Origin of the sequence: Mesorhizobium sp. M0030 (assembly GCF_040323695.1) — a bacterium.
In the GTDB taxonomy this organism is placed as follows: domain Bacteria; phylum Pseudomonadota; class Alphaproteobacteria; order Rhizobiales; family Rhizobiaceae; genus Mesorhizobium.
Genome location: NZ_JAMYVE010000006.1, coordinates 1 through 56,595, shown reverse-complemented (window position 1 = coordinate 56,595; position 56,595 = coordinate 1). Strand labels below are relative to the sequence as shown.

Genomic DNA, 56,595 nt, shown 5'->3' with positions numbered 1-56,595 from the left:
CTTGACGTAGAAGCTGGCCTTATGGCGGGTGTGATCGTCGAGGCCTTCGGCGTGCTCGACCAGGTCGGCCGCCCAGCGCGAGGTGACGAGATAGGCCTGTTTGAGGAAATCGAAGAAAGCGTTGCGACCCCATTCGGGGTCTTGAAAACGCTTGTCGCCGCGCTCGGGCTTGACCGCATCTTCGGGCGCCTCGGCATTCGGGCTAACCTTCTGGATGGCGTTGCCCCAGACCGTCATGTAGCCGGCGAACAGTCGCGTCTGCGCTTCCAGCGCGCGTTGCGGGTCGGCCAGCCAATATTCGCTGAGCTTGGAAAAGGTTTTTACCATGTCGACCACGGGTTCGGCGACATGATCGCGCACCTCGCCCTTTTCGCGCGGCTCGGCCCAGGCGGAGGCGGCTTTGCCGGCCTGCTCGACCATGCGCGCCATGTTCAACGCGAAGCGTTCCGGGTCTTTCACCAGATATTGCTCGACGGTCGAAGATTGATCATCTTCCGCTTTGCTCGAATCAGGTGTTTTGGACATGGCTCGCGGGGTTCCTCCCGAGGCGTTTTCTTGACATATTATCATGGGACATCTGACCGGGTCCAATGCGCTGTACCCCGGCTGCCAGGAAAACAATATGACGATTAACACCGGCAAGACCATTTTTTCGGGGGCAGGCCGCTTTTGCCGCGTCGCGGTTGCAATCGCCTGTCTGGCGCCAGGGCTGCTGGCGGCAAGTGGCTGCACGAGCGCCAATACCGGCAACGGGATGAATGTCGGCCTGACGCAGGGCGCGCAGGACACCGGCTCTTATCCCAATCTCAACATCCCGCCGCAGGTGGCGGCAAGGCAACTCACCCCTGAGGAGACGCAGGCCAAGCTTGCCCAGTTGAAGGGCGAACAGCAGGGGCAAGTGGCCAAGGGCGGCGGCGGTGCCCCGTCCACCAGCCCGGCGGCGCTGAACTCGCTGGCGAAGAACCATGGCAAGGACACGCTGAAGCAGATCGAAGCCAAATGCGATCCCGCCCTCGACCCTACCTGCAAATAAGGCTATATCGCGCGCCGAAAGCGGTCTTTGCCAAAGGCGCCTAGCCAAGCCAACTGTGCTAAAGCCAATCTTAAATCGTCTGGAACTGACATGGAAGAATTTCACAAGGTCCGCCGGCTTCCGCCCTACGTGTTCGAGCAGGTCAACCGGCTGAAGGCCAGCGCCCGTTCGCGCGGCGCCGACATTATCGACCTTGGCATGGGCAATCCGGACCTGCCGACGCCGAAGGCGATCGTCGACAAATTGTGCGAAGTGGTGCGCGATCCGCGCACGCATCGCTATTCCTCCTCCCGCGGCATCCCAGGTCTGCGCCGCGCCCAGGCCGCCTATTATCAGCGCCGCTTCGGCGTGAAGCTCAATCCCGACACGCAGGTGGTGGCGACGCTCGGTTCGAAGGAAGGCTTCGCCAATATGGCGCAGGCGATCACCGCGCCGGGCGACGTGATCCTGTGCCCCAACCCGACCTATCCGATCCATGCTTTCGGCTTCATCATGTCGGGCGGCGTCATCCGTTCGCTGCAGGTCGAGCCGGATGACGGCTTCATCCCGGCGCTCGAGCGCGGTGTCCGTCATTCGATCCCGAAGCCGCTGGCATTGATCCTCAACTATCCGTCGAACCCGACGGCGCTGGTCGCCTCGCTCGATTTCTACAAGGACGTGGTCGCCTTCGCCAAGAAGAACGACATCATCATCCTGTCGGACCTTGCCTATTCGGAGATCTATTTCGACGGCAATCCGCCGCCTTCGGTGCTGCAGGTGCCGGGCGCCATCGATGTCTGCGTCGAGTTCACCTCGATGTCGAAGACCTTCTCCATGCCTGGCTGGCGCATGGGCTTCGCCGTCGGCAATGAGCGGCTGATCTCGGCGTTGACGCGGGTGAAGTCCTATCTCGATTACGGCGCCTTCACGCCGATCCAGGTGGCGGCGGCGCATGCGCTGAATGGCGACGGCGCTGACATCGCCGAAGTTCGCGAGGTCTATTTGAAGCGCCGCGACGTCATGGTAGATGCCTTCAGCCGCGCCGGCTGGACCATTCCGGCACCGGCTGCCTCGATGTTCGCCTGGGCGCCGATCCCGGAGCCGTTCAAGCATCTCGGCTCGCTTGAGTTTTCCAAGCTCCTGATCGAGCACGCCGACGTGGCGGTGGCGCCGGGCATCGGCTTTGGCGAGCATGGCGACGATCATGTCCGCATCGCGCTGGTCGAGAACGAGCACCGGATCCGGCAGGCGGCGCGCAACATCAAGCGCTTCCTGGCGTCCAGCGCCAAGCAGCCGAACAATGTGGTGCCGCTCGCCGCGCATCGCTAAAGTCGCCGCACATCTTATTCGAGTAGATTTTTTGAGGGGCGTCGCCGGGCATGGCTGAAGCGTTGCGTGTTGGAATTGCGGGTCTGGGTACTGTCGGTGCCTCGGTGGCGCGCGTGCTGCGCGACAAGGCAGCGGAACTGACGCGCCAGTGCGGACGCGATGTCATCGTCACCGCTGTTTCGGCTCGCAATGCCAAGCGCGACCGTGGCGTCGACCTCAGCGCCGCCAAATGGTTCGATGATCCGGTGAAGATGGCGCAGACCGCCGACATCGACGTCTTTGTCGAGTTGATCGGCGGCGATGAAGGCCCGGCGCGTTCGTCGGTCAAGGCAGCACTTGAGGCTGGGCGCCACGTCGTCACCGCCAACAAGGCGCTGTTGGCCAAGCACGGCGTGGCGCTTGCCGAAATCGCCGAGAAGAAGGGCGTGCTGCTCAACTACGAGGCGGCAGTTGCCGGCGGCATCCCGGTCATCAAGACGATGCGCGAGGCGATGGCCGGCAATTCGGTCACCCGCGTCTTCGGCATCCTGAACGGCACCTGCAACTACATCCTGACCCGCATGGAGGCCGAGGGCATCTCCTTCGACGAGTGCCTGAAGGACGCGCAACGGCTGGGCTACGCCGAAGCCGATCCGACTTTCGATATCGAGGGCCATGACACGGCGCATAAATTGTCGATCCTGACCAGCCTGGCCTTCGGCACCAAGATCGCCGCCAACGACATCTACATGGAAGGCATTTCCAATATCAGCCAGGCCGATATCCGCGCCGCGGGCGACCTTGGCTACCGGATAAAATTGCTCGGCGTCGCGCAGCGCACCGACAGCGGCATCGAGCAGCGAGTGCACCCGACCATGGTGCCGACCGCGTCGGTGATCGCACAGGTGCATGGCGTCACCAATGCGGTGGCCATCGAAACCGACATTCTGGGCGAGCTGCTGCTCTCCGGCCCCGGTGCCGGCGGCAACGCCACCGCGTCCGCCGTGGTCGGCGATATCGCCGACATCGCAAAGAGCCGGCCGGGCTTCCAGCACGGTCCGGTGTTCGGCCTGCCGGCCAAGGAACTGCGCCCCTACAAGAAGGCGCAGATGCGCAGCCATGCCGGCGGCTATTTCATCCGGCTGACCGTGCACGACCGCATCGGCGTCTTTGCCGCGATTGCCAAGCGCATGGCCGACAATGACATTTCGCTGGAATCGATCGTCCAGCATGCCGTCAGCGGCGAGACGGACGCGCAAAAGACGGTGATCCTGGTCACCCACGAGACGACGGAAGCAGCGGTGCGCAAGGCTGTCGACGGCATCACCAAGGACGGCCACCTCACAGACAAGCCGCAGGTTATCCGCATCGAGCGTGCGGGCTAGGCCAAGCCATTTTTCTCCTTTAACCGATTGATGCTGCTGCTGAAAAGTGTTTCGGACGCCATAATGCTCTATCTCTTTGATTTGGAGCCGGATTGAGATTTCAGGTCGAACCCACCAGTCATCATCGGGTTCTGGCGGAGGCGTGAGCCGCGAGATCAACGCGGGTCACCAGGAGGTGGAAAAGTTGAGACTTTCCTGTTTAGCCGTCGCATATTGCCGGAAATGACAATCTATAGATTACGCCTCCTATGACGGGCGACAAACGCCTCTTCCTCGATGTCAGGCAGTCGGCGACCGGTGTTTCCTGGGAACACCGGTTGAGCGAGCGGCAGGACATGACGGCGCTTGCCATTGCGCAGGGCCACGGCGTGCCCGACATTGTGGCGCGCGTGCTCGCCGGGCGGGGCGTCACCGCGGACCAGGCCGAGCGCTTCCTCGATCCGACGATCCGCAATCTGTTGCCGGATCCGGCTTCGCTGACCGACATGGGCAAGGCTGCGACCCGCATCGCCGAAGCGGTCATGGCCAAGGAGAAGGTGGCAATCTTCGGCGACTACGATGTCGACGGCGCCGCCTCTTCGGCGTTGCTCAAGCGCTTCCTGACGCATTTCTCGGTGCCTTCGGAGATCTACATTCCCGACCGCATCTTCGAGGGCTACGGCCCCAATCCGGAGGCTATGCGCGAACTGGTCTCGCGCGGCGCGACGCTGATCGTCACTGTCGATTGCGGCACCAACAGCGCTGTCTCTATCGATGCCGCCAAGGCCGCAGGCGCCGATGTGGTGGTGCTCGACCACCATCAGGTCGGCGGCCCGCTGCCGGAGGCGACCGCGGTCGTCAATCCCAATCGCGAGGACGACCTTTCCGGGCAAGGCCATCTGTGCGCCGCCGGTGTCGTCTTCCTCACTCTGGTGCAGACGGCGAGGGTCCTGCGCAGCCGATTGCCCGACGCAGCGCCACCGGACCTGTTGTCGTTGCTCGACCTGGCGGCGCTGGCCACGGTTTGCGATGTGGTGCCGCTCATCGGCGTGAACCGCGCTTTCGTCGTCAAGGGACTACAGATGGCGCGGCAGCAGAAGAATGAGGGGCTCGCCGCACTGGCGCGGGTGTCCCGCATCGGTGAGCCGATAAGCACCTTTCATCTCGCCTATCTGATTGGGCCGCGCATCAATGCCGGCGGCCGCATCGGCGATGCAGCACTTGGCAGCCGGCTGCTCGCCACCGACGATCCGGTTGAGGCCGGGACCATTGCCGAGACACTCGACCGGCTCAACCAGGAACGCCAGCAGATGGAGCTGGAGATGCTGGCAGCGGCGCGCGCCGAGGCTGACGCCGAACTTGCCGGCGGCAACGGGCCGGCCATCATCGTCACCGCCAGCACCAATTGGCATCCCGGCATTGTCGGCTTGATCGCCTCGCGGCTGAAGGACCATGCGCGGCGGCCGGCCTTCGCCATCGCCTTCAACGCCAATGGCATCGGCACCGGCTCTGGCCGTTCGGTGTCGGGCTTCGATCTCGGACGGCTGGTGCGCGCAGCCGCCGATGCCGGGCTGATCGTCAAGGGCGGCGGCCACGGCATGGCCGCCGGCATCACGGTGGAACGCGCCAAGCTCGGCGAACTCCGTGCTTTCTTCGAGGAGCGCGCGGCGACCGAAGTGTTCCGGCTGCAGGACGAAGAAAGTCTGGCCGTCGACGGCGCGCTCGCCGCCGAGGGCGCGACGATTGCTTTGCTCGATGCATTGGAAAAGGCCGGGCCTTTCGGCGCCGGCCATGTCGCGCCGGTGTTCGCGCTGCCGCGCCATCGGCTGGCCGACGCGCGGGCCGTCGGCACCAACCACATCCGGGCTGATCTGCAGTCGGAAAGCGGCGGCCGCATCCAGGGCATCGCCTTTCGATCCGTCGATACCACGCTGGGCGAATTCCTGTTCAAGAACAGGGGCAACACGATCCATGTCGCCGGCTCGCTGTCGGGGAATTATTGGAACGGCAACCGCACGGTGCAGTTCCGCATCACCGATGCAGCCAAAGCCTGACATTGCCGAATTGGTTTAAGCGAGAACCGTCTGCAGCCGCTTCAACTCGCCGATCTGCGCCATCGTCGCCTGGTAACCGACGCTGATCGCCTCATCCGCGCGGTGGAATTCGGTCAAGCCGATATGGCTGAGTTTCGGTTGGAGCGACATGTCGGGCGGATCGCCCGCCAGCCTTGCGCGTGAAATCCGGTCCTGGATGATGTTGAAGGCTTCGACCATGACGCCGGTGATGCCGAGACGGCTCTGGTGCGGCTGGTGGTCGGGGCTGGCCTGGCCTGGCCGGGGCGCGTCCTTCTCGATGAGCAGTTCGCCGGCGCTGTGCTTGATGACGGCGGCGCGGCCGAACAGATCGTAGTGAAGGTTGACCGCGACGACCAGCGGCTGCTCGTAGGCGCGGCAGACCGAAACCGGAACCGGGTTGACCAGCGCGCCGTCGACCAGAATGCGGCCGTTGCAATTCACCGGTTCGAACACGCCGGGCAGCGCATAGGAAGCCCGCATCGCGGTGATCAGCGAACCGCTGGACAGCCAGATCTCATGGCCGGTACGAATTTCGGCGCCAACGGCGACGAAGGGTTTCGTCAGATCCTCGAAGCGGATGCCTGCCATGTGCTCGCGCAGCCTGACGTCCAGTTTCATGCCGCCGAACAGGCCGCTGCCGCGCAGGTTGAGATCGAGCAGGCCGAAGATGCGCCGCTTGGTCAGGCTGCGGGCGAACTCCTCGAGTTCGTCCAGCTTGCCGGCGAGATAGCAGCCGCCAACCAGCGCGCCGATCGAGGTGCCGGCGATCATCGAGACTTCGATGCCGGCTTCGTCGAGCGCGCGCAGCACGCCAATGTGCGCCCAGCCGCGTGCGCAGCCGCCGCCCAGCGCGAGCGAAATGCCTGTCTTGCCCGCGGGTTGCGGGTCAGGCACCCCGCCGGACGATGAGGGGCCATTGGCCTCCCGCACGTCCGGTCTGCTACGCAATGACGCCCACTCGAGCATCATGATCTCCCTTGTCCCGCGTCCGTTCTACAGGAAGGACGTTTGAGAATAGTGAATATGAGTGGTTTGCGACTGTTGAATGGTTCACGCGGGCTTCCGATACGTTTTTTCCGCATCGAACAGCGGCGTTCTGCCATCGTCGGCAAGCGTTGCCTTGCCGCCGATTAGCCCCACCGTCCGATAAAAACATGAACGCCGGCCGGTGTGACAAGTTGCGTCGTGGCCCAACACTTTGACGCGCAACCATATGGCGTCCTGGTCACAATCCGTGAGCATCTCGACGACGGTCTGAAAATTGCCTGATGTTTCGCCCTTCTTCCACAGCGCCTTGCGCGAGCGCGACCAGTAATGCGCGATGCCGGTTTCGAGCGTCAGCGCCAGCGCCTCGGCATTCATATGCGCGACCATCAGCAGCATACCGTCAGCGGCGTCGGTGACGACGACGGTGACCAGCCCGGCAGCATCGAAGCGCGGGGAAAACACCGCGCCTTCTTCGAGAGCCTTCTTGTCTGATGGAGCCTTGGGAAATGTTAGTGCCGACATCGCCGGTCCTTGATCTAGCGATGCCGGCGAGGGGCTTACGCCCCGAGGCCGCGCACCATGGTGACGAAACGGACCTGTTCCTCGGGCGTGTCCTTGAACACGCCGGTGAAGGTCGAGGTCAGCGTGGTGGAGCCCTGCTTGCGGATGCCGCGCATGGCCATGCACATATGCTCGGCCTCGATCATGACGGCGACACCGCGCGGATTGAGCACGTCCTGGATGACGCCGGCGATCTGTGCGGTCATGGCCTCCTGAGTCTGCAGGCGATGGGCGAAGATATCGACCACACGGGCAATCTTGGACAGGCCGACGACCTTGCCATCCGGGAGGTAGCCGACATGCGCCTTGCCGATGATCGGCACCATGTGGTGCTCGCAATGCGAGTGGAACTGGATGTCCCTGACGATGACGAGATCGTCATAGCCGGCGACTTCCTCGAAAGTGCGGCCGAGCTCTTCGGCCGGGCACATGTCATAGCCGTTGAACATTTCGAGAAAGGCCTTGGTGACGCGCTTGGGCGTGTCGATCAGGCCCTCGCGGTCCGGATTGTCGCCGGTCCAGCGCAACAGCGTGCGCACGGCGGCCTCGACCTCGGCTTCGCTCGGCCTGTCGGTGACCGGCTTGTCCAGATAGTCGGAAGGGGGCATTATTTTCTTGATGACGGCATCCATAAAGGCGTCTCCCGTAGTTCCTCTCTCAGGAGGAACGAGTTGAACGGACCACGACCTTTCGGGTGCTGAAAACTCGCCCGGTTTCCAGCCCGCAAGCGGCGTGAACGAAATGGGCAAGGACGATGGCTTTGCGTTGCCTTGTCGATACCCGACTGCCACCATTATATATGGTCGTACGCAGCGAATGAAAGACGGTACAACGGCAATCGCTGTTCGCTTGGCGGCGACGGATTGGAAAAATATGATTGACGACGTCTACAATGCGAAAATTCTGGGATTTGCCGGAAACATCGCCCGCGTCGGCCGGCTCGATCATCCGGATGCGACGGCCAAGGCCCATTCCAAATTGTGCGGCTCGACGGTGACCATCGACCTCAAGATGGACAATGGCGTCGTCACCGATTTCGCGCATGACGTGAAGGCCTGCGCGCTCGGCCAGGCCTCGTCCTCGATCATGGCTCAACATGTCATCGGCGCCAGCGCCGACGAATTGCGGGCGGTGCGCGACACCATGCTGAAGATGCTCAAGGAAAACGGCGCGCCGCCGCAAGGCCGCTTTGCCGATCTGAGATATCTGGAGCCGGTGCGCGACTACAAGGCGCGCCATGCCTCGACCATGCTGACCTTCGATGCGGTCGTCGATGCCATCGGTCAAATCGAGAAGAAACGCGCAGAAGAAGCAGCGTGACATAGCGCGGGCTTCGCGCAGGACATGACGGAGGAAGTGTTTGCATTGGTTGATGGTGGCTTCGGGCCTTGTGGTTTCGCTGGTCACGAGTGGCTATGCTGCCGGCGCAGAAAACGCCTCGCAGCAGAAGGCTGCCGCCTACCTCGCTGACAAGCTGGCTGGCTGCTGGATTATCCCCGTCGGCGACGAACTTGTGGCCACACGCGTCAAAATCAGCTTTAACCGGGATGGTTCGCTGGCGCCGCCGCCGAAGGTACTCAATCTTGCAACAGAACCACAGGGCAAGAAGTTCGATGACAGCGCAGTTCGGGCGATTACCCGTTGTGCGCCCTTCATTGGCCTTGCGATTTATGCCGATAGCTACCAGGCTTGGCGCGAGACGACGGTCAATTTCGACGGCCGAGTGATGTCATCCGGCGCGCAGCAGAAATAGAACCGAGGGCTTAAGAAGCACGACGGCTTAGGTCTGCTGTTCCTGCGCCCGTCTGCTTTCGGCAAATTCGCTTCTCACCCAGTCGGCAAAGGCCTTAGCCGGCTCCGGCAGGTCCTTCAAACTCCTGGCCACCAGCCAGTAGGCGCCGGATGCGACGTCGATGTCGAACGGCTTGATCAGCGCGCCGGACGCAATCTCCTCGCCGATCTGCAAGAGGTCGCCCAGCGCCACGCCGTGGCCGAGCAGGGCGGCCTGCTTCGACAGCGACACATCCGCCAGCATAGGGCCGCGCGCCGGAATGGCGTCGGCGGCGACGCCAGCCGCTTCGAACCAGCGCGCCCAGCCCTGACGATTTTCCTCGTGCAACAGCGTGTAGCGGGCAAGGTCGAGCGGCTTTTCGAGGGCAGGGCCCGATCCCAGCAAGGCCGGCGACAGGACCGGTGAATCGACGGTCGAGGCTAGCCATTCGGCCTCGCTGCGCGGCCATGAGGTGGCGCGCGCGCTGAAGCGCAAGGCGAGTTCGGGCTGATCGCTGCGGAACTCGATCGGCCTTGGGTCAACTTCGAGGGAAACGTCGATATCGGGCCGCAACTGGCTGAAGCGGTTGAGCCGCGGCAACAGCCATACCGAGGCCAGCGACGGCTCGACACTGACGCGGACCACCGACTGCGCCGGAACAGCCACCAGGTCCGAAAGCAGCCTGTCGATGTCATCGAAACTCCTGACCAGCTGATCGAGCAGGCGCTGGCCGGCCTCGGTCAACTCGACGCGGCGGTGATGACGGTGGAACAAGGGCTGGTGCAGGAACTGCTCGAGTTCGCGGATCTGCCGACTGATGGCGGCCTGCGAGACGAACAGCTCCTCGGCGGCCCGGCTAAAGCTCAATTGCCGGCCGGCTGCCTCGAAACTTCGCAACGCCGTCAGGGGCAACCGTCCGCGCTTCATTTCGCATAACCCGAAGTTATCCGAACCGGAAATTATACTCGTTTGAAGGCGAAGGCCAGCGGGCGTCTAATCCGCTCTTAGAGGAGACACGGACATGATCCAGTTTCTGGAAATCTTTGGCGATGTGATGCGGATCGCGACGTTTCAATGGCGTGGCGACAGGCAGCATCATGTGCAGCGCACCGAGCAAAGGCCGGCCACCCGCTGGGCGGCTCCAGCGGAGCGGCATCCCTTTCGCCGCTCGCGACCCTGAAGCCGACAAAGAGGCGAGTGAAGAGGATTGCGTTTGCCGGCCGAAGCTCACATCTATCGGTTTGGAAACGCAAGCTGACCCGGAAGCCGGTTTCGGGGTCGCGTTCGGAAAGAGACTGCGGTGGGCGACCAGCATCGGCATGTGCATGCCGCCGGACAGACCCGGCGCGGGCGCAACTGGCCCGGTCCCTGGCGCAAAACACCCGGCCGCATTTTCGGCACGTCGCTGGTGCGCTTGTACCAGCTGACGCTGTCCGGCTTTGTCGGCAATTCCTGCCGGCATCTGCCGACCTGTTCCGAATACGCGCATGAGGCAATCGCCCGCCATGGCCTGTGGGCCGGCGGCTGGATGGGGCTTTTTCGCGTGCTGCGCTGCGGGCCGTTCGGAACGCATGGTGTCGACCGCGTGCCGGAGGTGCTCGCTCCGAGCTACGTCTGGTTCACGCCATGGCGTTATTGGCAGATCGGCAGGAAGCGCGGCGAGGCCTGACGGCGGACGCGCTGGGTCCCTGATATAGATCGCCAGGGCGGCATTTCTTTACGATCCGGTAGGGTTAACAACGGCCTTTACAAAGACTGCGCATTTGAGTCAAAATCGAGCCAAGACACTTCGCTAAGCGCCTCCTGTTCATTCCCAGGAGAGCCCACATGCGTCGGATCGAAACCCATCCCTTCATCATTGCCGCGGTCCTCTTCCTGCTGGCCTGGTTTCTGGGATTTCCGATGCGGGCGCAATCGGCGCCGCTTGGCGATTTCGCCTGCACGCTTATCCAGGACGCGGCGAGCGGCGAGACGCTCTATCAAAGCGGCGTCTGCGACCAACGCGTCAGCCCGGCGTCGACCTTCAAGGTGCCGCTGGCGCTGATCGGCTACGACAGCGGTGTCCTCAGCGACGCGCATACACCGAGCTGGGACTACAAGCCTGAGTTCAACGCCGTGAAGCGCGACCACAAGGCCGTCGACCCGACGATCTGGGAGCGCGACTCGATCGTATGGTATTCGCGCGAGATCGTGCGCCGGCTCGGCGCAAAAAGCTTTGCCCTCTACGTCTCGAAATTCGGCTACGGCAACATGGATGTCTCGGGCGATGCCGACAAGGACAACGGGCTCACGCAATCCTGGATAAATTCCTCGCTTGAGATATCGCCGGTCGAACAGACAGCCTTCCTGCGCCAGCTGCTCGCCGGCAAGATGCCGGTTTCTGCCAAGGCGCATGAGATGACCCGAGCCATCCTGCCGACTTTCCAGGCCGGCGGCTGGACGGTGCGGGGCAAAACCGGCAGCACCAGGCTGGGAAACAGCAAGGACAAGCGCGCGCTGGGCTGGTTCGTCGGCTGGGCCGAAAAGGGCGGCCGCCGGATCGTCTTCGCCCGGCTGGTCGTCGACACCAAGCCGATCGACATGCCGAAAGGCCCGGCGACACGCGCGGCGTTACTGAGGGAGTTGCCGCAACTGGTGAAGTGAACTTGCTTTAGCTTCAAGTGCTCCGGCGGGCACGAAGGATGTGGCCGCCGGAATTCCTTGTATCCGCCTTTGGCGTCCTGGAGTAGCGGGCGGCGATGTCGCTGCTTTCCAGATCTTCGATCTCATCGAAGCCGAGCTCGCGCAGCGATTGCGCCAGTGCCGCGGGCACGAAGAAGCTGATCCAGGGCTCTCCGGCAGCGGCGACGCGCGCCGCATGGAAAGAGAGGGCAGCCTGTCCAGCCGCATCGCGGTTCTCGGCCGGCTCGCTGTAGTCGAAGACGACCTCCGAACCGGGCATGCCGGTAATCCAGGACAGGGTGCTGAAGATTGCGTCTTGGCTCAGATACGGAACGACACCCAGCCAGATGAAGAAACTGGGCTCGGTCTGCCGCAAACCGGCCGACGTCAGTTCATCCGCGGGGCGCTGGCGCTCGAAGTTGACCGGCACGAACATGGTGGCCCGCGGTTCGGCAAGACCAGCATCGGCGATGCATTTGCGTTTCCAGGCCTGTGTCGCCGGGTGATCGACTTCGAACACCGCGACATCAGGGTACGGATTGCGCAGCGAGAAAGTGTCGAGGCCGGCGCCGAGCACCACCACTTGCCGGACGCCCCGGCGCACCGCCGCAGCCAGCCAGTCCTCGGCGAGGCGGGCGCGCGCTGCCACGAACAGGCGCATGCGCCGGCTGCGCTCACCTTCCTGCTCGAGCTCCTGCACCGTCGGTGCGGCATCGCCCAGTATCGCACTCGCATATGGGTCGCGAAACAGCGCCGCCTGCTGCGAGAACTGGTGGAAGGCCCGCATGCGCGCGACGCCCAAGGCGGTTCGGCTGGGTTTTGCGTCTTCCATGCCGGGGATTCCAACCTCGTGTCGGGGAAATTCGCAAGCCTGTGCGACTGGCATGCGACATCTGTCGCGCCATTTCCTGACAGCTGCGCCAACGAGGGCTCTTTACCTGATGCCGCGTGGCCTCTAAAACCCGCCCGCTGCCGGATGCCTCCGGCTTCACACCACGACCACCCGCGCTCGTTTGCGGGACTGGATAGGAGATACAAATGCTGAATTCCGTTTCCCTGACATTTCCCGATGGCTCCGTCCGCGACTATGACGCGGCGATGACCGGTGCAGGCCTCGCCGAATCGATCTCGAGGTCGCTGGCCAAGAAAGCCGTCGCCTATGCGATCGACGGCACCGTTCGCGATCTTTCCGACCCACTTGGCAAGTCCGGCAAGGTCGAGATCATCACCCGCACCGATCCGCGCGCGCTGGAGCTCATCCGTCATGATGCAGCACACGTGCTGGCGGAGGCCGTGCAGGAACTGTGGCCGGGAACGCAAGTGACCATCGGGCCGGTGATCGAGAACGGATTCTATTACGACTTCGCCCGCAACGAGCCGTTCACGCCTGACGATTTCCCGGTGATCGAAAAGAAGATGCGCGAGATCATTGCGCGTAACAAGCCGTTCACCAAGGAAGTCTGGTCGCGCGACAAGGCGAAAAAGGTCTTTGCCGAGAAGGGCGAGCGCTACAAGCTCGAGCTGATCGACGCCATTCCCGAAGACCAGGATCTCAAGATCTATTCCCAGGGTGACTGGTTCGACCTGTGCCGCGGCCCACACATGGCCTCCACCGGGCAGATCGGCAACGCCTTCAAGCTGATGAAGGTGGCCGGCGCCTATTGGCGTGGCGATTCGAACAACCCCATGCTGACCCGCATCTACGGCACGGCCTGGGCCGAGCAAGCTGAACTCGATGCCTACCAGACGATGCTGGAAGAGGCAGAGAAGCGCGACCACCGCAAACTCGGCCGCGAGATGGACCTGTTCCATTTCCAGGAAGAGGGGCCGGGCGTCGTCTTCTGGCACGCCAAGGGCTGGAAGATGTTCCAGAATCTGGTCAACTACATGCGCCGCCGCCTCGACGAGCAAGGCTACCAGGAGGTCAACGCACCGCAGGTTCTCGACAAGAGCCTGTGGGAGACGTCGGGCCACTGGGGCTGGTATCGCGATGCCATGTTCAAGGTGACGGTGGCCGGCGACGACACCGACGACGACCGCGTGTTCGCGCTAAAGCCAATGAATTGTCCGGGCCACGTGCAGATATTCAAGCATGGGTTGAAATCCTATCGCGATCTGCCCGTAAAGCTTGCGGAATTCGGCAATGTGCATCGTTACGAACCGTCCGGCGCCTTGCACGGGCTGATGCGCGTGCGCGGCTTCACGCAGGACGATGCGCACATCTTCTGCACCGAGGAGCAGCTGGCCGCGGAATGCCTGCGCATCAACGATCTGATCCTGTCGACCTACGCCGATTTCGGCTTCGACGATGTCAGCGTGAAGCTGTCGACGCGGCCGGATAAGCGCGTCGGCACCGACGAGGCCTGGGATCATGCCGAGGCGATCATGGGCAACGTGCTGGATACGATCAGGACGCGCTCGGGAAACCGCATCAAGACCTCGATCAATCCGGGCGAGGGCGCTTTCTACGGGCCGAAATTCGAATATGTGCTGAAGGACGCGATCGGCCGCGAATGGCAGTGCGGCACCACGCAGGTCGACTTCAATCTGCCGGAACGCTTTGGCGCCTTCTACATCGGTTCGGATTCGGAAAAGAAGCAGCCGGTGATGGTGCATCGCGCCATCTGCGGTTCGATGGAACGCTTTCTCGGCATCCTGATCGAGCATTATTCCGGCCATTTCCCGCTGTGGTTCGCGCCGCTGCAGGTGGTTGTGGCGACGATCACCTCGGATGCTGACGACTATGCGCGAAAGGTTGTCGCACAGTTGAAGGCGGCAGGACTTTTGGCCGAACCGGATCTGCGCAACGAGAAGATCAACTACAAGGTGCGTGAGCATTCGCTGGCCAAGGTTCCTGTGATCCTCGTCTGCGGCAAGCGCGAGGCGGAGGAGGAGACGGTCAACATCCGCCGGCTTGGCTCGCGCGATCAGGAATCGCTCAAGCTGGCCGACGCGCTGAAGCTGCTTTCCGACGAGGCTGTTTCGCCCGACCGAAGGCGCAACGCGGCCTGAGCAATCAATATTTCGGAGAAATGGCGGTGGAGCGATCCACCGCCATTTTCACATGCCTGTCACGCCAACCTTGTAACGAGCCCCCATGCTCAAGCTGAAGATACGGGAAAGACCGTTTCCCGAACTCTCCTACGCCAATGCGAGCCAGCCGGCGCTGACGCGCTGGTTCATCCATTCCATTGAAGGTCTGTCGGGGCGCGACCGGTATGCCGCGCTCTATGATTTCTGGCGCCGCCAGGTGGCGCCGACCGGCGAGCGGGTGTTCAGCCGCATGCTGCAGCTGATCGACGTCAAGGTGCGCAGCACCGATCAGTGGCCGCCGGCGGGGCTGCCCGACACGCCGCTGGTGATCGTCGCCAACCACCCGTTCGGCATTGGCGACGGCATTGCCGTGCTGTCGCTCGTCGAGCAGCTCGGGCGTCCGTTCCGCGTCATGATCCACAAGGATCTGCTGAAGATCCGCGAGATGGAACCGTACTCGCTGCCGATCGACTTTTCCGAGACCAAGGACGCGGTGAAGAACAACATGGCGGTGCGCCACGAGGCAGTGCGGCTGTTGAAAGAGGGCGTCACCATCGTCGTATTTCCGGCCGGCGGCGTCGCCACCGCGCCGAAAGGCTTTGGCCGGGCGCGCGACCTGCCGTGGAAGATGTTTCCGGCGCGCCTCGTGCAGGACGCCAAGGCGTCGGTGGTGCCGATGCATTTTTCAGGTCAGAACGGCCGGCTGTTCCATCTGGTCAGCGGTCCGATGAACATGGCCGAGCGCGAAGGAAGGCTGGCGAAATTCGTCGGCAAGGCGTCGCTGACGTTGCGCCTTTCAATGCTCATCCGCGAATTTGCGCGGCTGTCCGGCAAGGCGATCGACGTGCGCGTCGGCGATGTGCTGAGCTGGGATGAGTTGGAGCCATTGCGCGACCGCAAGACGCTGCTCGACCGTCTTCATCGCGGTGTCTTCGACCTAGCGCCCGACGCGCCGCGCGGCCGGGTCCACTTCCTGAAGCGCCGCCTGTGCAAGGCCGCCTGACGTAGCCCTGAACTACCACTTCAACTGAGCAGCCAAACCGATGCCAATGGGCGCGCCGGTCAGTCGGCGCCTTCCTCCGGATCGATCGCAGAGGCATCAGTGGCCAGCACCTCGATCTCCTGGTTCTGCCCAGCGACCACGGTGAAATCCTTCTGGTAGATGCGGTCGCGGTTCTTGGCGATGATGGTGTATTGGCCTTCGGCCAGCACCATCGAGGCGAAGGCGCCGACGGCCTCCTTGATCGGATCGCCGGATTCGTTGAGCAGCGACCAGGATGTATCGGCGATGGCCTCGCCGCCGGTCTCGCGCACCAGCTTCATGGTCTCCTCCGCCGCGCGATGCTCGACGGTGGCTTCGGTCAGCTTGCCGGCTTCGACACGGATGTCGGAGCGAATGACGGCATTGACCGCGCCATAGGTGGAGACGACATGATAAACGCCGGCGTTGAGCCGCACGACGCTGTTGGGCTCCACATCGGGAATGATCAAAGCGCGGTCGCCATTGGCCTCGGCGGTGCCCTCGTAAATGGAGAAGCGCAGTTTTTTCGGCGGAATACGCACGCCGCCCGACAGCACCGCGTCGAGCTTGAGGCCGCCGGCATCGAGCACCAGGCTTTCGCGCCTGGCGTCCTTGCCGACGGTGATGCGCTTGGTGGCGCCGGCGCGTCCGTAGGAGGCGTGGACCAGATAGCTGCCGGGCTCGAGCTGGAACACAGCGCTGCCGCCATGCGCGGAAGCCACCATCGGCAGCTTGCCGTCGCCGGCGGCCTCGGGCTTGAAGACGCGCCAGACGATGCCGCGCGTGATGTCGGCGCCCTTGTCGGTCAACTGCGCCGACAGCGTTATGGCGCCGCCGCCACCGAGTGCCAGCGGCGTCTCGCCCTTGGGCGGTGCATAGCTCGAAATATCGGGGAGTTTCAGATTGCCGATGCCGTCGGCATTCTGCGCCATGGCCATCGAGGCCGGCGCAAACAGCGCTACGGCGAGCCAAATCAGGAAAAGGCGCGATGTCCCCTCAAACATGCCTTGCGTTGAAGCCCAAGGCGGTGGCAATTTCAAGGCTTAAGAGTCCGACCGCCTTGGCAACAGGTTCTTTCGTCCGGCGCGCCCGCGCCAATGCCCGAGCCGCCCCGATCCGCAATGGCGCGCTTCAGCTCAAAATCGAGTGCTTTAGGAGACCTGGCCCCCATGGCGTCGCCGATCATCGACTTCCTGCTGACCCGAAACTCCGCACCGATTCCTGAATTGAAGGAACCGGCGCCCAGCGATGGCGATATCGCGACCATGATCGCGGCTGCAAGCCGGGTGCCCGATCACGGCCGGCTGGAGCCGTGGCGCTTCATCCTTTATCGCGGCGAGGCGCGCGTCGAGATCGGCAGGAAGCTGGCGGCGCTCGCCGAACAGCGCGAAGGACCGCTGCCGGAAAACCGCCGCAACCAGGAACTGGCTCGGTTTTCGCGTGCGCCGCTGGTGATCGGCGTGGTCTCGAGCCCGAAGGACAATCCAAAAATCCCGCAATGGGAAATGTTCCTGTCCGGCGGCATGGCGGCGATGAACCTGATGATCGCAGCCAATGCGCTGGGCTACGGCACCAACATGATCAGCAACTGGTATTCCGACGTGGCGGAGGGCAGGGCGCTGCTGGGAGTGGCGCCACAGGAACGTGTTGTCGGCTTCGTCCACATCGGCTGCTATCAGGGACCGGCGCCGGAACGGCCGCGGCCCGATCCGGCAAAGCTCTATGCCGATTATGCTGGGCCGTGGAACGGCTGACACCCGAAAGCGATTCCCCTTTATTTAAACACAGGCTAAGACAGCGGCTTCGGCGATGCGTTGGGGGTTGGCGCATCGACCATGGGGATTTTTTTGGGGGTCGCCGGCGACATGAAGAAACGAGACTCGCTGCGAACCCGGCTGCGCTATGGGTTTGACAAGAGCATGGCGGCCGGGCCGATCGCGCTGATCGGCTGGCTCGCCGTCGCTTCGCTGCTGATCATCATCGCCGCCGCGGCTTTTCTTGCGGTGACCCGCATCGCGCCGGAGGGCGGCGAACCGCTGAACTTCTTCGAAGCGTTCTGGGAATCGCTGATGCGCACGCTCGATTCGGGCACGATGGGCGGCGACACCGGCTGGGCCTTCCGTCTCGTCATGTTGTTTGTCACGCTTGCCGGCATCTTCGTCGTGTCGGCCCTCATCGGCGTGCTCAGCGCCGGCGTCGACAGCAAGCTCGATGAATTGCGCAAGGGTCGTTCTCGGGTGCTTGAGAGCGACCACACCATCATCCTCAACTGGTCGCCGTCGATCTTCGACGTCATCTCCGAACTCGTCATTGCCAATGCCAGCCGCCGCCATCCGCGCATTGTCGTCATGGCCAATATGGACAAGGTGGCGATGGAGGACGAGATCGCGGCCAAGGTCGACAAACTGGGCAATACGCGCATCATCTGCCGCAGCGGCGACCCGACCGACCTCTACGACCTAGCCATCGTCAACCCGCAGAGCTCGCGCTCGATCATCGTGCTGTCGCCGGAGGGCGACGACCCGGATTCGCAGGTCATCAAGACAGTGCTCGCGCTGGCCAACGACCCGAACCGGCGCACGGCGGCCTACAACATCGCCGCCGAGATCCGCGACGGCAAGAACGCCGAGGTCGCCCGCGTCGTCGGCGGGGCCGAGGTGCAGCTTGTGCTGGCCGACCAGCTGATCTCGCGCATCGTCGTGCATTCGAGCCGGCAGTCGGGTCTCAGCGGCGTCTATTCGGAACTGCTCGATTTCGACGGCTGCGAAATCTACACGACCGAGCAGCCTGATCTCACCGGCAAGACCTTCGGTGAGGCGGTGATGGCGTATGAGCATTGCACGCTGATCGGGCTCTGCGACCAAACCGGGCGCGTCAATCTCAACCCGCCGTCGGAGCTGGTGATCGGCAAGGACATGCGCGCCATCATCATTGCCGAGGACGATGCCGCCATCAAGCTGGGAGGCGCGGGGGCCAAGATCGATACCGCGGCGATTCTTCGCCATCAGCCCATCGAGGCGAAGCCGGAGCGCACGCTGATCCTTGGCTGGAACCGGCGCGGTCCGATCATAACCTATGAACTGTCGCGCTACGTCGCGCCGGGTTCGATCCTGACCATCGCCGCCGATACGCCAGGCCTCGAGCAGGAAGTTGCCGGCCTGCCGGTCGTCGGCGACAATCTGTCGGTTTCCTGCCGCATCACCGACACGTCGAGCAGCACAGCACTGGCAAGCCTGGACGTGCCTTCCTACGACCACGTGCTCGTCCTTGGCTACAGCGAGACCATGGCAGCGCAGCCCGCCGATACGCGCACGCTGGTGACGCTGCTGCATCTGCGCAAAATCGCAGACGATGCCGGCACGCACATCTCGATCGTCAGCGAGATGATCGACGTGCGCAACCGCGAGCTGGCGGCGGTGACTAAGGCCGATGATTTCGTCGTCAGCAACCGGCTGGTCAGCCTGATGCTGGCGCAGGCATCGGAGAACCAGCATCTCGCCGCGATCTTCGATGATCTGCTCGACGAGGAGGGCTCCGAAATCTACATGCGTCCGGTCGGCGACTATGTCGCCATCGACCATCCGGTGACGTTCTGGACGATCGCGGAATCGGCGCGTCTGCGCGGCGAGATCGCCATCGGGCATAGGCGCGTTCGCGCTGCGCAGAATGATGAGCGGGCTCTGGGCGGCGTCACCGTCAACCCGTTGAAGTCGCAAGCGCTGGCCTACCTGCCGGAGGACCGGGTCATCGTGCTGGCGCGGGACTAAACCCCGGCTGCCTTGGCGCGAGCCAGAAGCCGTTCGGCGAGCCTGAGATGCGGCCGGTCATACATCTTGCCGTCAATGCCGACCACGCCGGGATTTCCGGCCGCCTCGAAGGCCGCGACGATGGCCTGCGAGCGTTGCACTGCCTCCGCCGATGGCGTGAAGGCGGCGTTGATGACCGGCACTTGCGCCGGATGGATTGCCATCTTGCCGGTAAAGCCGTCACGCTCGGCCTCCGTGCATTCGGCTTCGAAGGCGGCCATGTCGCGAAAGGCAGGGAAGACCGTGTCGATCGCCGCGACTTCGGCTGCGCCGGCGGCGAGGATGGTCATGGTGCGGGCAAGGCGGAAGACATCGGTGTATCGACCGTTGTCGTCGCGCGCAGCCCGCGCACCGATCGCCGCGGACAGATCTTCGGCACCCCAGGTGAGGCCGGCAAGCCGGGCGCTTGCCCCGGCATAGGTCGCGGCGGCCAGCAACCCAGCAGCGGTCTCGGTAATGATCGGCAGGATCTTGATCGCGCCATCCGGCAATCCGTTTTCGGCCTCATGTACGCGGAGCTTTACGGATAGCTGCTGGACATCCTGGCCGCTGTTCGACTTCGGCAGCATGATGCCGTCGGGTTTGACCGGAACCAGGGCGGCCAGATCGTCGTCGGTCAACCCGGTCGATAGGTCGTTGACTCTGATATAGATGGCGGAGCTTGTCTGCTGCCTGTTGCCGGCAATAAAGCGTGCTGCGATGTCGCGTGCCGACGGCTTGTTTTGTGGCGCCACGGAATCCTCAAGGTCGACGATGACCACGTCGGCGCCGGCGCCAAAACCCTTCTCCAGTTTCTTTTTGGAATCCCCGGGCACAAACAGCAGCGAGCGCATCAGGCCGCCTTTTTCATCATCATCGCCTGGCGCGTGCATTTGGCAACGAGCACATCGTTCTGATTGTAGGCGTGATGCTCGAACTCGACGATGCCGCGGTCCGGCTTCGATTTCGAGTCCCTGACTGAGAGCACCGTCGTTTCGACACGGATGGTGTCGCCGTGGAAGACCGGGTGCGGAAACACCGTCTCCTTCATGCCGAGATTGGCAATTGTGGTGCCGACGGTGATGTCATTGACGGAAATGCCGATCATCAGGCCGAGCGTGAACAGCGAATTGACCAGCGGTCTGCCCCATTCGCTCTTGGCGGCGAAGTCGAAGTCGATGTGCAGCGGCTGTGGGTTCAGCGTCATCACCGAGAACAGCATGTTATCGCTTTCGGTGACGGTCTTGCGCAGCGTGTGCCGAAAGACATGTCCGACGACGAACTCTTCGAGATAAAGCCCGGGCATCGTTTTTCTCCTCCGCTGCCTGACGGTTGATAGGCGCTGCCCATGCCACCCGCAAGCCAGTTAATAAACATGGTGAACCGTTCGTAAACCATTTCTGCCTAGGGTCATTCCTGGGGCCGGAAGCTTTCCGGCAAGGGGCGTAGCAGGCAGTATGGTTGTCTCGCATTTTCTCAAATGGATCTACACCGCGAGAGTTTCGGAGCGCGCCGCGGCGGCGAGCGCGCTGGCCCGCGCCTACGTCAATTCCGACCTGCCTTTCGAAGACCGTTGCGCGGCCGAAGCGGCGCTGACGCTGCTGCTCGACGACGCCTCGTCGAAGGTGCGGCTGGCTATGGCCGAAGCGCTGTCGATGAGCCATCACGCGCCGCTGCAGATCATCAGCGCGCTTGCCTCCGATCAGCCGGAAGTGGCAGCCCTGGTGCTGGCGCGCTCCCCGCTGCTGACGGACGCCGACCTGATCGACCGCGTCGCGGCCGGGCACAAGGCGACGCAAAAACTGATCGCCGACCGGCCGGTCGTTTCGATGGCGGTTGCCGCGGCGATCGCCGAGATCGGCGAACCGGAAGCGTGTGCGGCGCTGCTCGCCAATGACGGCGCCGACATAGCCTCGCTCTCCTTCCGCCGCATCGCCGAGCGGCATGGCCATATCGCTCATTTGCGCGAGGCAATGGTCACGGATGTGCGGCTGCCGGCCGACTGCCGGCACATGCTACTGGTCAAGCTCGGCGAAACGCTGAAGGCTTCGCCGCTGGTGATGGCGCTGATGGGGGCGGCCAGAGCCGAGCGCGTCACGCGCGATGCTTGCGTCAAGGCTTCGGTGCGGCTGGTCGAAGGCACGCGCGCGGAGGAACATGCGGCACTTATCGAACATCTGCGCCTGCGCGGCGACCTGACCGCAAGTTTCATCATCCGTGCCATTGCCCACGGCAAGGTCGACTTTTTCGGCTCGGCCCTGGTTGCGCTCAGCCAGCAGTCGGAGCAGCGGGTGCGGGCCTTGCTCGCAGGCGGCCAGGACGTTGCGTTGCAGGCGCTGTTCCGCGGCGCCGGCCTTGCCGCTTCCACCCATGGCATCATCCTGCGCGCGCTCAAAATCTGGCGCGAAGTCGCCAACGGCAAGCGCCTCGCTGGCGTGCAGGAGGTCAGCTGGCTGATGCTGAAGGAGCTCGGCGGTCCGGCCACCGAGGGCGATCTCGCCGGCCTGGTCAAGTCGATCCACCTCGACGCGCTGCGGGAAAACGCGCGCGGGCATGCGCTGGCGATAGCCGCGGCCTGACGCCCTAAACTCGGTCCTTGGCGAAGAAATCCGGGAAATCCTCGATCGCGGCGGCGATGATGCGCAGCGAGGCTGCGATCTGCAGCATATCCGCACCGCCGCTGCGCTCTGAAAGGCTGGCTGCATATTGCCGGGCCACAGTGACAGTTGCTGTCTGTGGATCGCCGGTTGCGCGAAAGAGCAGTTCACGCGCGAGGCCGCGCAGGAAATTGGCGATCGAGAGCGCGGTGTCGGTAGGAGTGGACGGCCTCTGCTGCGCGGCGCGCAGGCGCAGGATTTCGAGGCCGACGGTAACGGCGGCGACCCCGCCGCCCAGGATCGCATCGCCTTTCCTGCCGGCATTTTGCAAGAGCGGCATCAGCTGGTTGATGCGGTCATAGGCCAGACTCTCGAAGGCCGAACGCCGCGGCACCCGCTCATGCAGGCACAGCCGCGCCAGATCCTCGCGCATGGCGCGCACGATGCGGTTGGCCGCGCGCCATGGATCCACCGGCAGCACCACGATGAAGACGCCGATCGCCAGCAGGATGCCGACCAGCACCGACGCCGAGCCGGCGAAAAACGGGCCTGGGGCATAGGTCATCGCCTGATGCGGGCTGAGGAAGGCGAGGAAATTGATGGCAAAGGCCGTCGCCACGCCGACGGTGCGCGGATTGGCCATGCCCAGCGCCGTCGGTACCAGGATCGGCACGACAAACAGCGTGAACCAGCCGAAGCCGGGCAAAGCAGGCAGCGCGACCTGGCCGACAAGGAAGGCAAAGGGCAAAGCCAGCAGCGTTCCCTTGAAGAAGCCCCAGGACACCCGCACCGGGTCAGGCCGCGCGGCGAAAAGACTGGAGACGACGGCAACGAGGATGACGGTGCCGGCCGCGTCGGACCATTTCGTCGTCAGCCAGAAGGCGGCGACCGCCAACGTGGCAAGGCCGGCGCGTATGGCATTGCGCGAAGCCCCGGGATAATCGCGGTGCACCACCAGCGCAGGCGGCTGCCTGTTGCTCCGGCTGGGGCCCGTCACCGGTGCGCGCAGGGCGTCGAGGCCGCGCAGCACCTGCTTGAAGGCTTCGGCGAAATCGGCGGCGATGGTGAGGCGGGTTATGGTGCCGACCCTGTCGTCGCCCTGATCGGTCGAGGCGTCGGGCATTTGCCGGGCCTTGCCGGCAATCGCGTCGAGCCGCGTCACCCAGGGCGACGTGTCGTCCAGCGCCTCGGGCGTCGCTGCCAGCTCGCTGACCAACGACTGCAGTTCGGAGCGTACCGGAATGAGCGCTGCGTTTTTCGGCGCGGCATGCGAATGCAGCGCGCGCGCCGCCGACAGCGCCGAGAGAAGCTGACCGATGGTTAGGCGGACCGGATGGGCGCGGGTGGCGAAGCTCGGTGCTTCGAGCCGGGCATAGGCGCGCATCTCGGCCAGCATCTGGGCGTCGGTGATCAGCTTGCGGTGCAGGCCGGCCAGCGTCGCCGGGTCGCCACCGGAAAAAGCGCCGCCTGCATAGGTTGCAAGGTCGAGGATGCTGCGCTTCAGCCTGGAGATAATGGCGTCAGCGGCCAGCTTGGGCAGGATCAGCCGGCTGGTCAGGCCGGCGCAGACGATGCCGAGCACGATCTCGGCGCAGCGCGCGACAGCGAGATCGACGACCACGTGCGGCTGGCCGAAAGCCGGCAGCCCAATGATCATCGCGGTATAGCCGGCAAGTGCGGCGCCATAGGCTTCCGGATTGCGCAGCAGCGACGAAACCAGCGTGCACAGCCCAATCCAGACGGATAGCGCCGTGACCAGCAGCCAGGGATTGGTGCCGAAAACCGAGGTGATGCCGATCGCCGCAAGTCCACCGGCCAGCGTGCCGAGCAGCCGGTAAAAACCTTTCGCCAGCACCATGCCGGCGACCGGCTGGGCGACGATGAAGACCGTCATCATCGCCCATTGCGGGTGGTCGAGTTTCAACGCGTAAGCAGCGAGAAGCGCGATCAGACCGGCCGAAACCGTGCGCAGGGCGAAAATCCAATCCGAGCGCGTCGGCTGCGTCAGGCCCGCCAAACTGGTTTCGAAGTAGCTCTTCAGCCGCGCCCGGATCACAAGCTGGTCTCCGTATCGGAAGTGCAGGCTAGAGCAATTCCAGGAAAAGTTTGAAACGGTTTTCCGCCCGGAACTGCGTCAAAACGAAGAGTCGGCCGGCGCTCAGATATCCAGCACTTCCGTCGCGGCGAATTCGGCGCGTTCCTGGATGAAGCGGAAGCGGGCTTCCGGCTTGGTGCCCATCAGCGCGTCGACAGCATCCTTGGTCGCCGCCACGGCGTCGATGACATCGACCCGGAGCAGCGTGCGCTTCCTCGGGTCCATGGTGGTTTCCTTGAGCTGCGCGGCCATCATTTCGCCCAAGCCCTTGAAACGGCCGATCTCGACTTTGGCGCGGCCGGTGAATTCGGTGCGCAACAGCTCGTCCTTGTGCGCATCGTCCCTGGCATAGGCAACCTTGCCGCCTTGCCGGATCGAATAGAGCGGCGGCACCGCCAGATAGAGATGGCCGCCATTCACCAGGTTCGGCATTTCCTGGTAGAAGAAGGTGATCAGCAGCGAGGCTATGTGAGCGCCGTCGACGTCGGCGTCGGTCATGATGATCACGCGGTCGTAGCGCAAATCCTCGTCGCGGTATTTCGAGCGCGTGCCGCAACCGAGCGCCTGAATCAGGTCCGAAATCTGCTGGTTGGCGGCTAGCTTGTCGTTGCCGGCGCTGGCGACGTTGAGGATTTTTCCGCGCAGCGGCAGCACCGCCTGGCTGGCGCGGTCGCGCGCCTGCTTGGCCGAGCCGCCGGCCGAGTCGCCTTCGACGATGAACAGTTCGGCGCCCGCGGCGGCATTCTGCGTGCAGTCGGCGAGCTTGCCGGGAAGGCGCAGCTTGCGCACCGCGCTCTTGCGCGACACTTCCTTTTCCTGGCGCCGGCGCACCCGCTCGTCGGCGCGCGCAATCACCCATTCCAGCAGCTTGGAGGCTTCCTGCGGATTGTCGGCCAGCCAGTGGTCGAAGGGATCGCGGATGGCGGTCTCGACAATGCGAATGGCTTCGATCGTTGCCAGCCTGTCCTTGGTCTGGCCGACGAATTCCGGCTCGCGAATAAACACCGACAGCATGCCTGCCGCCGAGATCATCACGTCTTCGGAGGTGACGATCGAGGCGCGCTTGTTGCCGACCAGGTCGGCATAGGCCCGAAGCCCGCGCGTCAGCACATTGCGAAAGCCGGCCTCATGCGTGCCGCCTTCGCCGGTCGGGATTGTGTTGCAGTAGGAGTTGACGAAGCCGTCACCGCCGAACCAGGTCACCGCCCATTCCAGCGAACCGTGGCCGCCCTGCTTCTCGCTCTTGCCGGCGAAGATTTCGCGGGTCACCTGGAAATCATCGCCGAGCGATGCCTTGAGATAGTCCTTCAAGCCGCCGGGGAAATGGAACTCCGCCTTGGCCGGCGTCTGGTCCTTTTCCTTGATCAGCGATGGGTCGCAGCTCCAGCGGATCTCGACGCCGCCGAACAGATAGGCTTTCGAGCGGGTCATGCGATAGAGCCGCGCCGGCTCGAAGGCGGCGCCCTTGCCGAAAATCTGCTCGTCGGGATGGAAGCGGATTTTGGTGCCGCGCCGGTTGTGCACTTCGCCGAGCTGCTCCAGCCCGCTCACCGGAACGCCGCGCGAGAACCTTTGGCGGTAAAGCTGGCGACCGCGCGCGACCTCGACTTCGAGATGGTCCGACAGCGCATTGACGACCGAGACGCCGACACCGTGCAGACCGCCGGAGGTCTCATAGACCTTGCTATCGAACTTGCCGCCCGAATGCAGCGTCGTCATGATGACTTCGAGCGCCGGTTTCTTGAATTTCGGATGCGGATCGACCGGAATGCCGCGGCCATTGTCGGTGACGGTCAGAAATCCGTCGGCCGACAGCTCGACATCGATGAAGGTGGCATGGCCGGCGACCGCCTCGTCCATCGAATTATCGATGACCTCGGCAAACAGATGGTGCATCGCCTTGTCGTCGGTGCCGCCAATATACATGCCGGGACGGCGCCGCACCGGCTCCAGCCCCTCCAGCACCTCGATGTCGGCGGCGCTATAGCCCTCGCTGCCGTCCTTGGTCGCGGCAGGACGCTTCGTGGCCTGCACCAGCGGGTCGGCCGGGCGCGAAGGTGTCCGAGCCGGTTGGGGCTGCTTTTCCAGATTGCCGAAAAGATCGTTGTTGTCGTCCATGCCTACCATAGAATCCGGTGCCGCGAATCACCCGTCGATACTGCCACGCTTTTCGGCGCCAAGCGACGGAAGTTCCTGTTACGTTCGGGGATTAAACCCTTCTTATCCTAAAACCTTTCGATAACCAAGCCGGCGGAAATAGGTCCGTGCGGAGCGGCCGCGATTCCTGAATCTTTAACAAAGCGGCCTAGCGTAGCCTCAACAAAACAAAAGACCACGAATGTCAGGGGTTGGTTGTGAGGGGCAAGGCCATAACGATGATTGGCATCGCTGCCGTCTTCGGCGCGATTTCAATCTTTGCTGCGGATTTCTGGGTGAAAAGCCAGGCCAAGGCCGATGCCGAAGAGAAAACGGCGTCGATCCCGGCGCCCGCCGTCCCCAAGGTCGTCTTCAAGACCATCGTGGTGGCCAACGCGCCGCTGCGTTACGGCATGGAGCTTGACCGGGCGCAGCTCAGCGAAATCCCATGGTCCGAGGATTCGGTGCCGCAGGGCGCGTTCACCACAGTCAATGCGTTGCTCGCCGAAGGCAGCCGCGTGGTATTGTCGCCGATCGAGATCAACGAGCCGGTGCTGATCAGCAAATTGTCGGGGCCGAACGGCCGCGCGACGCTATCCAACATGATGACGCCCGGCATGCGGGCGGTGACAATCCGCACCGACGAGATCGCCGGTGTCGGCGGCTTCGTCATGCCGGGCGACCGGGTCGACGTGGTGCTGACACGCGATGCGGGCGAAATCCAGGAAGTGGCCAAGAACGCGCAGGGCGCTGCCGGATCGACCGTTACCTCCGAGATCGTCGTCTCCGACGCCAAGGTGCTGACCGTGGGGCAGGGCGCCGACGAGCGCCAGACCACACCGCAGATCGCCAATTCCGTCACCATCGAGGTGACGACCGAAGGCGCGCAGAAAGTGGCGCTTGCCCGCACCGTCGGCACCTTATCGCTGTCGCTCCGCTCGGCCGCAGACGGAGGGGCCGCCAAGGACGGCGTCACCACCATCTCGTCCTTCGGCGGGTCGGTCGCCTCCGGCGTCCAGGCCGCTGCCGGCGCGCTGTTCACTGCCGCGACCAAGGAGCCTGAGAAGCCGAAATTCAAGACGATCATCGTGACGCGCGGCACGCAGGTCGAAGAATACCAGGTTCCTGCGCGGGACCAGCAATAACTGCCGGTGGGGACCGGGCGAGGGGCGGGACAAATGTCGGGACTTCATGCATTTCGAACGACGAAAGGGCTGCGCCCAATGCGGGCGCTTGCGGTGGGGGCTTGCCTTGCCGCGGCCGTAATGCTCGGCCTCAGCGCGCCAGCCAAGGCCGACAACGATATCGTCCATGTCTCGTCGACAACGAATGCGTCGATCAAGGTGGCCAAGGGCAAGCCGAAGACGGTCATGACCAATGCCGCCTTCTACCAGATCGTGATCGGCGATCCGGAGATCGCCAACGTCAATCCGCTGACCGACAAATCCTTCTATGTGCTGGGCAACAATCTCGGCACCACCGGCATCGCGCTGTTCGACGAGAACAAGCAGCTGGTCGGCACCGTAGATATCGAGGTGACGCTGGACACCGACCAGCTGGCCAGCACCATTCGCGCCAGCGTGCCGGACGCCAAGATCAAGGTCGGCTCGGCCAATGGCCGCGTCGTGCTGTCGGGCGAGGCCGATGACGCGGTCGCCGCCGAGAAGGCAAGCAAGATCGCCAGCCGCTTCTCCGGCAATGAAGAAGTGATCAATTCGGTCAACATCTCGTCCTCGCAGCAGGTTCAGCTCAACGTTCGCTTCGTCGAGATCAATCGCCAGGCCGGACAGGATCTCGGCGCCAAATACAGCGCCAATTTCGCTTACGGCATTGGCGGGCGCGACGTCACCCTCGATCCTGGCACGGTGCCGGGAGCCGGCAATGGCGAGATCATCGGCCGGCTGCTGTCCAACGGCCTGTCGATCGACGTCGCCATCAAGGCGCTGGAGGAACGTGGTCTCGCCAGGCGGCTGGCCGAGCCGAACCTGATCGCCCGCTCGGGCCAGACGGCAAGCTTCCTCGCCGGCGGCGAGTTCCCGATCCCGGTCTCCGAGGACAATGGCAAGATTTCCGTCAGCTACAAGAAATACGGCGTCAGCCTCGACTTCACGCCGACGGTTCTCAAGGACGGGCTGGTGAGCCTCGACATCGCGCCGGAAGTGTCCTCGATCGACGCTTCGGCCTCCTACAATATCGGCAATATCTCGGTCCCGGGCTTTATCGTGCGCCGCGCCAAAACATCCGTCGACCTGAAGAATGGCCAGAGCTTCATGATCGCCGGCCTGCTGCAGTCACAGAACGACATTACCACATCGCGTCTTCCCGGCCTCGGCAAGCTGCCGGTGCTCGGCTCGCTGTTCTCCTCCAAATCCTATCAGCGGCGCGAGACCGATCTGGTGATCATCGTCACCCCCTATCTGGTCAAGCCGGTCGATCCGTCGAAGAAGCTGCTCGAGCCGACCGACGGCACGCAGCCGGCCAGCAATGTCGACTATTTCCTCAACAACACCGAGGAAGTGAAATCGTCCGAAGCCAATCGTGCAGTGGCAATGGCCAGCGGCAGTACGGCACAGCCGGCCGCGGTCACCACCGTCGGGCATTTCCTCGACCTGCCGAAGGATTGAAGCCATGCGCGTGGAATCATGCATCGCCCTGCTGATCGCCGGCCTCGCCGGCGGCTGCACCAGCGACGACTATGTCCGCTCCGAGGGACCGACGATTGCCGCCGGCAACGCACAGGCCGCCAATACGGCCATGCAGATGGTCGATCCCTGGAAATACGGCGTCCAGAACACCAGGCTGCTGGTGCCGGCGCAGCGCAGTGAGGCGGCGGTCAACGCCGCCGACCAGGCTGCTGCCGCCAAGGCCGTGCAACCGACAGCGACAACCGATTGATTTGCCCGGTGATTTGACCGGGAATGACCTGACAGGCTGACAAAATGGCAAGCGGCATAAAGACCAAGAAAATCCTGCTGGTGTCCAGCGACCGGACCTTTGTGCAGGATACGCGCACCGCGTTCGCGGCCTCGGAGGTGATCCAGCTTTCGACCGTCGAGAAGAACATTACCGAACTGCGCGGCGAGGTCCAGGAAGCCGATTTCGGCGCGCTCATCGTCGACATGGATGCGGCAAAGCTGGAAGAGATCGAGTCGCTGCAGCGCATCATGCGCCGGCTTGAAGGCCGCGTTCCGGTGGTCGTCGTCACCCAGGAATTCAACGCAGCCGCAGTGCGTATCCTGGTGCAGCTCCAGGTCGCCGATTTCCTGGTCAAGCCGATCACCACCGCCGATCTGGTGCGGTCGGTCGTGCGCGCGCTGCAAGGGCCGGGGCGCGAAGAAAACACCGAGTCGCAGATCTATACCTTCATGCCGGCCGCCGGCGGCGTCGGCACCACGACGCTGGCGCTGCAGACCGCTTTCCAGCTGCATCATTCGGTGACGCGCGGCGCGTCGACCTGCGTGGTCGACCTCAACTTCCAGCAAGGCGCCTGCGCCGAATATCTCGACCTCGAGCCGCGCTTCGACATCACCGAAATCGAGAACCAGCCCGAGCGCCTCGACCGTCAGCTGCTGGAGGTGATGCTGTCCAAGCATGCGAGCGGGCTCTGCGTGCTGGCGGCGCCAACGCATCCGTCGGAAATGCGCTCGTTCAAGACCGATGTCGTGGTGCGCATGCTCGATCTCGTTTCGGCCTATTTCGACAACGTCGTCATCGACATGCCGCGCACCTGGTTTCCGTGGACGGAAACGGTGCTGCTCGGCTCCAACAAGCTTTACATCGTCGCCGAAATGACGGTGCCGTGCCTGCGCCATACGCAGCGGCTGATCCAGGCGGTCTACGAGACGGCAGGCAAGGAAGTGAAGCCGAACGTGATCGTCAACCGTTTCGAGCAGAAGATGTTCGACAACGGCATAAAGCAGGCGGATGTCCAGGAAATCCTCGGCGAGCATTTCGTCGGCGGCATCTCCAACAATTACCGGCTTGTGCGTGAAGCGGTCGACCGCGGCGTGCCGCTGCATGAGATCGACCCGAACGCCAATGTCGTCAACGATCTGAAGAGGATCATCCTGCCGGAAGAAGCCGTGGTGACGCCGGAGAAATCGCGCTCGCTGTTCGGCATCGGCAGGGGCCTCCTGAAGAGGAAAGCCGGATGACCAGCCGCTTCTCGACCCTGCAGAACCGTGACGTCCGCGCGCTGAAGCCGGCCGAGGCGGCGCCGGTCGCGCATCACGCCGTGGTCATCCCGACGAACCGCAAGGCCTTGCCGCCGAAGCCGGAGACAACACCGGGAAAAAGCGCCAACAAGGTGCTCGATGCCCGCGTGCGCATCCACCGGCTGCTGCTCGAGGAAATCAACCTGGTCGCGCTGGAGCGCCTGCCCAAGGATGAGATGCGCCGGCAGGTGCAGGAGTTCGTGTCGGAAAAGACCCGCCAGGAGCGTATGGCGATCAACACCGTCGAACTTGAAGCGCTGGTCGATGACATCGTCGATGAGATGGTCGGCCTCGGCCCGCTGGAACCGCTGCTCAAGGACCCCGACATCAACGACATCCTGATCAACGGCCACCAGAACTGCTTCGTCGAAAAACGGGGCAAGCTGCAGCAGGTCCATATCCCGTTCAAGGACGAGGCGCACCTGTTGCGCATCGTCAACAAGATCGTCGCCGCCGTCGGCCGCCGGGTCGACGAATCGCAGCCGATGGTCGATGCCCGCATGCTCGACGGCTCGCGCTTCAACGCCGCCATTCGCCCGGTCGCCGTCGACGGGCCGCTGGTGTCGATCCGCAAGTTTTCAAAGAACAAGCTCGGCCTGCACAAGCTGGTCGAGTTCGGCGCCATCACCCAGAACATGGCCGAGGTGCTGGCGGCTGCAGTCCACGCCCGCAAAACGACCATCATCTCGGGCGGTACCGGCACCGGCAAGACGACAATGCTCAACGCATTGTCAGCCTTTATTCCGGAAGACGAACGGTTGATCACCATCGAGGACGCGGCCGAACTGCAGCTGCAGCAGCCGCATGTCGCGCGCATGGAAACGCGCCCCGCCAACATCGAAGGTCATGGCGAGCTGAAGCAGCGCGACCTGGTCAAGAACGCGCTGCGCATGCGCCCTGACCGCGTCATCCTCGGCGAGTGCCGCGGCGAGGAGGCCTTCGACATGCTGCAGGCGATGAACACCGGCCATGAAGGCTCGATGGCGACCATCCACGCCAACACGCCGCGCGACGCCATTTCGCGCCTCGAGCAGATGCTGGGCATGACCGGCATGCCGATGACGGTGCAGTCGATCCGCAGCCAGATCGCCAGCGCGCTCGACCTTATCGTCCAGCTGACGCGACTGTCGGACGGCAAGCGCAAGGTGACCAGCGTCGCCGAGGTGACCGGCATGGAAGGCGACGTCATCCAGATGCAGGAGATATTCCGCTTCGTGCGCACCGGCATGGAAGCCGACGGCAAGATCCTCGGTCACTACGAGGCGACCGGCATTCGCCCGCGTTTCCTCGAGGACCTGCGCAATATGGGCATTGAATTCCCCGGCAAATATTTCGAACCCGGCCGGCCGCAGGAGTAGCCGGGTGTTCGAGAATTTCAGCCCGATCTATGTCGTCTATGCCGCGGCAGCGCTGACCGGCATCATGATCGCCGAAGGCTGCTATCTGCTCTATGCCGGCCGCAGCGACAAGCGCCTGGCTATCAACCGGCGCATGAAGCTGCAGGAAAACAAGATCAGCCAGGAACAGGTGCTGATCCAGCTGCGCAAGGAACGCGGCCTCGATTCCGGCACGTCATTCTTCTCGCCCGACCGTTTTCGCGCGCTGCGCACGCAGTCTGGCATGGTGATGCCCTTGCCGAAATTCCTGACGATGACGACGGGCGTGGCGCTGGCGATGATGCTCGTCGCGCTCTGGTACGGCCTGCCGCTGTTGCTCGCCATTTTGCTGTTTGTGGTGCTGACAGCGCTGCTGCCGGTAATTGTGCTGCGTTCCAAGCGTGCCCGGCGGGTGAAGCGTTTCGGCGTGCAGTTGCCGGAGGCGCTGGAATTGATCACGCGCGGCTTGAAGGCCGGGCATCCGGTTCCGGTGGCGATCTCCATGGTGTCGCGCGAGATGCCCGATCCGATCGGCACCGAATTCGGCGTTATCTCCGACGAGGTGACTTATGGTTCCGACCTGGTTTCGGCGTTGAATTCACTGTTTGATCGCGTCGGCCAGGAGGATCTGCCGCTGTTCGTCACCGCGGTTTCCATCCAGACGAGTTCGGGCGGCAATCTGCGCGAGATCCTCGACGGGCTGTCGACGACGATCCGCGAACGCGGCAAGCTGCGCCGCAAGGTGCGCGCCATTTCGACCGAGGGTCGTATGTCGGCCTATATCCTGACGGCGGTGCCGGCGCTGCTGTTCGCCGCCATCATGGTGATGATGCCGCAATTTTATCAAAGCGTCTGGGATGTGCCGAAGACCTGGTATCTGCTGGGCGGTTCGGTGACATGGCTGATGCTGGGCAACATCATCATGTTCAAGATGTCGAACTTCCGGTTCTGAGATGGAGCAGGTGATCCAGTTTCTTGCCTCGCTGGCGCCGACGTCGCTGATGCCGGTAGCCGCGATGCTGCTGGCGTTGGGCGGCAGCGCGGTGGCATGGCCGCTGGTGGTGGCCAAAGGCGACCGCAACGATCTCAAGCGCCGGCTCAAGATCGACGACAGCAAGACTCCCCAACAGGCCGAGGTGGCGCCGAAGAAGAACCAGAGCGTCGTGCGCGAGAAGGCGGTGAAGCGGGCGCAGGAATTCTACGCCAAGAGCGATCCGGAAAATGTCGCCCGGCTGCGTATGAAGCTGATCCAGGCGGGCTATATGGAGCCGCGCGCGGTCGGCACATTCTTCCTGATCCGCTTCGCCTGCCTGGTGGGCGCAGCGATCGGCGCGTTCCTGGTCAACCATTGGATGGGCAGCGCCGATTCCACCGCGACCAGCCGCTGGACCTTCATCATCCTGTCGGGAGCCGCCGGCTATTTCGTGCCCGGCCTGGTGCTCAGCCAGAAGGTGCGGGAAAAGATGCGCGAATACCGCAACGGCTTTCCCGACTTCATGGATTTGATGATCGTCTGCTCCGATGCCGGCATGAGCATGGAGGCCGGCATCGAGCGCGTCTCGAAGGAACTGGCCAAGACCTATCCGTCGCTGAGCCAGAATCTGCAGCTGGTGTCGCTGGAACTCAGGGCCGGCCGCAGCCTCGACGATGCATTGAAGGCGCTCGCCGACCGCCTCAGCCTGGACGAGGTGCGCTCCTTCGCCACGCTCTTGCAGCAGTCGAAGGAACTCGGCACCAGCCTCGCCGGGGCGCTGCGCGTGTTCTCTGACGAAATGCGCCACAAGCGCATGTCGTTGGCCGAGGAGAAGGCACATGCCTTGCCGGCCAAGATGTCGGTGCCGGTGGTGGTGTGCATCCTGCCGGTGGTGCTGATGATCGCCGTCATCCCGATCATCGTCAAAATGACGGCGGTTCAGTAGATACCAAGGCAGTAGATACCAAGTGGCCGCCCGGCGGCTTTCTGCGGTTACTCACTTCAACTACGCTTCGCCTGGATGTCATATCCGGCCGGTTTGGCCGCTCTCCTTCGGCAAAATCCGAAAAAAGCAAAATGAGTGAGCCGTCCATGCGAATAGTCTTGTGCACCGCCTTCCTCGGCCTCGCCGCGGCCAGTCTGTCGCCGGCCTCGGCCGCGGCCGACGATTGCGGCGACGCTGCCGCTCTGGTGCAGCAGGCATATCCCAAGGCCCAAAAGAGTGCCGATGGCGCCTCCTTCACGCTCGAACCTCATACCAGCATCGCCCAGACGCTTTGGGATGGCGATGCGCCATTCGGCGTGGTCTGCAAGATCTGGCCCGCCCATGACGACCTGTTGTTGGTCGCCGTGCCGCTGATCGACAGCTCCCAATCCAGCGACGACGGGCATGTCGGCGATGTCGAGCTTCTGGTCGTCGACAGGAAGACCCGGCAGGTGCGCCAGCGCCTGCTCCAACCCGGGCTGATGACCGATGATGCCGTCGGCATCCGCGGGATCGACTTCGATACCGGGCGCTACAGATTGGCGCCCGATGTCGGCGCCTTCGGCCTGCGCATCGACATGGCAAACCATTCGCAGCCGAATCCTTTCAGTGAAACCGACCTGCGGCTCTATGCCCTTGACGGCGGTGCTCTGCGCCTGGTGCTCGACGGCATCATCGTGGCCGGCTTTGGCGGCGAAGGCGACACCAATTGCGCAGGATCCTTTCAATCCAGCCGGGTCAGCCTGGCGATGAGCCCGGCGAGACATCACGGCTATCACGACATCACAGTGTTCGAGCGGTTGGACACCGACAATCCGTCTGTCGACAAGAATGGCGAGTGCCAGTCCCATCCCGGCAGGTCCATGAAACGAACCTACCGGCTGCGCTACGACGGCAGGCGCTATCAGTTTCCGGCGGGGCTCAAGGCGCTGGAGCCGGAATAGGCTTCGGTTGGTTAATGGCTTCTGTGCCCGAAACCAAATTTTAGGCGCGTTTCCGCACTGAAGTTTAATCGCCCTGTTGTAGTCTGCTTCCTCAGAGAACGACCCGGTAAATCGGGCGATTGGGGCCAGGGGCATGCGTCACAGAAGTTTCACGGCAATGGCCGCGCTAGCGGCGGTCTTGATGGTCGGCGGCTGCACGACCGACAACGTCGACAAGACCAAGACCACATCGATCCAACCGGTGGCAAAAGACGTCAGCACCTCCGACCTTGCGCAAGGCAAGGCGCAGTTCCGCGAGGCCAATTACGGCCTTGCCGAACAGCATTTCCGCAAGGCCGTGGAACTGAAGGCCGACAGTGCCGAGGGATGGATGGGGCTTGCCGCCTCCTATGACGAACTCGGCCGCTTCGACTTCGCCGACCGCGCCTACGACCAGCTTTTGAAGGTTGCCGGGCGCAAGCCGCAGATTGTCAACAATATGGGCTATTCGCAGCTGCTGCGCGGCAACAAGAAGAAGGCGAGGGCGCTGCTCATGGAAGCAAGGGCCGGAATGGCCGACCCGAGCGTGATCAACGCCAATCTGGCGCTGCTCAACAAGGGCTGAGACTAGGGACACTCGCGTGCCGAGCTTCGCGGGACGGCAGTCGACGCTTTGTAAACCCTGTCGGCAGCTTGCTTTGAAAACCGGCCGAAAACGGTATCTCCGGCCGGTTGCATGCCTATGATGCGCCACAAATCGATGATCCCAAAGGTTGCCGCTCATCCATGCTGGATTTCAGTTCGCTATTGCTGGCGGCTGCGCTGTCGGGCACATGCCTGAGCGTCACCATGTTTGTGATCTGGTTCACGGCGCCGCGTGGACGCTTCGTGCTGACGGTGGCGTGCGGCATTCTCGTCCTTGTCGCCCACGTCATCGTCTTCTGGCGCTACACGAGGGAGCCCAGTCCGTTGCTTTGTCAGGCAGCGTTGGCGCTGCTCAGCCTCGGTTTCCTGGCGCTTTCACTTTCGGCCATGCAATATCTTGGTGTGCGCAATTACAGCCGCGCTGTCCTGCCGGCCATGCTCGCGATCGCTGTCTGCGCCGGCGTGACCTATCTCGGTTTCGATGGTGTCGGCTTCATCCTCACCTATACGACGGTAACAGTGCTGCTCGCCTCGATCGGGGTGATGTTCTGGATCAAGGGCGGTCAGGATCGCGGCATTCTGCTGGTCTTTTCGGCGCTAAGCGGCGTCTGCGGCGTATCCTTCGGGCTCTGCGGCGCCGTGCTTCTGGTCAAGGGCCAGTGGGTGCTCGGCGTCGCACCCGACAATTGGGCCGAGCGGTTGAATTCGGTCGTGGCGGTCGCCTGCATGACGGCTCTCGGCGCGCTGACGCTGTCGCTGCATCATCTGCAGGCACAGATCGAACTGAAGGCCGAGACCCTGACCGACCCGTTGACCGGTCTGATGAACCGGCGGGCTTTGAACTCGCTCTATCGCGAGCGCGTCTTCGGCCCGTTCATGTCGGTCGCCATGTTCGACCTCGACCACTTCAAGCGAACCAACGATGTCTATGGCCATCCCGTCGGCATCGGGTGCTCTGCCGTTTCGCCCCAGTCATCAAGAAGTATGACAGGGTTGGCGTCGACGCCTTCCGGCTGGGCGGCGAGGAGTTCGCGTTGGTCATGTCTCGGATGACCGAAGACAAGGCCTACGATTTCGCCAGCAGGACCGGCGTCGCCTTCGGCACGGAAGTGGTGCCGACGCCGCGCGGGCCGTTGCGCAGCAGCGTCAGCGGCGGCATTGGCTTTGGCAAGGAAGACGGCAGCAGCCTGGATGAAGTGCTGGCCGAGGCCGACCGGGCGCTCTACGCGGCCAAGAACGCCGGGCGAAATCGCGTGCTTGTCCTCAACGGCAAAGCCGACGGACCGGCCCTGCGCTCAGCCTGACAGGCCAGAGTGTTATTCGGCGGCGCCGAGATATTCCGACAGCGGCGGGCAGGAGCAGACGAGGTTGCGGTCGCCGGCGACATTGTCGATGCGCGAGACCGGCGGCCAGTATTTGGCCGCTGTATCGACATCGCCGGCGGGGTAGGCCGCTTCCAGCCGCGAATAGGGGTGGGTCCACTGGCCGGCAAGGGTTTCGGCCGCCGTGTGCGGGGCATTGACCAGCGGGTTGTCCTCGAGCGGCCATTCACCCTTCGCCACTTTCGCTGCCTCGCCGGCAATGGCGATCATCGCCTCGCAGAACCGGTCGAGTTCGCGCTTGGGCTCGGATTCGGTCGGCTCGACCATCAGCGTGCCGGCGACAGGGAACGACATGGTCGGCGCGTGAAAACCGTAATCGATCAGCCGCTTGGCGATATCGTCGACGCTGATGCCAGCGCTCTCCTTGAGCACGCGCGTGTCGAGGATGCATTCATGCGCGATGCGATCGTGCCTGCCTTTGTAGAGAAGCGGGAAGTGCGGCGCGAGCCGCGTCGCCACATAATTGGCCGAGATGATCGCCGTCTCCGTCGCCTGCTTCAGGCCGGCGGCGCCCATCATGCGGATGTACATCCAGGTGATCGGCAGGATGGAAGCGCTGCCGAACGGGGCAGCGGACACGGCATGCGCCGAATCTTCGGTGACATGACCCGGCAGATAGGGTTTCAGATGCGCCCTGACGCCGATCGGACCGACGCCCGGACCGCCGCCGCCATGCGGGATGCAGAAGGTCTTGTGCAGGTTCATGTGGCAGACATCGGCGCCGATATCGGCGGGCCGCGCCAAAGCAACCAGGGCGTTAAGGTTGGCGCCGTCGAAATAGACCTGGCCGCCATGCTCGTGAATGAGAGCGCACAGGTGGCGCGCGCCTTCTTCGTAGACGCCGTGCGTCGAGGGATAGGTGAACATCAGGGCTGCGAGATTCTTCGAATGCTCGTTGGCCTTGGCCCGCATATCGTCCATGTCGATATTGCCGTCCTCCAGGCAACGCACGACGACGACGCTCATGCCGGCCATCGCCGCACTCGCGGGATTGGTGCCATGCGCGGACTGGGGGATCAGGCAGATGGTGCGATGGCCTTCGCCACGCGAACGGTGAAAGGCGCGGATGGCGAGCAGGCCGGCATATTCGCCTTGGCTGCCGGCATTGGGCTGCAGGCTGACGGCGTCGAAGCCGGTGATCTCCGCCAGCCAGCCTTCCAGCTCGCCGACCATGGCGCGATAGCCGGCCGAATGGCTGGCCGGCGCGAAGGGATGGAGGTTGGCGACAACAGGCCAGCTGACCGGCATCATTTCGGCCGCCGCGTTGAGCTTCATGGTGCAGGAGCCCAACGGGATCATGGTGCGGTCGAGCGCCAAATCCTTGTCGGCTAGCCTGCGCAGCAGGCGCATCATGTCGGTCTCGGAGTGGTTTTCGCGGAAAACCGGCTGGGTCAGAAACTCCTTGCCGCGCGGCTTGCCGGGCATCGCGCCGGCCTCAGTAGCGCCGGACTTGGCGCCGAACAGGGCGGCGATAGCCTCGAGATCCGCCTCGGTCGAGGTTTCGTCGAAGGCGATGCCGATGCGGTCGGCATCGACGACGCGCAGCAGCCGGCCACCTTTTTCAGCGGCAGCGGCGATCGAAGCTGCCTTGCCCTTCACTTCGGCCGTCACCGTGTCGAAACGGCTTGAGCCGAGCACGGAAACACCAGCGGTTTTCAGGCCTGCTGCGAGGCCGTTGGCGAGCTCATGAATTCGGGCTGCGATCGCCTGCAAACCAGTGGGCCCGTGCCAGATCGCGTATGCGGTCGCCATGTTGGCAAGCAGCGCCTGCGCGGTGCAGATGTTGGAGGTCGCCTTGTCGCGGCGGATATGCTGTTCGCGCGTCTGCAGGGCGAGGCGATAGCCGGGACGGCCTTTGCTGTCTATCGACTGCCCGACGAGGCGGCCGGGCATCAGCCGGGTCAGCTTGTCGGAGACGGCGCAATAGGCGGCGTGCGGGCCGCCAAAGCCCATCGGCACGCCAAAGCGCTGCATCGCGCCGACGGCGATGTCGGCGCCAAGCCTGGCCGGCGCGTCGGTCAGCGTGAGACCAAGCGGATCGGCGATGAAGACGACCACGGCGCCGGTGGCGCGAGCCTTCTCGATCGCCCCCTTGTGGTCGCCATAGACGCCAAACGTGTCCGGCCAGGAGACCAGCAGGGCGGCGGTGTTGTCGTCGATGGTCTCGCCATCGATCTCGATGCCGAGCGGCTCGGCGCGGGTGCGCACGACGTCCAGCGTCTGCGGATGCGGCGTGCCGGCCAGCGCTACCTTGGTGCGCTTGTCGCGATGATGGCGCAGCGCGATGCCGACCGCTTCGGCCACCGCCGTCGCTTCGTCGAGCAGGGAAGCCGAAGCCACCGGCAGGCCGGTCAATTCGGTGACCAGGGTCTGGAAGTTGAACAGCATTTCCAGGCGGCCCTGGCTGATCTCGGCCTGGTAGGGCGTATAGGCGGTGTACCAGGCCGAGTTCTCGAACAGGTTGCGCTGGATGACCGGCGGCACGTGGACGCCGTGATAGCCGGCGCCGATGAAGCTCTTCAGCACCGTGTTTTTTGCCATGATCGCCGACAATTCGGCCAGCGCTTCGGCTTCGCTCGCCGGCGCGGGAAGGGTCAGCGGCAGATCGAGGCGGATCGACTGCGGCACAGCCTGGCTGATCAGCGTCTCGACAGAGGGAACGCCGATCACGGCAAGCATGGCTCTGACATCGTTTACATCAGGACCGATGTGGCGGGCCGAGAAGGGGGTAAGTGCTGCGCTCATGGCAATAGGTCCTGATATCAACCGATATGGGCTTTGTAGGCGGCCTCATCCATGAGGCCTGCGAGTTGGCCTTCGTCGGCGAGCATCATCTTCCACAGCCAGCCGTCGCCGGTCGCAGCGGAGTTGACCAGCGACGGGTCCGAGGACAGCGCGCCGTTGGCGTCGGTGATCTCGCCATCAACCGGCGCATAAACATCGGATGCCGCCTTGACGGATTCGACGACCACGGCGGTGTCGCCCTTACTGAGTTTGGTGCCGATTTGAGGCAGTTCGACGAAGACGAGATCGCCAAGCTGTTCCTGCGCATAGTCGGTTATCCCGACGGTGGCGATGCCTCCCTCGACGCTCAGCCATTCGTGATCTTGTGTGAAATAGGTTTTTGCCATCGGAATTATCCTTTGCGGTAGCGATGAGGAGTGAAGGGCAAGGAACTGATATCGACCGGGATTTTCGTCCCGCGAACGTCGGCGAACAGTTTCGTGCCCGGCTTGGCCAAGGCCGTTGACACATAGCCCATGGCGACGGGATGGCCGGCCGACGGGCCGAAGCCGCCTGATGTCACGTAGCCGGCCGGATCGCCGTCGGCATCGAACAAAGCAGCGCCGGCGCGCACCGGCTGGCGGCCGTCCGGCTTCAGGCCGACGCGCTTTTGCGACGGCCCGCGCTCCAGGATGGACCGCAGCGCATCGGCGCCGATGAAGGACCCGCCGGCGCGGAGATCTTTGGGGATCGCCCACATCAGGCCGGCACTCGCCGGATCGATCTCCGGCGTGATGTCCTGGCCGTGCAGGCACAGGCCGGCCTCCAACCGCAGCGAGTCGCGGGCAGCAAGGCCGATCCACAACACACGCTCGTCCTCGATCAGTTTCGTGGCCAGAGCGCGCGCATCCGCCTCCGGCAGGCCGATCTCGAAGCCGTCCTCGCCGGTGTAGCCGGAGCGGCTCATGAACCAGTTTTGCTTCGGCTCGATGCCATGCATGAACAAGAGCGAGCCGGTCTCGATGCCGGCGCGGGACAAGGCAGCCCAGGCTTCGGGCCCCTGGATCGCCAGGAAGACGCGATCGAGCGCATCGACCTTCACGTCGAAATCGGTCGCCAGCGCACGCAAATGCTTCTCGTCCTCGACCGCATTCCCGGCGTTGGCGACCACCATGAAGCGCTCGGCGCCGAGCCGGGTGACGATCAGATCGTCGATGATCCCGGCGGCCTCGTTGAGGAAGAAGGTATATTTGGACTGTGAAATCTCAAGCGCGCCGGCATCGAGCGGACTGGCGCGGTTGAGCAGTGCCGCAGCGCCCGGTCCGCTGATCTCGAACAGCTTCATATGCGAAATGTCGAACAGGCCGGCATGTTCGCGGGTGTGAAGGTGCTCCTTCATCACGCCGGCCGGAAAGGTCAGCGGCATCGACCAGCCCGCAAAGGCGCCAAAGCGTGCGCCGGCGGCGGTGTGCAGATCTTCGAGAGGAAGGTGTTTGGTGTCGTCGCCCGTCATGTCATCTCCAGAGTCGCACGCAATCGGCCGCTGCTGGCGACCAGTCCGTGCCCCTCTGTCTGAAGCCTGAGAGACTCGCGCAACCGGAACTCTGTCGGCGACGCTTACACCTTCGGCGCGGGGGCAAGCCCCGACTTTCCAGAGTGTCTTTCCCGTCTACGGTTCTTTTGCCTGAGAGATTTCGGGCGATTTCCCCTTCGGCGGCAGCTCGCGCTGCTCTCTCCCGCAAACAGGTAGGACTCAAAACTTAAGCCCTCGACGCGCCATCCATAGCTTGTCGGCGACACCTTGTCACCTGCCAGCGACACGTAAAGCGCGGCGTCTTTACAGTCTTCGCTAACCACGCCGTTTGCCGGTTTTTCAAGACAATGGCGATATTCTGGGCTGACGGTTTGGCCGCAATTGCGTTGGGCACGGCGGATGGGGATTGACAGATGGGCGAACGGATCGGGAGCGCGCCGGTGGCGGGGCTGGCCTCGAAGGACCGCATCACGGCGGAAGATGTCGTCATGCTGCGTCGCGAAGTGTTCGCCGACGGCGTGGTGACGCGCGGCGAGGCTGAAGCACTGTTCGCGCTCGATGCGACAGCGACGGACAAATGTCCGCAATGGCCTGAATTCTTCGTCGAGGCCGTTACCGACTACATCGTCCACCAGGAAAAGCCGGCAGGCTATATCTCTGAAGACAATGCCGGTTGGCTGATCCAGACCATCTCGCGCGACGGAATGGTCGACAGTGTGACCGAACTGGAGCTGCTGGTGCATGTGCTGGAAAGGGCGAAATCATCGCCCGGCCGGCTCTCCGCCTATGCGCTCGAGCAGGTCGCCAACGCGGTGGTCGACGGCAAGGGACCACTGATGCTCGGCGGCGCGCTGGTTCCCGGGCTGGTCGCCAAGGCAGAGGTCGATCTGTTGCGCCGCATTCTCCATGCCTATGGCGGCGACGGTAACATCGCCATCACACGGGTTGAGGCCGAGGTGCTGTTCCAGATCAACGAGCAGACCGCAGCGACCCACAACGACCCGTCCTGGAACGACCTGTTCGTCAAGGCGCTCGCCAATTTCGTCATGTGTTCGGCCGGCTACGAAGCGCCGACGCGCGATGTGGCGCTGCGTCGTGACAGTTTCTTGGACCAGGTCGAGCCCGAAATTGGTGGCTTCTTCAGCCGCATGGTGTCGGGCGGACTGGCCGGCATCATGGAAGCCTATCGTTCGCCCGGCGATATCGAGGCCGAATGGGAGTCGAAGAACCGTGCCGCCGAGGCACTCGCGCGCCGCGCCGAGACGATCGACGCCAGCGAGGCGAAATGGCTGGCCGATCGCATCGGCACCGACCGCCCGCTGCGTGACAATGAACGCGCGCTGCTGACGCTGATCAAACTCGCCTCGCCGGAGATACATCCGGCGCTCAAGCCACTGCTCGACAAGGTTGCTTAAGCCGCGCCGTTTTCTGCGACCGTTTTGCAGAGGACGATATTGGAGTGTCTTCAGGCCAATCGCCAAGTTCGGCCACGCGATCGAAACCGGCTTCCTCAGGCAAGCTCGGTTCGGTCGGAGTCAGATCGTGCTCGGTCAGAATGCGAGGCCATCAAATCCCGCCATACCAGTCATAGCCATTGTCTTCCCAATAGCCGCCGCGGCCGCCGCCGATATTGGCAAAACTGTCGACGAGCTCGATCTTGTAGAGATACTTCGGCATCTTGTAGCCGAGCTGTCGTTCGACGCGCACGCGCAGCGGCGCGCCGTTTTCGACCGGCAGCGGCTTGCCGTTGAGGCCGTAGGCGAGGATCGTCTGCGGGTGGCGGGCATCGATCAGGTCGATGGTGCCGTAATATTTGATTTCCCCGGAGAGGCTGCGATCGATCGTATCGAGGCAGTGGAACATGACATAGCGGGCCTGCGGCTTGACCACAGCCTGGTCGAGCACCAGCGACAGCGGGGTGCCGGTCCATTTGGCGATGCAGCTCCAGCCTTCGACACAGTCGTGGCGGGTGATCTGCGTGCGGCTCGGCATGTTCTCCAACTGCTCGCGGCTGAGCGACAGCGGCTTTTCGACCAGGCCCGTTACCTCCAGCCGCCAGTCGGCGAAATTGTTGGCGAGCAGGCCCTTGTAGGTGTCATCGTCGGGCGCGGTGACGCCGTTCGGCCGCTGCGGCTGGCGGATGTCGGCCTCGGTGAATTCCGGCGCCAGAGCATCGCGGCCGGCAAGCCAGCGTTGCGCGCGGTAGGTCAGGCCATTGGCGTTTTCGAGGAAACTGCGCAGGCCGTCGCCCATGCCGAGCTGGCTGTCGAAGGCATCGCAGCCCGACAACATGATGCCGGAAACGCCGAGGCCGGCGCCCGTCAGGAACTTTCGGCGGCTGATCTGGAATTTGGCCATCTCACGCACTCCTCTCGGTGTCGCCATGCCTTGGCGGATCGGTGCGGTACCAGCCGGTGATGATCGAGCGCAGTTCGTTGATCGGGCCGGCGGCGAGGATCATCATCATATGGACGATGAAAAAGCCGACCAGCAGCACCATCACCGTGAAATGGATGGTGCGCGCCGTCTGCCTTCCGCCGAGCAGTTCGTTGAGCCAGGGCAGCACCGAGTTCATGCTCGGCGACATGGCAAGGCCGGTGATGATCATGAGTGGCAACAGCACGAACAGTACGCCGCCATAGGCCATTTTCTGCAGCGTGTTGTATTCGCGTGTGTGGTGGAACCTGAGCTTGGCGTGCTCGATGATGTCCTGCGGCAGCCGCTTGAGATCGTCAAGGCGCGGCGCCAGATCGCGGCGCAGATGGCCGTTGACCAGGCTGGCGACCAGCCAGACGACCAAGGTGGTTGTCAGTATCCAGGCGAAGAAGAAATGCACAACGCGGGCGGTGCCGAGATCGTAATAGGACGGGATTGTCGCCCAGGACGGGAAGGCACGCGACGTTTGCTGCCGGGCCGGGCCCGACCAGCCGAGCACGCCTGTGGTGTCGAAGCGATGGCCGAAGATTTCGGTATAGCCGCGCGGGCCGGTGGCGGTGTTTTCGGCGCCGATGGCAAAGACGGTGTTGTTGTACTCGAAGCCGGATTGCTTGCCGATGTAGAGCTGCGGCCGGGCATTGAAGATCTGCAGGCCGGATAAAAGCAAGAAGAACAGCGAGATCGCCCACAGCCAGTGCGTCAGGCGGGTCCAGCGCGATTGCCGGTAGATCAGCGTCGCATCCTTCGTTGAGGCGGCATCGACGCCTGCGCCGGGCTGACTCATGGTAATGGTTTCCATCTTTTCCTCGCCTCCGGCTGCGCGATCCTGGGATGGCCGCGCTCGTCCTTGTCCTCCCAATACGTCGCTATCGAAAGCGATGTTTCATGCGGTCACGTTTTTATTACGGGCACGGGTTTATCGCGGGCACGGATACTCAATTGCCGAGGCTCACCGCGAGATTGACGACGGCGGCGACGATGACGGCGTTGAAGAAGAACGACAGGATCGAATGGACAAGCACCACGCGGCGCATATGCGAGGTCGTGATCGCGGTGTCGGCGGTCTGCGCGGTCATGCCGATCACCGTCGCGAAATAGAGAAAGTCCCAACCGTCCGGCCGTTTGCTGCCGGGAAAATCGAGGCCGCCGACCGGTATCTTCTTCTTGGTTTCGGCATCGATCGCGTCGCCGTCCATCCAGTAGACATGCGCATAGTGGAGGGCGGCCATGGCATGGATGGTGAACCAGCCAAGCGGGATCGACAGCATGGCGAAGCCGAGTTCGATGGGGTCGCGATCCTTGTGATTGATCAAAAGGAACAGCAGGACAATGGCCATGGCGACGATGCCGAGCGTGATGGCAAAGATGCCCAGCACTGGGAGGTCCAGTTCGCGCGCGTTCTTGCTGAGATAGCGGCCGGACAGCAGCGGCATCTTGGCGATGACGAGCGCGATGAAGACGACGAAGAAGGAATCGGCGGCAATCGAGATCGAATAAGCAAGCCGCGTGGAGACGGGGAGCGATCCAATCAAAGGCAATACCGCGGCAAATACGACCAGACCGACGGCTAGCGACACAAAGAACTGCTTGTGCCGCTGCAAGGGGTTATTCGGCGATGTGTCGGCCATAGCCCGACCTCGGATGATGCTTCACGTCTGGTCGGGTGTGACGGATTTCAGAGCCCGCCGCAAGATACGGTCGAGCTCACCCAGGAAACGCGAGCGATCCTGTGGCGCAAAGCTGGCATTGTAGCCCTTGCTCTCGCCGGTTTCGCGCAGATGCTGCTTCAAATCGCGCATTGCAACCGCCATGCCGATGGTCTCCGGCGTGAACGGCCGGCCGGTTGGCCCAAGCACATGCGCGCCGAGCGCCACGGTGCGAGCGGCAAGCGGGATGTCGGCGGTGATCACGATGTCGTTGGGTTTTGCGTTCTCGACGATCCAATCGTCAGCGGCATCGGCGCTTTTAGAGACGACGACGTTGCGAATCATCGGATCGCGCGACGGACGCAGCCCGCCATTGGAGACGTAGGTGACGACCACGCCATGGCGCTCGGCGACCTTCTCGACCTCGGCTTTCACCGGGCAGGCGTCGGCGTCGACGTAGATGGCGGGTGCCGGCATTATCTCTCCAAAACGGACATGGGGCCGGCATGTTACCCGGCCCCATGCCAGAAATCTCGTACTGTCAGGCCGGCCGCGCGCCCGACTTCTTCGCCGTCCAGGTGGCAATGTAATCCATCAGGCCGGGGTTGAGACAGTCATAGGGCTCGAGGCCCATCGACTTCAACTGGCCGCGGATGCCGTCCATGCGCTTGGGGTCGACACCGGATTCGATGATCGACGAAACGAAAGCGGTGAAGCCCGGCGGTGACCAGCCGTCTTCCTGGAAGCGCTCGGGATGGATGAAGGACAGACCTTTGAACGGATGGTCGCGCTCGACCGGTCCGTGCATATGGACACCGCAGCCGGTGCAGGCGTGACGCTGGATAAGTGCCGAGGGGTCGACCACTTTCAGCTTGTCGCCGTTTTCGGTGACTGTGACATCGCCGGTGCCGGCTACGGCCACGACCGAGAACACCGCGCCGTCAGGCTTCCAGCATTTGGTGCAGCCGCAGGCATGGTTGTGGGCGATCTGGCCCTTGACCGTCACCTTCACCGGCTTGCTGGTGCAGGCGCAGACCAGCGTGCCGCCGGCAAAGCTTGCGCTCTCCTTTGGCAAGCCATTGTCGATTTTGGGATGCAGTTTCTCAGGCATTGTCTTCCTCCCTTGTTGAACCTGTGCAACTTCAGTCGCTGGCCCTTCGGTCGGCGGCTTGTTCTTCCTCCGTTTGGTGTGCGATCGGACGCAAAACCGGGCGCCACTTTTGCTGATCGCACTTAGTAAACGACGACGCTCCTGATCGACTTGCCCTCATGCATAAGGTCGAAGCCCTTGTTGATGTCTTCCAGCTTCAGCAAATGGGTGATCATCGGGTCGATCTGGATCTTGCCGTCCATGTACCAGTCGACGATTTTTGGCACGTCGGTGCGGCCGCGTGCGCCGCCGAAGGCGGTGCCCATCCAGGTGCGGCCGGTGACCAGCTGGAACGGCCGGGTCGAAATCTCCTGGCCGGCGCCGGCCACGCCGATGACGACCGACTTGCCCCAGCCGCGATGCGAGGCTTCCAGCGCCTGGCGCATCACCTTGGTGTTGCCGGTGCAGTCGAATGTGTAGTCGGCGCCGCCGATCTGGTCGGCGCCGCGCTTGGTCAAGTTGACGAGGTGAGGAACGATGTCGCCGTCGATCTCCTTCGGATTGACGAAATGCGTCATGCCGAAGCGCTCGCCCCATGCCTTCTTGTCGTTGTTGAGGTCGACACCGATGATCATGTCAGCGCCGGCGAGCTTCAGGCCCTGGATGACGTTGAGGCCGATGCCACCGAGACCAAAGACGACAGCAGTCGCGCCTTGCTCGACCTTCGCGGTGTTGATGACCGCGCCGATGCCGGTGGTGACGCCGCAACCAATGTAGCAGATTTTGTCGAAGGGCGCGTCCGGGTTGACCTTGGCGACGGCGATCTCGGGCAAAACGGTGAAATTGGAGAAGGTCGAGCAGCCCATATAGTGGAAGATCTTGTCCTTGCCGATCGAGAAGCGCGAGGAGCCATCGGGCATCAAGCCTTGGCCCTGCGTGGCGCGGATGGCGGTGCACAAATTGGTCTTGCGCGACAGGCAGGATGGGCACTGCCGGCATTCCGGCGTGTAGAGCGGGATGACGTGGTCGCCCTTCTTGACCGAGGTGACGCCCTTGCCGACATCGACGACAACGCCAGCGCCTTCATGGCCGAGGATTGCCGGAAACAGGCCTTCGGGATCGGCGCCCGACAGGGTGAACTCGTCGGTGTGGCAGATGCCGGTCGCCTTGATCTCGACCAGCACCTCGCCTTCGCGCGGTCCGTCGAGGTCGACCTCCATGATTTCCAACGGCTTTCCGGCGGCGACAGCGACAGCGGCGCGGGTTTTCATTAGGCAATTCCTCCCAAGGCGATTGGTCTTCAGGCTTTCAGGGTTTTTATACTGTTTCAACCCGATTTGGCGACCAAATATGGCGCAAATCTTGGCCCAGTCGTCGGCGAGCCCAACCTTCGCCCCTCGGCACGGCCCTGGCGGGCAGGGAGTGTCTTGATGGGTGCGCTGCCGGCGGTGCTTGAGCCCGGCTGCCGAAGCCCATAAGAAGGACGAAAGACCGAGGAAACGCCTTCGATGTTCACGAAAATCCTGATCGCCAATCGCGGCGAGATTGCTTGCCGCGTCATCAAGACGGCGCGCAGGATGGGGATTGCCACCGTAGCGGTCTATTCCGACGCCGATCGCGACGCCGTGCACGTCGAAATGGCCGACGAAGCCGTGCATATCGGGCCATCGCCTGCCGCGCAAAGCTATCTTCTGCCTGAAAAGATCATCGCTGCCTGCAAGGAGACGGGCGCGCAGGCCGTGCATCCCGGCTACGGTTTTCTGTCGGAGCGGGCCGCCTTCTGCGAAGCGCTTGAGGCTGAGGGCATTGTCTTCATCGGTCCGAAACCCAAGGCTATCAAGGCGATGGGCGACAAGATCGAATCGAAGAAGTTCGCCAAGGCCGCTGAGGTGTCGACGGTTCCCGGCTGGCTTGGTGTCATCGAAAATGCCGACCATGCCGAAAAGATCGCCGGCGAGATCGGTTATCCCGTGATGATCAAGGCCTCGGCCGGCGGCGGCGGTAAAGGCATGCGCATTGCCTGGAGCCAGTCGGAAGTGCGCGACGGCTTCGACCGGGCGCGCTCGGAGGCGAAAAGCTCGTTCGGCGACGACCGCGTCTTCATCGAAAAGTTCGTCGTCGATCCGCGTCATATCGAAATCCAGGTGCTGGCCGACGCGCATGGCACCGCCCTCTATCTCGGCGAGCGCGAATGCTCGATCCAGCGTCGGAACCAGAAGGTGGCGGAAGAGGCGCCGTCGCCATTCCTCGATGCCAGGACGCGCAAGGCGATGGGCGAGCAGGCCGTGGCGCTAGCCAAGGCGGTCGACTACCAGAGCGCCGGCACCGTCGAGTTCATCGTCGATGCTGAAAAGAACTTCTATTTCCTTGAAATGAATACACGATTGCAGGTCGAGCATCCGGTGACGGAGCTTGTTACCGGCATCGACCTGGTCGAGCAGATGATCCGCGTCGCCGCCGGCGAAAAGCTCGGCATCAAGCAGAGCGACGTCACGCTGAACGGCTGGGCGGTGGAAAGCCGGCTCTATGCCGAGGATCCCTATCGCAATTTCCTGCCCTCGATCGGCCGGTTGACGCGCTACCGGCCGCCGGAGGAGGGCACGTTCGGCGATGTCGTCATCCGCAACGACACCGGCGTCACCGAAGGCTCCGAGATTTCGATGTTCTATGATCCGATGGTGGCAAAACTCTGCACCTGGGCGCCCACGCGTATCGAGGCCATCGATGCCATGTCGGAAGCGCTGGACAGTTTCGTCGTCGACGGCATCGAGCACAACATCCCGTTCCTGGCGGCGCTGATGCAGCATCCGCGCTGGCGCGAGGGGCGGATATCGACGGGCTTCATCGCCGAGGAATATCCTGACGGCTTCGCGCCGATCGTGCCCAATGGCGATGAAAAGGCAGTGCTGGCGGCGATCGCCACCGCGGTCGAGCTTCTGCGCCGCGATCGGCTTGACCGGCTGGGCGGGCGGCTGGCGCCGCATTCGGGCGCACTCAAGCGCGATTGGGTGGTGAAGCTCGGCGACGACTATCTCCAGGCTTCGATCATCGAGGGCATGATCTCCATTCCGATGGAAATCGATCTGTCGGTCGATGGCGGCAAAGCGCTGACCGTGGCGTCCGACTGGCGGCCGGGCGACCTCATCTGGCGCGGCACTGTCGGTGCCCGCAAGGTCACGGCGCAGATCAGGCCGCTGCCGAACGGCCTGCGCATCGCCTGGAAGGGCATGTCGGTGACGGCGCGCGCCATGCTGCCGCGAACGGCTGAACTGGAAAGGCTGATGCCGGAAAAGGTGGCGCCGGACACGTCCAAGATGCTGCTTTGCCCGATGCCGGGCCTGGTGGTGTCGATCGCGGTTGCCGAGGGGCAGGAGGTCAAGGCCGGCGAGACGCTGGCCGTGGTCGAGGCGATGAAGATGGAAAACGTGTTGCGCGCCGACCGCGATCTTGTCGTGTCGAAGCTCAACGCCAAGCCGGGTGACAGCCTGGCTGTGGATGCGGTGATCATGGAGTTCGCCTAGAGATTGTTTGGAAATTCTACTCCGGCGGCCATCTGAAGGCGGTTTCTGCGCTTCCCGTGCTCACGGACCAATGGCCGCTGCGCTCCGGTTCTCGAAACCACCATCATATGACTCGCCAGAGCGAATTTCGAACAATCTCTGAGCCGTGCGGCTGGGTACGGAAGCCTGTGGTCGGTGGTCATTTGTGCTGGACTGGCATCGCCCGGTCCGGGACAATACATCTCCATCGACTCAAAGCCCTTCGAGCAATTTGATACATCATGGCGGATGACAAACTTCCACGCGATCCCCTGAAGCGCGAAGCAGCGCTCGCTGCTGCGCGCCCTGAGGCACCGGCGCGGCGGTTCATCCATCTGCGCGTGCATTCGGCGTATTCGCTGCTCGAGGGAGCCTTGCAGGTCGCCGCCGTTGTCGGTCATGCCGTCAAGGACGAGTGCCCGGCAATCGCCGTCACCGACACAAACAATCTGTTCGGCGCGCTTGAGTTCGCCCAGAAGGCGGTGAAGGAAGGCATCCAGCCGATTATCGGCTGCCAGATCGATCTCGCCTTTTCCGGCGAGACCAGTGACGCACAGCGCGACCGCCGCCGCCACGGGCCGGAGATGAACGCCGTGGTGCTGCTCGCCGCCACCGAGGTTGGCTATAGCAACCTCGTCAGGCTGGTCAGCCAGGTCTATCTGGAGACGCCGCCGGGCGAGCCCGTACATCTGACGTCAGCAATGCTGGAAGGCCATAGCGATGGCCTGATCTGCCTCAGCGGCGGGCCGCGCGGCCCGATCGGCCGGGCGCTGAAGGAGGATCGCCGAGATCTTGCCGAGACGCGGCTTCTGGCACTCAAGGCGCTGTTCGGCGACCGGCTCTATGTCGAACTGGACCGCGTTTCCGGCTATGACCGCGCCATCGAGAAATCATCGGTCGATCTTGCCTATACCCATGATCTGCCGCTGGTCGCCACCAATGAGGCGTTCTTCGCCGCCCGCGACGACTATGACGCGCATGATGCGCTGATCGCCATTGCCGAAGGGTCGGTCGTTGCCGCCGACAACCGCCGCCGCCTGACATCGGACAATTTCCTGCGCAGCCAGGCCGATATGGCAAGGCTGTTTGCCGACCTGCCTGAGGCGATCGACAACACCGTCGAGATCGCCCTGCGCTGTTCCTACTATCCCAAGACCCGCAACCCGATCCTGCCGCGCTTTACCGGCGGCGATGTGGCCGACAATGAGGTGGCGCTGAAGGCCGAGGCCGATGAACTGCGCCGGCAGGCCCATGAAGGTCTCGACGCCCGGCTGGCGGCGCATGGACCCACCGCCGGCTACACGGTCGAACAATACCGCGAGCGGCTCGATTTCGAGCTCTCCATCATCGAGAAGATGAAATTTCCCGGTTACTTCCTGATCGTGGCCGACTTCATCAAATGGGCGAAGGCGCAAGGCATTCCGGTCGGGCCGGGCCGCGGTTCTGGCGCGGGATCGCTGGTCGCTTATTCCACCACCATCACCGATATCGATCCGCTGCGCTTCTCGCTGCTGTTCGAGCGCTTCCTCAACCCCGACCGCGTGTCGATGCCCGACTTCGACATCGACTTCTGCCAGGACCGGCGCGAAGAGGTCATCCGCTACGTCCAGCAGAAATATGGCCGCGACCAGGTGGGACAAATCATCACCTTCGGTACGCTGCAGGCGCGCGCGGTGCTGCGCGACGTCGGCCGCGTGCTGCAAATGCCTTACGGCCAAGTCGACAAGCTCTCCAAAATGGTGCCGCAGAACCCGGCCAATCCGGTCAAGCTGGCGGATGCCATCGCCAACGAGCCGCGCTTTGCCGAGGAGGCCGAGAAGGAGCCAATCGTGCAGACGCTGCTCGATATGGCGCAAAAGCTGGAAGGGCTCTACCGCCACGCTTCGACGCACGCCGCCGGCATCGTCATCGGCGACCGGCCCTTGTCGGAACTGGTGCCGATGTACCGCGATCCGCGCTCCGACATGCCGGTCACCCAGTTCAACATGAAATATGTCGAACAGGCCGGGCTGGTGAAGTTCGACTTCCTCGGCCTGAAGACGCTGACCGTGCTGGAGACGGCGGTGAAGCTGATCCGCCGGCGCGGCATCGAGATCGACCTGGCGACGATCCCGCTCGACGATCCTGAAACCTACGCCATGCTGTCGCGCGGCGAAGTGGTCGGTGTGTTCCAGGTGGAAAGTGCCGGCATGCGCAAGGCGCTGATCGGCATGCGGCCCGACTGCATCGAGGACATCATCGCGCTGGTGGCGCTCTACCGTCCCGGCCCGATGGAGAACATCCCGACCTACAACGCCAGAAAGCATGGCGAAGAGGAGATGGCATCGATCCATCCCAAGATCGACCATCTGGTGAAGGAGACGCAAGGCGTCATCGTCTACCAGGAACAGGTGATGCAGATCGCGCAGGAACTGTCGGGCTATTCGCTCGGCGAAGCCGATCTGCTGCGTCGCGCGATGGGCAAGAAGATCCGCGCCGAAATGGACAAGCAGCGCGAGCGCTTCGTCACCGGTGCGGTCGAACGCGGCGTCGGCAAGCCGCAGGCCGACTTCATCTTCGACCTTCTGGCCAAGTTCGCCGACTACGGCTTCAACAAATCGCACGCGGCCGCCTACGCCGTCGTGTCCTACCAGACCGCCTATCTCAAGGCGCATTACCCCGTCGAGTTCCTGGCGGCGTCGATGACGCTCGACATGGGCAATACCGACAAACTCGCCGATTTCCGCCAGGATGCGCTGCGTCTCGGCATCGAGGTGGTGGCGCCGTCGGTGATGACCAGCTTCCGCAATTTCGAGGTCGGCGAGAACCGCATTTACTATTCGCTGGCGGCCCTCAAGGGCGTCGGCGACGCTGCGGTCGAGCACATCGTCGCCATGCGCGGCGAAAAGCCGTTCAAGAATCTCGCCGATTTCTGTGAAAGGGTCGATCCCAAGATCGTCGGCAAGCGCGTCTTCGAAAGCCTGATCATGGCCGGCGCGCTCGACTGCTTCGGCCACGACCGCGCCCAGATGATGGCCGGCGTCGAACGGATGATGGGGCTGGCTTCGCTGGCGCAGCAGAATGCCATTTCGGGCCAGCACGACATTTTCGGCGCGTCGCTCGGCGCGCAGCAGCAGGCGCTCAATTTGCCGCAGACCGATCCGTGGCTTGCCGCCGACCGGCTGCACCGCGAATTCCAGGTCGTCGGCTTCTATCTCTCGGCGCATCCGCTCGACGAGTACAAGGCGGCCCTGCAGAAGATGCGGGTGCAGAACTGGGGAGAGTTCTCGGCCGCGGTCAAGCGTGGCGCCGCCGCCGGCCGGCTGGCCGGCACGGTCACCACCAAGCAGGAACGCAAGACCCGCACCGGCAACAAGATGGGCGTCATCGCCTTTTCCGACACTTCTGGCCAGTATGAAGCCGTGCTGTTTTCGGAAGGGTTGGCGCAGTATCGCGATCTGCTCGAGCCTGGACGTTCGGTGGTGATCACCGTTTCGGCCGAGGATAGGCCCGAAGGGGTCAATCTGCGCATCCAGACGGTGCAGTCGCTGGAGGATGAGGCCAGCCGCATCCAGAAGGCGCTGCGCATCTTCGTGCGCGATGCGGCTCCGATCGGCATGCTGGCCGGCCAGCTTGCGGTGAAGGGCGAGGGCCAGGTCAGCTTCGTGCTGATCAAGGAGGCCGGGCAAGGTGAGATCGAGATCGAATTGCCCAATCGCTACCGCATCTCGCCGCAGATCGCGTCGGCCATGCGCGCGGTGCCGGGGGTGGTCGAAGTCGAGCTCGTCTAGGCTGCCCTGATATACACGGCAGTCGCATCGACGTCGGCCAGTGCATGACGGCCTAAGAATGCTCTGGGCCTGACATTGCAGCCGATAGGGCCAGCGTGCGGGGCGTGGTTGAACTGACCTTCCTTTGAACCACATGCGTTGAGCAGAAACTTCACAGGAACGCACAATCATGCCCAGCCGCGAACGCGTCGAAGCCTTCCTCAAGGAGGTGGTCGAAGGCAGCCACGTCAAGGCGATCGCCGACTTCTACCATGACGATGCCACCATGCAGGAAAATCTCGGCGTCCCGCGGCGCGGCAAGGAAACACTGATGGCGCATGAGCAGGCAGCACTCGACCGGATCGAGAAGATGCACACCCATCCTGTCCAGACATTCCTGGTCGATGGCGACAATGTCGCCATCCGCTGGACCTTCGACCGTATCGACAAGGCCGGCACCGTGCGCCGGCTGGAAGAGGTGGCCCTGCAGCGCTGGCGTGGTGACCGGATTGCGGAGGAGCGGTTCGTCTACGACACCGCCTCGGCCTGGCGCCTCGTGGGGCCGGACGGCAAGGTGGTGGAGGGCTGACGATCACCGGGGCCACTAGATCATGATGAGATTCGGTTGAAATCTCATCATGATCTAACCCTTTGTTGGAGCATGATCTTTTTCGAAAACCGCCACCCACTTTTTGGGATCATGCTCTAGACGGCCCCGGCTGGGACCGTTAGGCACTTGGTGATGAAAGCAGCCGAGAAGGACGGATTGCAGCAAAGCTCTGCCATGGCGCGGCTGCGTGACAGGCTGCGCAAGCTCTATCACGGACGCACGCCGGCGGCGTTCCGGTTTCAACTGGCGGCGGTCATCATCGACCTCGCCATCATCGCCTTCTTCGTTGCCACGCCGGTGCTCCAGGACAAGCCGTCATTCCTGTGGCTCGACTATACCGTCGCGGCGTTGGTCGCCGCCGACCTGATTGCCCGGCTGTTAGCCTCCAACGACATGTTGCGGCTGATGAAACAGCCGACATCCTGGGTCGATGTCTTCATCCTTTTGACGCTGCTGATGCCGACGGCGTTGGCAAATCTGGCGTTCCTGCGCATCCTGCGGCTGTGGTCGCTGTCGCGCAGCGGGTCGCTGTGGCGGCATTTCGAAATGCGTGGCTTAAGGCCTTGGCGCGAGGCGAGCCACGCGGTCATCAACCTGTTGACGTTCCTGTTCGTCATCACCGGCTTCGTCTACACCTTCTTCTTTCGCACCGGCGCCGGCCTCGAAAACTACATTGATGCGCTTTATTTCACCGTCGCCACGGTGACGACGACCGGTTTCGGCGACATCGTGCTGCCGGGCATAGCCGGCAAGCTGACCGCGATCGTCACTATGATCATCGGCATCTCGCTGTTCGTCAGACTGGCGACGGCGATTTTTCGACCCGCCAAGGTGTTCTTTCCCTGTCCGCAATGCGGACTGCAACGGCATGAGCCGGACGCCGTGCACTGCAAGGCCTGCGGGCATCTTCTCAACATACCGGATGAGGGGAATTGACCGACCGCTACGAGGCCGCGGCCTCAGCCGGCTTTGGCGCCTTGCGCTGCAGGTTGAGCAGATTGCCCATCAGGATCAGCAGGGCGCCGCCGGCTGTAAAGATGTCGATCTGTTCGCTGTAGAGCAGCCAGCCGATCAGCGCCGACAGTGGCACGCGCAGGAAATCCATCGGTGAAATCACCGTAGCGTCGGCATAGGTGAGGGCACGCGCCATGCAGAAATGCGACGACATGCCGGTGAAGGCAATCAGCAGGATCCATGGCCAGAGTTCGAGCGGTGGGTTGCGCCATTCATAAAGCGCCGGGATCAGGCCGACCACTGACTGGATGATCAGCATCCAGAAGATGATGCGCACGACGCTGTCCGTGCGGGTCAGCGACTTGACCAACACCACCGATACGCCAAAGCACACGGCCGCGCCGAGAACGACGAGGTGACCCGGATCCATGGAGCCGACGCCGGGGCGAACGATGACCACCACGCCGATCAGGCCAAGCACGACCGCCGCAATTTTCGGGCGGGAGAGCCTTTCGCCAAGAAACGCCACCGCCAGGATCGCGGTCCAGATCGGCGTGGTGAATTCGACCGATATGAGCACCGCAAGCGGGATCAGTGTCAGCGCATAGAGCCATGCGGCCTGGCCCGTATAGTGGATGACATTGCGAGCGATATGGGCCAACGGGCGCTGCGTGCGCATTGCAGCGAATCCGCCGCTCATCATCACCAGCGGCAACAGGATGAAGAAGCCGATCACCGAGCGCAGTTCCAGCACCTGGAAGACGTTGAGCTCGGCGGTGGTTGCGCGGCCGGCGACTGACATCGCCAGAAACGAGGCGATCGACAGCGCCATCCAGAACGCGGCTTTGGGGATCGATGGGGAAGGTGCCATAGGCGCTATGTCGCAAGCCGGGACTTCTATCGCAACCGTTAGGCGACGCATTCGACTGGGCCAGACCCGTTGCAAAACAGCCATGCTGGAAGTGGAACCTGACGCAACGGCAGGCGTTGGTTCCCGGTATTGGCCAATTGCTGGACGCATCGTTTCTTCAACATCAACGGGGGAGAGATTCCGATGAAATCATTCGCGCGGTTTCTGCTAGCCGGCTGCCTGGTAACTGCAAGCGCCACGGCCGATGCCGACGAGGCGAATTTTCTCAGCTCCTTGCAAGGGAATTTCTCCGGCAAGGGGACAGTCAAGGTCACCACCGACGCACCGACGGTGAATGTGTCCTGCACCTTCAATTCCGATGCGACCTCGAGTTCATTGTCGCTTGACGGCAATTGCCGTGGTCTTGTCGTGGTGACGCGCGCCATCAGCGCCAATCTGAAGGCCCGCGGGGCGAAGTATACTGGCGTCTATGTCGGGTCGCGCACCGGGCCGGCACAGCTCGCCGGCAGCCGTTCCGGGAACGCGATCAGTCTCGGCA

At 63.2% G+C, this 56,595-nt stretch carries 52 protein-coding genes and 1 riboswitch (1 of these 53 only partly in view); of the genes, 31 read left to right on the top strand and 21 right to left on the bottom strand.

Translation table 11 applies throughout. The features are described from left to right. A protein-coding gene (gene phaC, locus NKJ80_RS14345) for a class I poly(R)-hydroxyalkanoic acid synthase (RefSeq protein ID WP_352497768.1) crosses the window boundary here: on the bottom strand, positions 1-525 show its start. It extends 1,311 nt beyond the left edge of the window; 525 of the gene's 1,836 nt are visible here — the first part of the coding sequence; it begins with the start codon at positions 523-525; its stop codon lies off the left edge, out of view. A 97-nt stretch (positions 526-622) separates the two neighbouring features. Here phaC and NKJ80_RS14340 point away from each other — a divergent pair, with 97 nt between their 5' ends. The 4 genes from NKJ80_RS14340 to recJ all read left to right on the top strand — a co-directional run bounded on the left by NKJ80_RS14340 (position 623) and on the right by recJ (position 5,738). After that, positions 623-1,033, top strand: coding sequence for a hypothetical protein (locus tag NKJ80_RS14340; protein ID WP_023691128.1), 411 nt, complete (start codon positions 623-625; stop codon positions 1,031-1,033). Positions 1,034-1,123: 90 nt separating this feature from the next. Beyond that, entirely contained in the window at positions 1,124-2,341 is a 1,218-nt protein-coding gene (locus NKJ80_RS14335) for an LL-diaminopimelate aminotransferase (RefSeq protein WP_023681615.1), read from the top strand. Positions 2,342-2,391: 50 nt separating this feature from the next. Continuing rightward, entirely contained in the window at positions 2,392-3,705 is a 1,314-nt protein-coding gene (locus NKJ80_RS14330; protein WP_352497767.1) for a homoserine dehydrogenase, read from the top strand. 248 nt (positions 3,706-3,953) lie between these two features. Continuing rightward, positions 3,954-5,738 carry a single-stranded-DNA-specific exonuclease RecJ gene (gene recJ / locus NKJ80_RS14325; RefSeq protein ID WP_352497766.1) on the top strand — a complete coding sequence of 595 codons (1,785 nt, stop codon included), beginning with the start codon at positions 3,954-3,956 and terminating at the stop codon, positions 5,736-5,738. Between the two features lie 15 nt (positions 5,739-5,753). Here recJ and NKJ80_RS14320 read toward each other — a convergent pair whose 3' ends face one another. From NKJ80_RS14320 to folE, 3 genes are all read right to left on the bottom strand, one after another. After that, complete coding sequence (locus tag NKJ80_RS14320) at positions 5,754-6,725, bottom strand: patatin family protein (RefSeq protein WP_352497871.1); 972 nt, start codon at positions 6,723-6,725, stop codon at positions 5,754-5,756. Positions 6,726-6,809: 84 nt separating this feature from the next. Next, entirely contained in the window at positions 6,810-7,268 is a 459-nt protein-coding gene (gene hisI / locus NKJ80_RS14315; protein ID WP_352497765.1) for a phosphoribosyl-AMP cyclohydrolase, read from the bottom strand. A gap of 35 nt (positions 7,269-7,303) precedes the next feature. After that, positions 7,304-7,939 carry a GTP cyclohydrolase I FolE gene (gene folE / locus NKJ80_RS14310; RefSeq protein WP_023667622.1) on the bottom strand — a complete coding sequence of 212 codons (636 nt, stop codon included), beginning with the start codon at positions 7,937-7,939 and terminating at the stop codon, positions 7,304-7,306. A 241-nt stretch (positions 7,940-8,180) separates the two neighbouring features. On the opposite strand from folE, the gene NKJ80_RS14305 reads away from it, so the two are divergent. Beyond that, positions 8,181-8,627: an iron-sulfur cluster assembly scaffold protein gene (locus NKJ80_RS14305; protein WP_023691130.1), complete on the top strand. Its 447-nt coding sequence runs from the start codon at positions 8,181-8,183 to the stop codon at positions 8,625-8,627. 52 nt (positions 8,628-8,679) lie between these two features. After that, positions 8,680-9,060, top strand: a complete 381-nt coding sequence (gene tolA / locus NKJ80_RS14300; RefSeq protein ID WP_352497764.1) for a cell envelope integrity protein TolA — start codon at positions 8,680-8,682, stop codon at positions 9,058-9,060. Positions 9,061-9,087: 27 nt separating this feature from the next. Here the strand turns inward: tolA and NKJ80_RS14295 are convergent, their stop codons facing one another. Continuing rightward, positions 9,088-10,005, bottom strand: coding sequence for a LysR substrate-binding domain-containing protein (locus tag NKJ80_RS14295; protein ID WP_023667619.1), 918 nt, complete (start codon positions 10,003-10,005; stop codon positions 9,088-9,090). A 94-nt stretch (positions 10,006-10,099) separates the two neighbouring features. On the opposite strand from NKJ80_RS14295, the gene NKJ80_RS14290 reads away from it, so the two are divergent. From NKJ80_RS14290 to blaOXA, 3 genes are all read left to right on the top strand, one after another. Beyond that, positions 10,100-10,258 carry a hypothetical protein gene (locus NKJ80_RS14290; protein WP_023667618.1) on the top strand — a complete coding sequence of 53 codons (159 nt, stop codon included), beginning with the start codon at positions 10,100-10,102 and terminating at the stop codon, positions 10,256-10,258. Between the two features lie 120 nt (positions 10,259-10,378). Next, positions 10,379-10,747, top strand: coding sequence for a membrane protein insertion efficiency factor YidD (gene yidD / locus NKJ80_RS14285; protein WP_023695455.1), 369 nt, complete (start codon positions 10,379-10,381; stop codon positions 10,745-10,747). 158 nt (positions 10,748-10,905) lie between these two features. Then, positions 10,906-11,721 carry a class D beta-lactamase gene (blaOXA, locus tag NKJ80_RS14280; RefSeq protein WP_023695454.1) on the top strand — a complete coding sequence of 272 codons (816 nt, stop codon included), beginning with the start codon at positions 10,906-10,908 and terminating at the stop codon, positions 11,719-11,721. Positions 11,722-11,734: 13 nt separating this feature from the next. Here the strand turns inward: blaOXA and NKJ80_RS14275 are convergent, their stop codons facing one another. Next, positions 11,735-12,571, bottom strand: coding sequence for an SAM-dependent methyltransferase (locus tag NKJ80_RS14275; RefSeq protein WP_352497763.1), 837 nt, complete (start codon positions 12,569-12,571; stop codon positions 11,735-11,737). A 206-nt stretch (positions 12,572-12,777) separates the two neighbouring features. Between NKJ80_RS14275 and thrS the strand changes: the two genes are divergently transcribed. Beyond that, on the top strand, positions 12,778-14,751 hold the full coding sequence (thrS, locus tag NKJ80_RS14270) for a threonine--tRNA ligase (RefSeq protein ID WP_023815390.1): 1,974 nt from the start codon (positions 12,778-12,780) through the stop codon (positions 14,749-14,751). Between the two features lie 85 nt (positions 14,752-14,836). Then, on the top strand, positions 14,837-15,775 hold the full coding sequence (locus NKJ80_RS14265) for a lysophospholipid acyltransferase family protein (RefSeq protein WP_023815389.1): 939 nt from the start codon (positions 14,837-14,839) through the stop codon (positions 15,773-15,775). A gap of 59 nt (positions 15,776-15,834) precedes the next feature. On the opposite strand, the gene NKJ80_RS14260 is transcribed toward NKJ80_RS14265, so the two are convergent. Then, on the bottom strand, positions 15,835-16,797 hold the full coding sequence (locus NKJ80_RS14260; RefSeq protein WP_023815388.1) for an RgsD C-terminal domain-containing protein: 963 nt from the start codon (positions 16,795-16,797) through the stop codon (positions 15,835-15,837). 165 nt (positions 16,798-16,962) lie between these two features. On the opposite strand from NKJ80_RS14260, the gene NKJ80_RS14255 reads away from it, so the two are divergent. Together NKJ80_RS14255 and NKJ80_RS14250 are read left to right on the top strand one after the other, a co-directional pair. Then, positions 16,963-17,547, top strand: coding sequence for a nitroreductase family protein (locus tag NKJ80_RS14255; RefSeq protein WP_023723386.1), 585 nt, complete (start codon positions 16,963-16,965; stop codon positions 17,545-17,547). Positions 17,548-17,658: 111 nt separating this feature from the next. Beyond that, on the top strand, positions 17,659-19,560 hold the full coding sequence (locus NKJ80_RS14250) for a CASTOR/POLLUX-related putative ion channel (RefSeq protein ID WP_352497762.1): 1,902 nt from the start codon (positions 17,659-17,661) through the stop codon (positions 19,558-19,560). Here NKJ80_RS14250 and NKJ80_RS14245 read toward each other — a convergent pair. Both NKJ80_RS14245 and NKJ80_RS14240 read right to left on the bottom strand, forming a co-directional pair. Continuing rightward, on the bottom strand, positions 19,557-20,432 hold the full coding sequence (locus NKJ80_RS14245) for an HpcH/HpaI aldolase/citrate lyase family protein (protein ID WP_352497761.1): 876 nt from the start codon (positions 20,430-20,432) through the stop codon (positions 19,557-19,559). The two genes, NKJ80_RS14250 and NKJ80_RS14245, sit on opposite strands and share 4 nt — an antisense overlap. Continuing rightward, positions 20,432-20,944 (bottom strand): MaoC family dehydratase, encoded by a 513-nt coding sequence (locus NKJ80_RS14240; protein ID WP_444848965.1) that lies wholly within the window; start codon positions 20,942-20,944, stop codon positions 20,432-20,434. Before NKJ80_RS14240 ends, NKJ80_RS14245 begins: the two co-directional genes overlap by 1 nt. Before the next feature lie 91 nt (positions 20,945-21,035). Between NKJ80_RS14240 and NKJ80_RS14235 the strand changes: the two genes are divergently transcribed. Beyond that, positions 21,036-22,157, top strand: coding sequence for a DUF2336 domain-containing protein (locus NKJ80_RS14235; RefSeq protein WP_023701210.1), 1,122 nt, complete (start codon positions 21,036-21,038; stop codon positions 22,155-22,157). Positions 22,158-22,161: 4 nt separating this feature from the next. Here NKJ80_RS14235 and NKJ80_RS14230 read toward each other — a convergent pair whose 3' ends face one another. Continuing rightward, positions 22,162-24,231: an FUSC family protein gene (locus NKJ80_RS14230; RefSeq protein WP_352497760.1), complete on the bottom strand. Its 2,070-nt coding sequence runs from the start codon at positions 24,229-24,231 to the stop codon at positions 22,162-22,164. A 102-nt stretch (positions 24,232-24,333) separates the two neighbouring features. Continuing rightward, positions 24,334-26,388, bottom strand: a complete 2,055-nt coding sequence (parE, locus tag NKJ80_RS14225) for a DNA topoisomerase IV subunit B (protein ID WP_023691142.1) — start codon at positions 26,386-26,388, stop codon at positions 24,334-24,336. Positions 26,389-26,645: 257 nt separating this feature from the next. On the opposite strand from parE, the gene cpaB reads away from it, so the two are divergent. The 11 genes from cpaB (at position 26,646) to NKJ80_RS14170 (ending at position 36,826) form a co-directional block, all read left to right on the top strand. After that, positions 26,646-27,551, top strand: a complete 906-nt coding sequence (cpaB, locus tag NKJ80_RS14220; RefSeq protein WP_023681601.1) for a Flp pilus assembly protein CpaB — start codon at positions 26,646-26,648, stop codon at positions 27,549-27,551. Between the two features lie 120 nt (positions 27,552-27,671). Beyond that, positions 27,672-29,030, top strand: coding sequence for a type II and III secretion system protein family protein (locus NKJ80_RS14215; RefSeq protein ID WP_023821414.1), 1,359 nt, complete (start codon positions 27,672-27,674; stop codon positions 29,028-29,030). Positions 29,031-29,034: 4 nt separating this feature from the next. Beyond that, positions 29,035-29,301 (top strand): hypothetical protein, encoded by a 267-nt coding sequence (locus tag NKJ80_RS14210; RefSeq protein ID WP_023667602.1) that lies wholly within the window; start codon positions 29,035-29,037, stop codon positions 29,299-29,301. 44 nt (positions 29,302-29,345) lie between these two features. Beyond that, positions 29,346-30,560, top strand: a complete 1,215-nt coding sequence (locus NKJ80_RS14205; protein ID WP_352497759.1) for a CpaE/TadZ family protein — start codon at positions 29,346-29,348, stop codon at positions 30,558-30,560. After that, the gene (locus tag NKJ80_RS14200) at positions 30,557-31,978 is read left to right on the top strand and encodes a TadA family conjugal transfer-associated ATPase (RefSeq protein ID WP_023667600.1); all 1,422 of its coding nucleotides are present in this window, start codon (positions 30,557-30,559) and stop codon (positions 31,976-31,978) included. Before NKJ80_RS14205 ends, NKJ80_RS14200 begins: the two co-directional genes overlap by 4 nt. 4 nt (positions 31,979-31,982) lie before the next feature. Beyond that, positions 31,983-32,948 carry a type II secretion system F family protein gene (locus NKJ80_RS14195; RefSeq protein ID WP_023688292.1) on the top strand — a complete coding sequence of 322 codons (966 nt, stop codon included), beginning with the start codon at positions 31,983-31,985 and terminating at the stop codon, positions 32,946-32,948. A 1-nt stretch (position 32,949) separates the two neighbouring features. Then, entirely contained in the window at positions 32,950-33,915 is a 966-nt protein-coding gene (locus tag NKJ80_RS14190) for a type II secretion system F family protein (RefSeq protein WP_023725707.1), read from the top strand. Further along, complete coding sequence (locus NKJ80_RS14185) at positions 33,846-34,898, top strand: PA3715 family protein (RefSeq protein WP_352497758.1); 1,053 nt, start codon at positions 33,846-33,848, stop codon at positions 34,896-34,898. Before NKJ80_RS14190 ends, NKJ80_RS14185 begins: the two co-directional genes overlap by 70 nt. Before the next feature lie 133 nt (positions 34,899-35,031). Next, positions 35,032-35,502, top strand: a complete 471-nt coding sequence (locus NKJ80_RS14180; RefSeq protein ID WP_023667596.1) for a hypothetical protein — start codon at positions 35,032-35,034, stop codon at positions 35,500-35,502. 161 nt (positions 35,503-35,663) lie between these two features. After that, positions 35,664-36,575, top strand: coding sequence for a GGDEF domain-containing protein (locus NKJ80_RS14175; protein ID WP_280791130.1), 912 nt, complete (start codon positions 35,664-35,666; stop codon positions 36,573-36,575). Next, the gene (locus NKJ80_RS14170; protein ID WP_280791131.1) at positions 36,473-36,826 is read left to right on the top strand and encodes a GGDEF domain-containing protein; all 354 of its coding nucleotides are present in this window, start codon (positions 36,473-36,475) and stop codon (positions 36,824-36,826) included. Before NKJ80_RS14175 ends, NKJ80_RS14170 begins: the two co-directional genes overlap by 103 nt. A 12-nt stretch (positions 36,827-36,838) precedes the next feature. Here NKJ80_RS14170 and gcvP read toward each other — a convergent pair whose 3' ends face one another. The 3 genes from gcvP to gcvT are packed head-to-tail and all read right to left on the bottom strand — an operon-like array spanning position 36,839 to position 41,141. After that, positions 36,839-39,649 (bottom strand): aminomethyl-transferring glycine dehydrogenase, encoded by a 2,811-nt coding sequence (gcvP, locus tag NKJ80_RS14165; protein ID WP_352497757.1) that lies wholly within the window; start codon positions 39,647-39,649, stop codon positions 36,839-36,841. 17 nt (positions 39,650-39,666) lie between these two features. Next, the gene (gene gcvH, locus NKJ80_RS14160) at positions 39,667-40,035 is read right to left on the bottom strand and encodes a glycine cleavage system protein GcvH (protein WP_023725711.1); all 369 of its coding nucleotides are present in this window, start codon (positions 40,033-40,035) and stop codon (positions 39,667-39,669) included. A 5-nt stretch (positions 40,036-40,040) separates the two neighbouring features. Beyond that, a complete protein-coding gene (gene gcvT / locus NKJ80_RS14155) occupies positions 40,041-41,141 on the bottom strand; it encodes a glycine cleavage system aminomethyltransferase GcvT (RefSeq protein ID WP_023828674.1) in 1,101 nt (366 codons plus the stop codon). Between the two features lie 149 nt (positions 41,142-41,290). Then, positions 41,291-41,377, bottom strand: a riboswitch (glycine riboswitch). Between the two features lie 198 nt (positions 41,378-41,575). Here gcvT and NKJ80_RS14150 point away from each other — a divergent pair. Further along, entirely contained in the window at positions 41,576-42,577 is a 1,002-nt protein-coding gene (locus tag NKJ80_RS14150; RefSeq protein WP_023751525.1) for a hypothetical protein, read from the top strand. A 151-nt stretch (positions 42,578-42,728) separates the two neighbouring features. Here the strand turns inward: NKJ80_RS14150 and NKJ80_RS14145 are convergent, their stop codons facing one another. From NKJ80_RS14145 to NKJ80_RS14120, 6 genes are all read right to left on the bottom strand, one after another. Continuing rightward, on the bottom strand, positions 42,729-43,520 hold the full coding sequence (locus tag NKJ80_RS14145) for a molybdopterin-binding protein (RefSeq protein ID WP_023681588.1): 792 nt from the start codon (positions 43,518-43,520) through the stop codon (positions 42,729-42,731). Between the two features lies 1 nt (position 43,521). Continuing rightward, positions 43,522-44,397 (bottom strand): cytochrome b/b6 domain-containing protein, encoded by an 876-nt coding sequence (locus NKJ80_RS14140; RefSeq protein ID WP_023691148.1) that lies wholly within the window; start codon positions 44,395-44,397, stop codon positions 43,522-43,524. A gap of 136 nt (positions 44,398-44,533) precedes the next feature. Further along, positions 44,534-45,226, bottom strand: a complete 693-nt coding sequence (locus tag NKJ80_RS14135) for a DUF1345 domain-containing protein (protein WP_023688301.1) — start codon at positions 45,224-45,226, stop codon at positions 44,534-44,536. A 21-nt stretch (positions 45,227-45,247) separates the two neighbouring features. After that, positions 45,248-45,721 (bottom strand): YaiI/YqxD family protein, encoded by a 474-nt coding sequence (locus tag NKJ80_RS14130; protein WP_023695438.1) that lies wholly within the window; start codon positions 45,719-45,721, stop codon positions 45,248-45,250. Positions 45,722-45,785: 64 nt separating this feature from the next. Further along, positions 45,786-46,355 (bottom strand): S-(hydroxymethyl)glutathione synthase, encoded by a 570-nt coding sequence (gfa, locus tag NKJ80_RS14125; protein ID WP_023710637.1) that lies wholly within the window; start codon positions 46,353-46,355, stop codon positions 45,786-45,788. A 122-nt stretch (positions 46,356-46,477) separates the two neighbouring features. After that, on the bottom strand, positions 46,478-47,605 hold the full coding sequence (locus NKJ80_RS14120) for an S-(hydroxymethyl)glutathione dehydrogenase/class III alcohol dehydrogenase (protein WP_023681583.1): 1,128 nt from the start codon (positions 47,603-47,605) through the stop codon (positions 46,478-46,480). Between the two features lie 237 nt (positions 47,606-47,842). Between NKJ80_RS14120 and NKJ80_RS14115 the strand changes: the two genes are divergently transcribed. The 4 genes from NKJ80_RS14115 to NKJ80_RS14100 all read left to right on the top strand — a co-directional run bounded on the left by NKJ80_RS14115 (position 47,843) and on the right by NKJ80_RS14100 (position 55,168). Then, complete coding sequence (locus tag NKJ80_RS14115) at positions 47,843-49,855, top strand: acetyl-CoA carboxylase biotin carboxylase subunit (protein WP_352497756.1); 2,013 nt, start codon at positions 47,843-47,845, stop codon at positions 49,853-49,855. Between the two features lie 260 nt (positions 49,856-50,115). Next, positions 50,116-53,643 (top strand): DNA polymerase III subunit alpha, encoded by a 3,528-nt coding sequence (gene dnaE, locus NKJ80_RS14110; RefSeq protein WP_023695435.1) that lies wholly within the window; start codon positions 50,116-50,118, stop codon positions 53,641-53,643. Between the two features lie 169 nt (positions 53,644-53,812). Beyond that, positions 53,813-54,211, top strand: a complete 399-nt coding sequence (locus NKJ80_RS14105; protein ID WP_023710634.1) for a nuclear transport factor 2 family protein — start codon at positions 53,813-53,815, stop codon at positions 54,209-54,211. Between the two features lie 153 nt (positions 54,212-54,364). Then, positions 54,365-55,168, top strand: a complete 804-nt coding sequence (locus tag NKJ80_RS14100) for a potassium channel family protein (RefSeq protein WP_352497755.1) — start codon at positions 54,365-54,367, stop codon at positions 55,166-55,168. A 7-nt stretch (positions 55,169-55,175) separates the two neighbouring features. Here NKJ80_RS14100 and NKJ80_RS14095 read toward each other — a convergent pair whose 3' ends face one another. Further along, positions 55,176-56,057 (bottom strand): DMT family transporter, encoded by an 882-nt coding sequence (locus NKJ80_RS14095; protein ID WP_352444074.1) that lies wholly within the window; start codon positions 56,055-56,057, stop codon positions 55,176-55,178. 183 nt (positions 56,058-56,240) lie between these two features. Here NKJ80_RS14095 and NKJ80_RS14090 point away from each other — a divergent pair. After that, a partial coding sequence (locus NKJ80_RS14090) for a hypothetical protein (protein ID WP_352497754.1) occupies positions 56,241-56,595 on the top strand: 355 nt, incomplete at its 3' end.

Bases quoted from the DNA above. Each gene is read 5' to 3' on its own strand.
- NKJ80_RS14100 (WP_352497755.1), top strand. From the start codon at position 54,365: ATGAAAGCAGCCGAGAAGGACGGATTGCAGCAAAGCTCTGCCATGGCG.
- NKJ80_RS14180 (WP_023667596.1), top strand. From the start codon at position 35,032: ATGCGTCACAGAAGTTTCACGGCAATGGCCGCGCTAGCGGCGGTCTTG.
- NKJ80_RS14135 (WP_023688301.1), bottom strand. From the start codon at position 45,226: ATGGCCGACACATCGCCGAATAACCCCTTGCAGCGGCACAAGCAGTTC.
- gfa (WP_023710637.1), bottom strand. From the start codon at position 46,355: ATGCCTGAGAAACTGCATCCCAAAATCGACAATGGCTTGCCAAAGGAG.
- NKJ80_RS14245 (WP_352497761.1), bottom strand. From the start codon at position 20,432: ATGCGCTCGCTGCTGTTTGTGCCCGGGGATTCCAAAAAGAAACTGGAG.
- NKJ80_RS14150 (WP_023751525.1), top strand. From the start codon at position 41,576: ATGGGCGAACGGATCGGGAGCGCGCCGGTGGCGGGGCTGGCCTCGAAG.
- hisI (WP_352497765.1), bottom strand. From the start codon at position 7,268: ATGTCGGCACTAACATTTCCCAAGGCTCCATCAGACAAGAAGGCTCTC.
- NKJ80_RS14340 (WP_023691128.1), top strand. From the start codon at position 623: ATGACGATTAACACCGGCAAGACCATTTTTTCGGGGGCAGGCCGCTTT.
- NKJ80_RS14335 (WP_023681615.1), top strand. From the start codon at position 1,124: ATGGAAGAATTTCACAAGGTCCGCCGGCTTCCGCCCTACGTGTTCGAG.
- NKJ80_RS14255 (WP_023723386.1), top strand. From the start codon at position 16,963: ATGGCGTCGCCGATCATCGACTTCCTGCTGACCCGAAACTCCGCACCG.
- parE (WP_023691142.1), bottom strand. From the start codon at position 26,388: ATGGACGACAACAACGATCTTTTCGGCAATCTGGAAAAGCAGCCCCAA.
- NKJ80_RS14105 (WP_023710634.1), top strand. From the start codon at position 53,813: ATGCCCAGCCGCGAACGCGTCGAAGCCTTCCTCAAGGAGGTGGTCGAA.
- NKJ80_RS14210 (WP_023667602.1), top strand. From the start codon at position 29,035: ATGCGCGTGGAATCATGCATCGCCCTGCTGATCGCCGGCCTCGCCGGC.
- NKJ80_RS14130 (WP_023695438.1), bottom strand. From the start codon at position 45,721: ATGCCGGCACCCGCCATCTACGTCGACGCCGACGCCTGCCCGGTGAAA.
- NKJ80_RS14215 (WP_023821414.1), top strand. From the start codon at position 27,672: ATGCTCGGCCTCAGCGCGCCAGCCAAGGCCGACAACGATATCGTCCAT.
- NKJ80_RS14200 (WP_023667600.1), top strand. From the start codon at position 30,557: ATGACCAGCCGCTTCTCGACCCTGCAGAACCGTGACGTCCGCGCGCTG.
- NKJ80_RS14320 (WP_352497871.1), bottom strand. From the start codon at position 6,725: ATGCTCGAGTGGGCGTCATTGCGTAGCAGACCGGACGTGCGGGAGGCC.
- NKJ80_RS14115 (WP_352497756.1), top strand. From the start codon at position 47,843: ATGTTCACGAAAATCCTGATCGCCAATCGCGGCGAGATTGCTTGCCGC.
- NKJ80_RS14250 (WP_352497762.1), top strand. From the start codon at position 17,659: ATGAAGAAACGAGACTCGCTGCGAACCCGGCTGCGCTATGGGTTTGAC.
- gcvT (WP_023828674.1), bottom strand. From the start codon at position 41,141: ATGACGGGCGACGACACCAAACACCTTCCTCTCGAAGATCTGCACACC.
- thrS (WP_023815390.1), top strand. From the start codon at position 12,778: ATGCTGAATTCCGTTTCCCTGACATTTCCCGATGGCTCCGTCCGCGAC.
- cpaB (WP_023681601.1), top strand. From the start codon at position 26,646: ATGATTGGCATCGCTGCCGTCTTCGGCGCGATTTCAATCTTTGCTGCG.
- gcvP (WP_352497757.1), bottom strand. From the start codon at position 39,649: ATGAGCGCAGCACTTACCCCCTTCTCGGCCCGCCACATCGGTCCTGAT.
- NKJ80_RS14205 (WP_352497759.1), top strand. From the start codon at position 29,346: ATGGCAAGCGGCATAAAGACCAAGAAAATCCTGCTGGTGTCCAGCGAC.
- NKJ80_RS14290 (WP_023667618.1), top strand. From the start codon at position 10,100: ATGATCCAGTTTCTGGAAATCTTTGGCGATGTGATGCGGATCGCGACG.
- NKJ80_RS14295 (WP_023667619.1), bottom strand. From the start codon at position 10,005: ATGAAGCGCGGACGGTTGCCCCTGACGGCGTTGCGAAGTTTCGAGGCA.
- NKJ80_RS14235 (WP_023701210.1), top strand. From the start codon at position 21,036: ATGGTTGTCTCGCATTTTCTCAAATGGATCTACACCGCGAGAGTTTCG.
- NKJ80_RS14120 (WP_023681583.1), bottom strand. From the start codon at position 47,605: ATGAAAACCCGCGCCGCTGTCGCTGTCGCCGCCGGAAAGCCGTTGGAA.
- NKJ80_RS14095 (WP_352444074.1), bottom strand. From the start codon at position 56,057: ATGGCACCTTCCCCATCGATCCCCAAAGCCGCGTTCTGGATGGCGCTG.
- recJ (WP_352497766.1), top strand. From the start codon at position 3,954: ATGACGGGCGACAAACGCCTCTTCCTCGATGTCAGGCAGTCGGCGACC.
- blaOXA (WP_023695454.1), top strand. From the start codon at position 10,906: ATGCGTCGGATCGAAACCCATCCCTTCATCATTGCCGCGGTCCTCTTC.
- dnaE (WP_023695435.1), top strand. From the start codon at position 50,116: ATGGCGGATGACAAACTTCCACGCGATCCCCTGAAGCGCGAAGCAGCG.
- NKJ80_RS14140 (WP_023691148.1), bottom strand. From the start codon at position 44,397: ATGGAAACCATTACCATGAGTCAGCCCGGCGCAGGCGTCGATGCCGCC.
- NKJ80_RS14190 (WP_023725707.1), top strand. From the start codon at position 32,950: ATGGAGCAGGTGATCCAGTTTCTTGCCTCGCTGGCGCCGACGTCGCTG.
- gcvH (WP_023725711.1), bottom strand. From the start codon at position 40,035: ATGGCAAAAACCTATTTCACACAAGATCACGAATGGCTGAGCGTCGAG.
- NKJ80_RS14265 (WP_023815389.1), top strand. From the start codon at position 14,837: ATGCTCAAGCTGAAGATACGGGAAAGACCGTTTCCCGAACTCTCCTAC.
- NKJ80_RS14145 (WP_023681588.1), bottom strand. From the start codon at position 43,520: ATGGCCAAATTCCAGATCAGCCGCCGAAAGTTCCTGACGGGCGCCGGC.
- NKJ80_RS14260 (WP_023815388.1), bottom strand. From the start codon at position 16,797: ATGTTTGAGGGGACATCGCGCCTTTTCCTGATTTGGCTCGCCGTAGCG.
- folE (WP_023667622.1), bottom strand. From the start codon at position 7,939: ATGGATGCCGTCATCAAGAAAATAATGCCCCCTTCCGACTATCTGGAC.
- NKJ80_RS14305 (WP_023691130.1), top strand. From the start codon at position 8,181: ATGATTGACGACGTCTACAATGCGAAAATTCTGGGATTTGCCGGAAAC.
- NKJ80_RS14175 (WP_280791130.1), top strand. From the start codon at position 35,664: ATGCTGGATTTCAGTTCGCTATTGCTGGCGGCTGCGCTGTCGGGCACA.
- NKJ80_RS14275 (WP_352497763.1), bottom strand. From the start codon at position 12,571: ATGGAAGACGCAAAACCCAGCCGAACCGCCTTGGGCGTCGCGCGCATG.
- NKJ80_RS14330 (WP_352497767.1), top strand. From the start codon at position 2,392: ATGGCTGAAGCGTTGCGTGTTGGAATTGCGGGTCTGGGTACTGTCGGT.
- tolA (WP_352497764.1), top strand. From the start codon at position 8,680: ATGGTGGCTTCGGGCCTTGTGGTTTCGCTGGTCACGAGTGGCTATGCT.